This is a genomic window from Paenibacillus sp. A3M_27_13, assembly GCF_024213315.1.
In the GTDB taxonomy this organism is placed as follows: Bacteria; Bacillota; Bacilli; order Paenibacillales; family Paenibacillaceae; genus Paenibacillus; species Paenibacillus polymyxa_B.
In genome coordinates, this window is the sequence record NZ_JANAVE010000008.1 from 230687 (window position 1) to 288105 (window position 57419).

The following is a 57419-nucleotide window of genomic DNA, read 5'->3' on the forward strand; positions in this document are numbered from 1 at the left end:
AGCTGTCCAGTGGTAAGGTTAATCGTAAAGCGCTACCCGAACCGGATCATAGGATGCGAACCACTAGATATGTTGCACCAAGGAACGAAACGGAAAGAAAACTGGCGGAGGTTTGGGAGAAGATGTTAGACATATCCTCCATCGGTATACATGACAACTTTTTTGAACTGGGTGGACATTCACTAACGGCGACTCGACTCATGTCTCGAATCAATAAGCTGTTACAAGTTGAAATTCCGCTCCGTGATATTTTTGCACATCCGACAATCGAAGAAATGAGTGTTTTGATCTGCGGACCAGAGGTTGCAGCCGGGAAGATGGTGGATATTGCTCCTACTGAGCTACGTGATTCGTATCCGGTGACATCCGTTCAAAAGAGACAAATGATTTTACAACAGTTTGAAGGAGCAGAAACAGCGTACAATATGCCCTTTGCCTTACTGATGGAAGGAAATCTGGACATTAAGCGGCTGGAGCGAGTGTTCAGGGATCTAGTACGTAGACATGAGGCATTGCGGACATCATTTGAGTGGAGCACACAGGAGCCAGTACAAAAAATCCATAGTGAGGTTCCATTTCAACTGAGTTTCCAACAGGCTGATGAAGACGGGAAAGAAGCACAGGACAAACAGATTCAAGCGATATTCAAGACGTTCGTAAGACCGTTTAACTTAGGTCTGGCTCCTTTGTTGCGGGCGAAGCTGGTGCGTATTTCGGACAATAGACACATCTTAATGGTAGATATGCACCATATTGTTGCAGATGGCGTTTCCATGAGCATTTTGGCTAACGATTTCACAAAATTGTATCACGGGAGCTCGCTGTCACCATTGCGTATTCAATATAAAGACTACGCCGTTTGGAACAGTGAGTGGATCAAAGAGGGACACTTGATAAAGCAGGAACAGTACTGGCTAGACTTGTTTTCGGATGAACTTCCTGTACTAAATCTACCAACTGACTTCACGAGACCTCAAGTTCAAAGCTTTGAAGGTGATCGGTATTCTTTTCAAGCTGACAAGACACTCAGTGAAAATCTACAACAATTTGTTGCAGAGAATCGGACCACTTTATTTATGGTACTGCTATCGGCTTACAACGTATTGCTGCATAAATATTCAGGCCAGGAAGATGTCGTGATAGGGTCTCCAATAGCAGGTCGTAATCATACGGATTTAGAAAATATTATGGGGATGTTCGTTAATACACTTGTGTTGCGTAACCGCCCAGCTGCTGACAAAACGCTTAAGCAATTTCTACTGGAGGTGCAAAGAAACAGCCTGGAAGCATTCGAACATCAGGATTACCCAATAGAAGATCTTGTAGATAAGCTCGAACTGCACAGGGATCTAAGCCGAAATCCTCTGTTTGATACGATGTTCTCTCTAGAAAATACCGATTCGGTAAACCTGCAAGCTGACGGGATATCCATATCGCCGTATTCTGTTGAAATTGGCATAGCCAAAGTAGATTTAACATTAACAGCAGAAGCGAATCAAGAGGGACTCTCTTTTCGAATTGATTATTGTAATAAGCTGTTTCACAAAGAAAGTATTGAGAGAATGTCAAGGCATTATTTGCAGATCGTGCAGACAATTGTGGATTCAGCGGATCTCCGGATTAGTGATGTTAACATGGTTACTACATCTGAAGAAGAAATCCTGTTAAGGAAATTTAATACGGTACCTGCTTATAACGAGAAAGAGGATCGAAAATTGCTGCATCAGCTCTTTGAAGAGCAGGTAGCGAAGACGCCCGATCGAATTGCGGTATCGTTTGAGGAACAACAATGGACTTACAGCGAGTTAAACGAAAAAGCGAATCAGCTTGCTAGAGTGCTTAGAGAAAAAGGAGTACAAGCCAATACGCTTGTAGGCATTATGGTAGAGCGATCTTTCGAAATGATAGCCGGAATCCTAGGGATTTTAAAGGCTGGGGGTGCATATGTCCCTCTGGCACCAGATTATCCGGCGGAGCGAATTAGTCTGATGCTATACGATTGCAAGGTAACCCTATTACTGGCTTCCAATCGTGTTCTGACTGAATCAACTCTTATGAAAGATGCAGAAGCAGATTGGTTTACAGGGGAAGTCCTTGATTTGGACCAGCTCGATACTATCGTTAAGGATTCAGATTCTAGTAATTTACCTTATGTGAATGAACCGGATGATTTGGCATATGTGCTATACACTTCGGGCTCAACAGGTAAACCAAAAGGAAATCTGACCATGCATTATAACGTGGGAAGATTGATTAAAAATTCCAATTATATCGATCTTACTGATCAGGATATTCTCTTGCAGCTATCTAACTATGCCTTTGACGGATCGGTCTTTGATATATTCGGTGCTCTGGTCAATGGTTCAAAGCTGGTTCTCTTACGTAAAGAAAATATGCTGAATCCAGAAAAACTGTCTTCCTTAATTCGATATGAAAATGTCTCGGTATTTTTTGTTACTACCGCCTTGTTTAACACGTTGATAGAAACAAATATTGAATGTTTTACTACAATTCGCAAAGTACTTTTTGGAGGAGAGCGGGTTTCGCTTTCGCATGTGAGTAAGTTGTTTGAACATATCGGGCCCAATAAAATGCTGCACATGTACGGTCCTACCGAAAGCACTGTCTTTGCTACCTGTTATGGTGTAGATCAGATTCATATAAGTAAAGGTACAATTCCGATTGGAGCACCGGTTACAGGAACTACTGTGTATATTTTGGATGAAAATCTTAAATTGCAGCCTATTGGTATACCGGGAGAGCTTTGTATAGCAGGGGATGCCCTATCCCGAGGTTATTTGAACCTTCCTGATTTTACAGCAGAAAAGTTTGTAGACAATCCATTTAATCCAGGCGAGAAAATGTACAAAACAGGTGATATTGCAAAATGGCTTCCGGATGGAAATATTGAATTTGTAGGCCGTCAAGATCATCTGGTTAAAATTAGGGGGTTCCGTATAGAGCTTGGAGAAATTGAAAACAAGCTACTATCTCACGAACGTATTAAAGAGGCGATAGTTATTGCTAAGCCGGATCAAACCGGCCAAGACCGTATTTTTGCATATATTGTGACTGATGGAGAATTAGATATCTCAGGTATTCGTCGTTACTTGGCGAAGTATTTACCAGATTACATGTTGCCGTCCAGTTTAATGCTGCTAGACAGTTTGCCACTGAATGCTAATGGCAAAGTGGATCAGAAGAAATTGCCAGAACCTCATATTAACTTGGACTTGGGCACGCTGTATGAACCACCCTCAAGCCCTACGGAAGAGAAATTAATAAAAATTTGGGAAGACGTGTTGGGACAAGAGGGAATTGGAGTTAATCACAGCTTTTTTGATCTTGGAGGAGACTCCATTAAGGCCATTCAAGTTATCGCAAGGTTGAGTCAAGAGGGATTAAAGCTGGATATGAAGGACATATTTCAGCACCCTACTGTTCAGCAAGTAGCTCCGTATGTCCAACGTCGTTCCAGAATCATTGACCAGAAGGCGGTAACAGGTGAGGTACAGCTAACTCCAATCCAAAGATGGTTCTTCGAAAATGTACAGGATGATCGAAACCATTTTAACCAAGCTGTTATGTTGTTTACTAGTGGAGTATTTGATGAAGAAGCACTAAAAACTGCTTTGGAGAATATTATTATTCATCATGATGCCCTACGAATGGCGTATGAGATGGGTCAGGGTTCTGTTAGCCAATTCCATACGGAAATGCAGTTAAAGTCTATTCATTTAAATATTTTTGATCTATTAGGGAATAACGATGCTGAAAGCAAGATTGTGGAAGAGGCTAGCCGACTACAGGCTACCATGGACTTAAGAGCAGGTGAGATCATCAGGGTTGGCTTGTTTCAAACAGACCGAGGTCAGCATTTGCTGATTGCTATTCACCATTTAGTTATTGATGGGGTCTCCTGGCGAATCTTATTGGAAGATTTGGAGAGTGCATATAACCAGGCGTTACAAGGTGAGGCTATCGCTTTGCCGGATAAAACAGACTCTTTTCAGTATTGGTCTGACCGCCTCGCAGAGTATTCGAACAGTCGGGCTTTACTAAAGGAGAAGGCATATTGGCAGCAAATTGAAGATGTTCAATGTGATTCTCCATTTCCTCAGAAGAGAACAGTCACCGATGAGGGATTAGTGAAAAAAGAAAGAACTAGTGTAGCTATCCGTTTGGACAAGCAAGATACACAGTTACTGCTAGGAACTGCTCATCAGGTCTATAATACCGAAATTAATGACCTATTGTTATCAGCACTAGGATTAGCCATTAAACAATGGGTGGGTAGTAATATTTTCGCTATTAATCTTGAAGGACATGGCAGGGAAGAGATTATGGAGGAGATTGATATTACTCGAACCATAGGGTGGTTTACCTCGATGTTCCCTGTTGTACTGGATATGAGGGATAGTGAAGATATTTCATCTGTTATTCGGCGAACTAAGGAAATGATTCGGCATATCCCTAATCGAGGGATCGGATACGGAATTTTGAAGTACTTGACCCATGCGGAACATATTCAGGATTTAGATTTTAACATACAACCGCAAATCAGTTTTAATTATCTGGGACAATTTATGGACGGTACTCATGAGGGAAGCTTTGAATCGTCACCGCTATCTCCGGGACGTTCTGTTGGTGAAGGGGCGGAAAGTCATTTTACACTGGACATTAACAGTATTGTTTCCCAAGATCAACTCTTACTTGAGTTTGGATATATTCGTGGCTCACATGAAGACCATGCTATTGAACAATTATCCTTTATGTATATTGAGCATTTAAAAAAAATAATTAATCACTGTACAAGCATTTCACAGAAGATTCTCACACCATCTGATTACCAAGACCATACTCTCTCTATTCCTGAGTTAGATCAGATTCTAGGACAGTTCGGTGGGACTGAACAGATAAAGCATATTTATCCGTTAACACCTATGCAGCAGGGAATGCTGTTCCATTACATGATGGAACCGAAAACTACGGCTTATGTAGAACAAGTCGCGATTGAAATTGAAGGAGAACTACAGCAGGAACTTCTGGAACAGAGTTTTCAAGAATTGTTAGCAAAGTATGAAGTATTGCGTACGAATTTTGTGTTTACCGGTATACGTGAACCTCGGCAAGTAGTACGTAATCATCAACAGGCGGAATTTCAGTTTTATGACCTTACCGGGATGAATGAGCAAGAAATTATTGCTTATATGGAGGATTACAAAAAACAAGATCTTCTGCGTGGATTTGATTTATCCAATGAAGCGCTAATCCGCATAAATGTATTGAAAACAACTCCTGATAAGTTCCTTATGATATGGACCTTCCATCATATGATTATGGATGGTTGGTGCGTAGGGATTGTCTACCACGATTTTATAAGCATGTATCTAGAATTGAAAAATGGTAGACCGCTTAAGTCTGAAACAGCCCCAGCTTATTCAACTTATATTCGTTGGCTGGAAAAGCAGGACAAAGAGGAGTCCATGCAATATTGGAAACAGGCTTTGGATGGATATACGCAATGTGCAGTTGTACCAAAGACGTTCAAATTGCAGGCCAAAGAAGGTGGTTATCGGACGAGTCAGCTGGAATTTTCGTTAGACCATATATTAACACGACGATTAACAGAGATTGCGTCTCAAAATCGGATTACGGTCAACACGTTGTTCCAATCCATATGGGGGGCATTGCTTCAAAGATATAACAATACAAACGATGTAGTATTTGGAGCAGTAGTTTCAGGACGACCGCCAGTAATCCCAGACATAGAGAGTATGGTAGGCATTTTTATCAATACTATTCCCGTGCGAATTTATGGCGAAGAGGATGAAAGTTTTATTGAAATGGCAAAGAGAACTCAACAAAGCTCAATTGAATCCGTTAAGTACGAGTACACATCGTTAGCGGACATTCAATCCGTATCCACACTGAAGCAAAGCCTATTAGATCATATTATTGTTTTTGAAAATTATCCCGAGTATGGTGAAGAACAAGCGTTGCAGAAGCAAAATCTGAGAATTCATATTCGAGATATGGCCTTTTATGAACAGACAAACTATGATTTTAATCTTATTGTTTCCCTGAAAGAAGAACTGAACATTAAATTTCTGTACAACGCTGATACTTTAAGTAGAGAATTTGTTAAACGTATACAAAATCATCTTTATGACGTGGTCAGACAAATCGTGGATAATCCAGAAATTATTATATCTTCGATTGAAGTAACTTCTTTACAAGAAAAAGAAGTGATTTTGAATGAATTTAACAATACGACGGCGATATATCCGCGAGAGAAGACAATTCATCAATTGTTTGAGGAGCAGGTGGAGCGAACACCGGAACATCCGGCAGCCCTTTATAAAGGACGGCAATTGACGTATCAGGAGCTGAATGCCCAAGCGAATCGGTTGGCTCATGTGCTACGGGAAAAAGGGGTAGGACCTGATCATGTGGTGGGGATCGCGGTTCACCGCTCGTTGGAGATGATTATCGGATTATTAGGGATTTTGAAAGCAGGTGGAGCCTATCTGCCACTGAATCCAGAGGACCCTGAAGAACGACTGGCATTCATGCTGGAGGACAGTGGAGCGTCCATTCTATTGACCCAGCAGGAGTTAACGGAGCAGCTTCGCTCTCATAGAACAACCCGGGAACTGATCGCTATCGAAGATTTGCTGATACCGGAAAAGGAGCACACAGGAAGAGAGAAGAATCCAGAATCGATCAATCGCTCGAAGGATTTGGTGTATGTGATTTACACCTCGGGCTCTACAGGTAAGCCCAAAGGGGTCATGATTGAGCATGCCTCGCTGATCAATCGTTTGCACTGGATGCAAAAGCGGATTCCGTTTGGAGCGGAAGATGTGATCCTGCAAAAGACACCGTACACCTTTGATGTATCGTTGTGGGAGTTATTCTCGTGGGCGATACAGGGAGCGACGGTATGCTTTTTGGAGCCGGGAGGAGAGAAAGACCCGGCAATGATAGCTAAAACGGTTGAGTCCAATCGGGTAACGGCGTTGCATTTTGTGCCGTCGATGCTGGGAGCGTTTCTAGAATATATGGAACACAGCGGAGCTGCGGGGAAAATGCACAGTGTACGTCGTGTATTTGCCAGCGGGGAAGCTCTGATGACAGAGCATGTGCGACGGTTTAATCGCCTGATTGGTGGCGGTCGTGCCACGCTGCACAACCTGTATGGACCGACGGAAGCGACAGTGGAGGTGGCGTATTACGACTGTCCTGCAGAGCATGAACCGGAGAGCATTCCGATCGGGAAGCCGATTGATAACGTAAAATTGTACGTTTTGGACAAGAAGGACCGTTTGCAGCCGATAGGGATACCTGGGGAACTGCATATTGGAGGCGACTGTGTAGCGCGAGGATATGTGAACCGGGAGGAATTAACGGAAGAGAAGTTCGTAGAAGACCCATACGAGCCGGGAGGACGGATGTACCGAACAGGAGATCTGGCTAGATGGTTACCGGATGGAAATATCGAATATATGGGGCGAATAGATCATCAAGTGAAAATCCGGGGGTATCGGATCGAACTGGGTGAAATTGAGGCAGCTTTGCTTGCGCATGATGGAGTTCGGGCAGCGGCAGTACTTGCCCGTACTGATAACCGAACTGGGACGCCTAGTTTAGGTGCATATCTTGTTGTCGAACCTCATGTGACAACTGCAATGTTGCGACAAAATCTATCTGTCTCAGTTCCAGAGTATATGATTCCGGCTTATTTTGTATTCTTGGATCAGATGCCGCTCACTTCAAGTGGTAAGATTAATCGTCGTATGTTATTTGAGATCGAGCTGGAGTTTGGTATCGGTACGGAATATGTAGAGCCAAGCAGTGAGTTGGAAAAGGAATTAGTTGAGATCTGGATGAATGTACTTGGTATTGAAAATGTGGGTATTGACGACAATTTCTTTGAACTAGGAGGACATTCTTTAACGGCTATTCAGCTTGCATCCAGGCTACAGGGAATTTTGAGTAGTGAATTACGATTGAGCAGTATCTATCAATACCCTACAGTCAGAGAGTTGGCACAACATGTGGAAGGAATGGACGGTAACCATTCTGCACTTGCACAACAATTTGATCAAATTATGGCGTTGCTACATCAAAAGCTGAAAGTTAAGGGATGGTTACAACAAGAACAATTAAATGGAAAATCTTATATCGTTCTGCATTTAGAAGAGGGAGCCATTTCTTTTGAAAAAGAGATTATGGAACTGTTGGATATGAATTGCGTTGAATCAATCCAGCCTCACTACATTACTTGGCATGGAGAAGAAACCCTGAATCTTGAGAAAGTCAATCTTGAAGACATTAAGAGCATATGGACAGGAAGAATTGACAGTGATTTGGACGTTTTCTCCAAAGCTATTCTAAGCCCAGTAGTGATAGAGAGATTGCCTGTTTCTCCAACACAACGCTACCATCTCCAAAATAGTGATATTTCTGGCACGATTATTCCGTTAGAAAAACATATGAATATAGAATATGTGGAAGAAGCAATTTTGCAGATTATTCGAGAACAAGATTTGATGAGAAGCACGCTGTGTGAAGAAAATGGAGAATTGCAGTGGCAGGTAAGAGAAGCACCGGACCATCTTCATGTACCTCTGGTTGATATCTCTATTTATGATGAAGATACACAGCAAGAGATTCTAAATAACATCATCTGGCCTTATTTTTACAAGAAGCATGAATTGAGTAATTCACTCTTATATCGGATATTGCTTGTGAAAAAGAATCTGAAAGACTACATGCTTATATTGCCTTTTTCGCATTCTATCTTTGACTTTATGAGTAGTGAGATTATTAAGCACCATTTTAACACTTATTATGAATGTGTACGAGCTGGAAAGGAGACGCCTAAAGGGAGCAAAAATCGTTACTCCGATTTTACAGCTCATATTATGGAAGGACCTCAGGGTGTTGATGATTTGGAACTAGTTACTACCTATAATCTAGATAAATTTGATCGTGCAATTGGTCATATAACCGATTTTGTGGATCAAAAAGCAGTACTTAAAGGACATACAACTGTGATTTGGGATTTGAAATCTTCCGAGAGAGCAGTTCACTTGGACAACACAAGTAATTGGGAGATAGCATTCTTTACATTTACTGCTTTTTGTAAAATGTATTTCGAGCTTAGTCAGGTTCCCATTTGGGTAACGCAGTATGGTCGAAGCTTTGGAGAGAAGCGTTACTATGATGTCATCGGTGAATTCGTGGATCATATCCCGATACTAACTAATTTAGATCAGACCCCTGTATCTCTAGAACAGCAAGTTCGCCAAAGTGTTCAATGGGCAGCTGAACATAATATCAGCTTTGCCAACTTAATGTATAACCCGGATGTACAGAACGATTATCCTTTATCTGGAGGATACTTGGAGCAGGCTTTGGATAGAATGCCAATTGTATTTAATTTCCTTGGTGAGCTGAGAAGTGAGCATCAACTCCTACAAACGGTGGATCTGGGTAATGTCAATGTTGAAGGAAGAACACGAATTTTATGTGAAGTTTGGCATGATAGCGAGTCTAATCTGTTTGTGGCACTGACTCTACCATTTTCGGAAGACGAAAGTGTGGTACGTGATCATTTACAAAGTGCCTTGAAGCAATTGGAAAGACGCTGGGCAGCGGTTCTGTAACTCTTGTCCTAACTGAATAGGGGGATCTCATGAATCATCCAAAGGAATTCTCGTTTTATGCTCGCCGGAATCTATTTATTTTTTCTCTGACAAGGCTTATATCTGAGCTAGGAAGTTCGATTTTTAAGTTTGCTTTAAGTCTATATATTTTGGATATTACCGGTTCGGCCACTGTATTTTCAATGGTGTTAGGCTTGTCAATTCTGCCCGGAGTATTTGTCAATATTTTTGCAGGTGTAGTTATAGATCGGAGCGATAAGAAAAAAGTACTTGTCATAACTGAGATATTAAGCGGAATAGCGTTACTAAGCTTTTTACCTATTTTTTTGTTGGACTCAACCAATGTTATGTTACTTGCCGTGTTTTCCGTTATATTAAGTTTAATTCAATCATTTACTTTCCTAACGCTGAACGCTTCTATTCCTAACTTAGTGGAGAGAGAAAACGTTCATAGCGTAAACTCTTCTTATCAAAGCATAGGAGCAATCATAAATGTACTTGGCCCGATACTGGGTGCAATTACTTATCGAGCTTGGGGCTTGGAAACGATTGTGATGATTAACGGAATAACATTTATTTCAGCTGGATTAATGCAACTGTGGTTACAATTTAGGAAATCTGATGAACAAACAGTATCCTCGAGTTATTTAGAGAGTGTAAAAGATGTGTTTGCGTATATAAATAAGCAAAAGGCCATAATGTATTTACTTGTCATCTTTGTCGGTATCAATTTTATGCTCGCTCCGTTAATTCAAGTTGTACTGCCATATGTGACTTATCAGGAACTTCAACTTTCAGCTCAGCAACTATCTGTTATTCAAGGAGCCTGGTTTGTGGGAGTCATTGCGGGAGCCATTTTGGTTTCACGTCGGAAAGTCCATCAATTTGTTATTACAAAGATATTTATCTTGTTTCAGCTTCAAGCCATCTTGTTCCTAACGTGGTGTTTCCCATTACTGTTTCCCTCAACATCAGGAAGCTTGATACAGATAACGGTCATCTTCATTATGATTTTGGCAGTAACGGGCTTTTTTAATTCGATGAGCAATGTTCCCATGATATCTTATGTACAGCTGTATACTCCAGAGCATATCAGGGCCGGGGTGTTCGGTGTAATCAGTTCGCTGACTATGCTCGCAACTCCACTCGGTATAGGATTGTACGGAATATTATTGGATAGAATTGATTGGATATATCTTCCACTTGCTTCGGGAGTAGTTGCTCTGGTGATGGGTGTCATGGCTCATAAGAACAAATCACTACGTAACTTTTTCAGTCAAAATGCGGAACCAGTTCTAAGTAATGTAGGTGAAAAAGAACAAGTATCAGCATTATAAACAATGCCACTCCCTTTGAAACAAAATAATCCTGAACTACTGCTTATGTAATTGAAGGACCTGGATATAAATTGAAAGGCCAACTTAAGGTTGGCCTTTCTGGTCTTTCAGTTATTTTTTGCTTTGAGTCACTTTCCCTTTTACATCACCGATACTTACTTTTCCATTTCCGCTCTGAATAATAACAACATCTTTTGAAACTTGATCAATATCCAGAGAGCCGTCACCCAACTCAATATATGCAGTACCACCTATTTTATCTGCTTTAATATGTCCGTTTACATTTTCAATATTGACATCGGATGAGCTATTTTGAATTGTAATCCCTCCATCTCTGTTTGTTAAATCAATAGCTCCACCGATTTCTTTAAGGGTGATATTACCATTAACATTTTCAATGCTTACATCCGAGACTAAATTCGTTACTTGAATATCTCCATCTCTATGCGGATGTTTAATTTCTAATTTGATCTGTTCCGGAATGGTTAGCTTGACATCAACCGTTTGGGGACCTGTTGACATGAATTGGCCTTCGAAAAAGGCATTAAGTGAGGCTACCCCATCTTTTCCCTCCAGGCTTAATTTTAGCTTATCTATGTTGCTGCCATTAGCAACGACACTAGCTTGTATTTTATCTGTATTCTTTTTTCCGACAACTTCAATCTGCCCGTTGCTATTATCTAAAACTAAGCTGGAAATACCGGCAGATGATAATTCAAGTTCCTTGTTTAAAGATGTTGCTGGTTTGGATGAGCAGGCAGCAGTTAACAGTAACATTGAGATCATCACTAAAGTAGTAAGCCATTTCATTTCAATCACTCCGTTTCAAAATAGTAAGTGTATAGATTTAGATTACATCCCGTTTTGTAAAAATAGGATAGGAAACGAGATGCATAGCGGCAAGATGGAGTAGAAGGATGAAAAGTGAGAAACCCAGGGTCATCCCTTCCACTGGCGTCGTTCCAAAAAAATAAGGATTGAGATCTGTGCTGGAAAAAACAAAATATTTCGTCCAAGGCCATCCATTCATTGTGATACTCAAAACGAATCCTGCTATAGCTGTCAGCATGGAGAACACAATAGAAAATGTAACACTACGGAATGCTGCAGAAATCATAAATGCAAATGTCAACACGATAACCATAAAGGGTATATTAAATAAAAACCCTCCTAACAATGCTTGAATCATATCTGCCTGCTGAATGGTTTGATCCTTGACGAAAAAGTAGGGATCACCGATCCCCTTAAAGCCAAACATTAATCCACCGAAGAATATGGCAGCTAGAAAAGTAAGGAGAACCAAAAACATTCCAAATAGGAGAGTTGCAATGTATTTGGCAAAATAAATTTTTGAACGTGTAGCTGAACGTGTCAGTAGAAATTTGATCGTACCAGCCGAAAACTCAGAGGCTACAATATCTCCTGCCACGATAAGAGCTAAAAGAGAGATTCCTACAATTAAATTTCTGGATTGACTAACGGCAAAACTCCAAGCATTGGATTGAGGAGGGATATTATGGTCCAAGTAATACTGATTCACTAAAATTTTTTCTGCTGCCATTTTTTTTTCAATGGGTAGAGCGTCTGACTTGGCTGCATCTCGCGTTAGCTTAGAATTTTCATGCTGTAAGAGTGTTTTCCAGCCCTCATTATATTCAGTAGTACCAGAGCTTTTTAAATTGGCCATTTGGATTAATACATACAAAATAAGCAGTATGATGATAATCCAAGTACGTTTACGCTTATAAATCTTCATATTTTCATTGCGGATTAACTGAATCACTTTTCAATTCCCCCTGTGATTTCAATGAATTTCTCTTCTAGTGTTTGTTTTGTGATCTGAACGCTGTATATGTTCACCCCCGTATTCATGAGTTTTTTTGTTATATCCGGAATTTGATCCTTTGTAATGGCAACTTGTAGAGTTTGTTGATCTGCGATAATTTCTTTACCTGCCAGCAGAGACTGGAGTACCGGAAGAGCCAATTCGGGTCTGTCTACCTCAAATCGAACAGGAGCAAGCCGATTATCCATCATTTCAGCTACATTATGGATACCAATCAGTTTTCCCTTATTTAAAATGGCTACTTGATCACACATCAGTTCCATTTCAGCCATGAGATGGCTAGAAATAAGAACACCAACGCCTTCTTTTTGAGACAGATTGATTAAATGCTCCCGAAGCTCTCTTATTCCTGCTGGGTCTAGACCATTGGTAGGCTCGTCAAGCACAAGTAAGGAGGGTTTGTGGGCCAGTACAACGGCTAATCCAAGCCGCTGCTTCATTCCTAGAGAATAAGTTCCCACTTTCTTATCAATGCTGTCCTCAAGTCCAACTAATGAAATCACTTCCTGAATTCGTTCCGAAGAGACCCCCGGAGACATTCTTGAAAAATGAATCAGATTGTCATAGCCGGATAAATATTTGTACAGATCTGGATTTTCGACTATCACCCCTACATGTCTCATTGCTTGTTCAAAGGAGCGATCAATATCTTTACCATGGATAAATACTTGGCCTCCTGATTTTGAACTTAAACCCACGATCATCCGAATAGTCGTCGTCTTGCCCGCTCCATTCGGACCAACAAGTCCCATAATTTCTCCTGCCTTCACATCAAAGGTCAATCCTTCAACAATGATTCTCTTCCCGATCTTTTTACTTAAATTACGAATCTGTAATAGTGACAACAACGATTCCCTCCCCGCTAACAGTTTGACTTGTTTATAAAGTATCAGAAGCGCAGTCATACTCCCTAGTGACAAAATGTCATGACCTTGTTATGATGTGAAAAGATTGAAAAAATTACCTTAATTATAGAAGAATGGGGTACTTTACATGCTTGGATGCAATATGCGCTGGTCTTGGCAAGAATGGATTGTTGCTGTATTCCGAACCTTGTGGTTGATTTGCTTTGTTTTGCTATCGTATCAAGACCGCCCATCTTTCCCTTTCACTGTTGTATTTATCTCTGTTCTAGTTTGCTATTCATTACCTTTGTTCATTGCTCGAATTCATTATCACTGGTATTTGTTGGCTGAAGTATTTCTAGTTGGTGGAGTCTCTTTGCTATTTGCTCATCAATATGAGCTTGTGCGGCTATTTTTGCCTGCTGTTTTTACGATTTCATTTTATAGCCGTGGACGTTCACATGCGGTAACTTTTCCTCTCGTATTGCTGATGTTTTGTCTTGGAGGAAGAGGGGCATTTCATTGGACAATAGAGGACGTATTCCAAAACCTAGTGGATGCTTCTTTTGTATACGGCATTGGTTTCGGATTACAAATGGCATTTCGTTCTATAGATCGGATCAAACAAAAACTCGAATTAATAAAAAAGCAGTATCAAACACTTGAGCAGTATTCGACTCAGGTCGAACAAATGACACTATTGGAAGAAAGATATCGCATGTCTCGCGAGCTCCATGACTCAGTGGGTCATACGTTCACTTCCATTATCTTGGGGATGGAAACATTACGCCCATATATTTCTTCTGAAGAGGGAATTAAAAGATTGCAATCTGTTCTTCAACTTGGTCGAACAGGACTTGAAGATATCCGAAAGCAAGTTCACCAGATGGACCCTATGGAGGAAGATCCCTCTTTGGATCTATCCTTGCTCAATATAATTAATGAATTCAAAAAAAATACTGCAATTCGTGTTGTGTTCAGAACAATGGGGGAGCCGCTTCCTGTCACAAAGCAGTCAAAACTGACCTTGTACCGCTGTTTGCAAGAACTGTTGACTAATGCGAGCCGACATGGGCATGCAAATTCTATTCAGGTGCTTCTTCACTATGACCGTAATCAGATCATTTTGCAGGTACAGGATAATGGGGAAGGGAGTGACGAAATTAAGTTCGGGTTTGGGCTTTCGGGAATGAAAGAGCGGCTTTCGTCTCTTCAAGGCAAGCTATACCTTCATTCAAGAGAAGGTGAAGGAACGATCGTGACCTGTTCTATACCATTGCTTCAGGATACAGAGGTTAGTAATCCAGAAATCAAGGTATTATTGGTGGATGATCAATTACTAATTCGGGACAGTTTAGGCCTACTACTCAAAAACGAACCTGATTTTCGAATTCAAACGGCGGAAGACGGGAACGTTGCTATCGATCGGTGTGCCAGCGATACGCCTGATGTTATCCTAATGGATGTACATATGCCTGAGATGGACGGTATTACTGCGACGAAGTTAATTAAAGAAAGCTGGCCTAATATACGTGTAGTTATGATTACAACCTTCGATGACATTTCATACGCTATGAAATCACTTGCTTTGGGTGCCGAGGGTTATGTACTAAAATCAATTGACCCAAGAGAGTTGGCTAATACGATACGGCTTGTGCACCATGGAGGAACGATGATAACGCAAGAAGTAGCAAGTACACTGTTTCAGCAAATGACGGGAACGATGAAGAACCCTTATGGACTAACAGAGCGTGAGTTGGAAATTCTACAGTGTTTAACTGAAGGGCACCGTTATAAAGCAATTGCAGGTAAGGTTCATTTGTCTGAAGGAACCGTTCGAAACTACATTTCAACTATATACTCAAAAATGCAAGTACAGAGTCGTGATGAAGCAATTGAAAAAGCTAAAACTGAGTTGCTCACAGACTCTTAGTAAAAACAAGATATATAGACTACATGTGTTCTTGTTCAAAGAACATAAAAAGGATGTCCTGAGTCAAACAGGACTTTTCGGTTTAGGGATTAGAAGAGTAGCTATATATCATAGACCTGAATAGATTTAAATAGCGTCGTCCTGTACTTGGTCGACGCTATTTTTGTAGGCAGTTGATAACTAGCAGGTGTGTGCAGCAACCGGGCTAGTCAATCCGTAATGTAGAACAGAATTGTATTTTGCTACATACTCATATGATTCTACCATTCTACAGACTTGCAATTGGGGTACCAAATGATGGATGATAGAAGAGGGCCTTTTATGTAGAAAATAGGGCTAAAGATAGAGAGGATACCAATAATAAATAGATCGTATTTACCGTATTTTTGTATATTATTGTAGAAAAAGATCGTAATTCAGGTTATAGTAAAGGAAGAAATTAACTAGGATACCTTTACCCAAATACGTAATTGTGGAGGGAAACATGAGTACATTTAAAAATTGGTTGAATACAACTAAAAAAGGACTTGGAGACCAAGTTAAGAAGTTTAAGAATAAAGATTTTATGGAAGCTGTTGTTGCAGGCTGTGCGTTAGTAGCATTTGCTGACGGTACGATTAGTCCGGAAGAGAAAACAAAAATGGCCGGATACATAAATATCAGTGAAGAATTGAAAGTGTTTGATATGGGTGAGGTCATCAACCGTTTCAATCACTATGTAGCGAACTTTGAATTTTCACCTCAAATCGGTAAACAGGAAGCACTGAAGGCGATTGGTAAATTGAATGGCAAGCCTGAAGTAGGCCGACTCGTCGTTGGCGTATGTAGCGCTATTGGCGCAGCTGATGGTGACTTTGATACCAATGAGCAGCGAATTGTGGCTGAGATTTGCGGCGCGCTTGGTTTGAATCCGTCTGAATTTAGTCTGTAAATTTTACGGAAGGGAGGTGTGTTAATCAGTGGCTGTAATTAATCTGGTCAAGGGCCAGAAAATTGATTTGACCAAGGGAAACACAGGACTAACCAAGGTTATAGCAGGATTGGGATGGGACCCTGTACAGTCCAAAGGATTTTTTGGCTTCAAGAAGCAACCCAATATTGATTGTGACGCTTCTGCCATTTTGCTGGACGCCAACGGAAAACTGACTCAGTCAGATAACGTAGTGTGTTTCCACAATAAAAAAAGTCCATGTGGCTCTGTCGTGCATTCCGGTGATAATTTGACCGGACAAGGCGACGGTGATGATGAACAAATTGCGATTGACCTGGCACGTATTCCTGCCAATGTCGACAAAGTGCTTGTTGTTGTGAATATATATGATTGCGTAAACCGGAAACAGGACTTCGGCATGATCGAGAAAGCGTATATCCGTATTCTGGATGGTGCTAATTCCAAGGAACTGGTGACGTTTAATTTATCTGATAATTATGAAGGGCTGACCGCACTGGTCTGTGGAGAACTCTATCGTCATAACAACGAATGGAAGTTTGCTGCAATCGGTGAAGGAACCCATGCCGTACATATTGATGTGCTGGCTCAGCGTTATATGTAATTTTAGGTTGCTCATACAAAACTTAATGTGAAAAGGGGTTCTTACTCATGGCAATTAACTTATCCAAAGGTCAAAAAATCGATTTGACGAAAACAAATCCAGGTTTGTCTAAAATCACAGTTGGTCTCGGTTGGGACACAAACAAATACGATGGCGGAAAAGATTTTGATCTGGACGTATCCGTATTTTTGGCTAATGCGGAAGGTAAAGTAGAATCCGATAAGAACTTTGTATTTTTTAATAACCCACAAAATGAGAACGGCTCTGTCGTTCATACAGGGGATAACCGAACAGGTGATGGCGACGGAGATGACGAGCAAATTAAAATTGATCTGGGTAGCGTGCCAGCTAACGTTGAAAAGATCGCTTTTACGATTACAATCTATGAAGCACAAGAACGCAGCCAAAACTTTGGACAAGTGTCCCGTGCTTACGCTCGTATTGTAAACGAAGCAAACAATGAAGAATTGGTCCGCTTTGATCTGGGAGAAGATTTCTCGATCGAAACAGGCGTTGTTGTAGGCGAACTGTATCGTCATAGCGGTGAGTGGAAGTTCAATGCCATTGGCAGCGGCTACCAAGATGGTCTTGCAGGATTGACGCGCGATTACGGTTTGGCGTAAAAATCTATACAAAGAAAGCAGGTATGCGGAATGACCATTAGCCTTTCCAAAGGACAGCGTATTGATCTGACCAAAACGAATCCCGGCTTGACTCGTGTCGTCGTAGGTCTAGGATGGGATACGAATAAATATAGTGGTGGCGCGGACTTTGACCTGGATGCTTCGGCTTTCCTACTTTATGAGGATGGTAAAGCCAAAGCTGCGGATGATTTTGTATTTTACAACAACCCGACAGGCGGGGCAGGATCGGTTACTCATACGGGCGATAACCGCACAGGTGAGGGCGATGGGGATGACGAGCAAATCATCGTTGATTTCTCGAAGATTCCTGCGAACATCCACCGTATCGGGATCACGGTTACCATTTATGATTACGAGGCACGCGCGCAAAACTTTGGTCAAGTGTCCAATGCTTTTGTACGTGTGGTAGATGCGGCAACGGATCGTGAAGTGCTGCGCTACGATTTGGGAGAAGATTTCTCCACCGAAACGGCCGTCGTATTCTGTGAATTTTATCGTCAGAATGCGGACTGGAAATTCCAGGCTATCGGTAGTGGCTTTGCTGGTGGATTGGGTGCGCTTGCTAAAAACTATGGCTTGGACGCTCAATAATATCCACTTGGGGTGGTGTCCATAGGGCGCTACCCTTTCTTTTTAATCTATTACATTAGCGTACGCTGACACATGACAAACCGACAGAAAGGTGACACAATCATGGCTGTTATCGTAGTAAAGGGACAGAAGGCGGATTTGACGAAAACAAATCCCGGCCTGACCCATGTCAACGTAGGGATTGGCTGGGAGTCCCCAGCGTCTCTGGAGCTGGATACTTCAGCATTTTTGCTGGGTCCTGGAGGAAAAGTATCGGGCGATGAGGACTTAATTTTTTATAACAATCCGACCACGCCCTTTATCACCTATTCAGACGGACAACAGTCCGGTGACAAAAAGCAGTTTGCCCTTGATCTGACGCGAATTCCTGCAAACATCGAGAAGATTGCGTTTACGCTGACGATTTATGATGCGGATCAGAAACGGCAAAATTTTGGACAGGTTCAAGGTGGGTTCATTCGTTTTGCTCATCCGGTTAGCGGAGAGGTTTTGCGGTTTAATTTGGACAGTGGATTTACAGTGGAAACGGCGATTGTCATTGGTGAACTGTATCGTCATAACGGGGAATGGAAATTCAGCGCGATTGGCGCAGGTTTTTCCGGTGGATTGGATGCGTTGTGCGTTAATTTTGGGATTGAAGTGGAAAACAATCCGGCTCCTTCCACGCCAGTGCCTACACCTCCGTCTCCAGCGCCTCGACCAGCACCAACACCGCCACCAGTACCACCTGCTCCGAAGCCAGAGCCATCTGCAACACCGGTGAATCTGAATCTGCGGAAAATTGAGCTGAAGAAGAAGGGCGACACCATCAACCTGAAAAAAGGCTCAGGCGGATTGGGTGAAATCCTGATCAATCTAAACTGGAATCAGGTGCAGCAAAGCAAAGGCTTTTTCAATCGTGGTTCCAAGGGTGTCGATCTGGATCTGGGCTGCTTGTATGAGATGAAGAACGGAGATAAAGGCGTTGTGCAGGCGCTCGGGGAAGTTTTCGGTTCTCTAAATCGCTTCCCGTACATTGCTCTTGATGGCGACGACCGTACAGGCTCTGTGAAAACAGGGGAAAATCTTCGCATTAATGGTGCTAAAATTTCTGAAATTAAGCGAATTTTGGTGTTCACCTTCATCTATGAAGGAGTCACGAACTGGTCACAAGCAGACGGGGTAGTCACGCTGTACCAGAAGGATGGGCCGGACATTATCGTTCACATGAATGAACATGACAATCGCAAAGGGATGTGTGCGATTGCCATGATCCAAAATGTAAACGATGAAACGTTCAGCATTGAAAGACTCGTGCAGTTCTATGGCGGTCATCGTGAGTTGGATCGGGCCTATAACTGGGGCATGCGCTGGTCGCAGGGTAGCAAATAAATTGAATTATCGGAGGCACTCTTTTCATGTTGAATGATTTGTTTAAAAATATCAGCGAAAACTACGGCCATTTCTTTTCATGGAGTGATGTTGTAGGTACGCTTACTGATCCAGTGAGTTGGGGGATTATAGGAACTCTCATTTTGCTGGAAGGACTTTTATCGGCGGATAACGCCTTGGTTCTCGCAGTTATGGTTAAACACTTACCCAAGGAACAACAGAAGAGAGCCTTATTTTACGGGATTTTGGGTGCGTATATATTCAGGTTCCTGGCTATCGGCTTGGGTACATTCCTGATTAAATTCACACTGATTAAGGTACTGGGTGCGGCTTATCTGCTCTATATTGCTTACAAGGGCTTATTCAAGTCCGAAGGTGATGGAGAAGTGAAAAACAAACCTACTTCTTTTTGGAAAACCGTATTAATGGTCGAACTGATGGATATTGCCTTCAGTATTGACAGCGTCATTGCCGCTTTCGGTGTGAGCGAGAAAGTATGGGTTCTGTTCCTGGGTGGTATTCTCGGCGTTCTGATGATGCGTGGTGTTGCTCAAGTGTTCCTCAAGCTCATTGATAAATTTCCGGAACTGGAACAGACAGCCTTTATTATGATCGCCATTATCGGGGGTAAAATGCTGGCTGCTGCTTTTGGCTTTCATATGTCGCAGGTTTTATTCTTCGGCATTTTGATTGCTGTCTTTGTAGGCACAATGGTTATCAGCTCGGCGAAAAGAAAGAAAAAGGCCGACAAAGAGGCTTAATGTACAAAGTATAGCGAAATCCCTCCTGAAACTAAGGGGGGATTTCTTTTATACCCGAAGCACAGGGCTTCAGTCAGGCAAGAAAGAGCAAGAGGAGGGGAAGGGCCCTGAAATATTTTAATGATTTAACCTCTGAGGAAGTAGAAGCGATCTTTTATACTCCACCGTTGGAGTTTCATAACCGTTCTCCCAAAAGTATATTGGCTTATGCAATAGGAGCAGCTTTGTATATGCCTGCTACCCGCTCGGAGGTAGCGGAAGAGATCAAAAATGGAAAACATGAAGGACTAACAACGGTCATTTTGGATTTGGAGGATGCTATAGGGGATCACCAAGTCGGACAGGCGGAACAATCACTGGCACAGCAGCTGCTTCAACTATTATCCTATGTACGGACGGGGATGATGAGTGAACAGCAATTACCTTTGTTATTTGTGCGTGTGCGCTCTGTGGAGCAGTTGGAACGACTGCTGAACGGTTTGGGAGAATCTTTGTCGCTGCTCACGGGCTTTGTCTTACCCAAGTTCTCTTCTGATAATGGACGGGCGTATTTTGCACTCATTTCCGAATATAACCGGAATATGCATACAGGGGCAGGAAACGAAAGCAACATGCCTGTGCTGTACGGATTACCGATCCTTGAAAGCTCTAAAATTATTTATCGGGAAACCCGCTGGAAAGAGCTGTTGTCGATTAAAGAGATTTTAGACGAGTACCAGGAATATGTGCTCAATGTACGAATTGGGGCAACCGATTTCTCCAGTCTGTATGGCTTGAGACGCAGCCCGGATATTACGATTTATGAAATTGCCGTCATTCGGGATTGCATCGCAGATATTATTAACTTGTTTGGACGCGTGGGCTCAAATTATGTCATTTCCGGTCCTGTATGGGAATATTTCTCTCACCGAGAACGTGTCTTTAAACCTCAATTAAGAGTGTCTCCTTTCGAAGATGCACTTGGAAAGCCGGGAAGACACTTGCGGATGGACTTCATCTCAGATGCCGTAGACGGACTGATTCGAGAAGTCATGATGGACAAAGAGAATGGGATTATCGGCAAAACAATTATTCATCCCTCCCATATTAAACCGGTACAGGCCATGTATGCGGTGACACATGAAGAGTATATGGATGCACTTGAAATCGTTGAGCGTAACGACGGTAGTCTGGGTGTATTCAAAAGTACCTATGCCAACAAAATGAATGAAATTAAGCCGCATTTGAATTGGGCTCATCGTATTATCAATAGATCAAAAGTATACGGGGTGTTACATGAACAACAACATTTTGTCAGTCTCTTACCCAACCACGAAAACACATCTGCTGCCAATCCTGGAGCAGTTCAGCGTTAAAATTACGGAGACGCATAATCCATTCCGCCTTCCTGTGGACAAGCTGTTTGCGATGGCGGCACGGGTCAATAAAAAGCGTTCGTTTTTGTTTGTCAGCAAGGTGCTGGGTAAGCATATTCCGGTAAACCCATACACTTCTCTGCTCAGTGGTGCGGCGCTGGCGATTCTACTATATAAGGAGCTTGTCCCGCAGGCAGGACAACAAATGGATGAACTGATTGGAGAGGCCGTGAGAGGACTTCTTGACCCGGACTATGCGAAAGAGGCCTACCGAAAGCTGATGGATGAACGTTTAGCTTTTGCTTTTACGGAGCCGATCAAGTTTGTTGGTTTTGCCGAGACGGCTACAGCACTGGGACACAGCATGTATCGGTTGTTTGACGACGGAGCCTCGTATATTCATACGACGCGCGAGGATATTCCGGGCCTTCGGCCTATTATTCGGTTTGAAGAAGAGCATTCGCACGCTGTTGACCATCGTTGCTATGCACTGGATGAAGATGCTTTTGCGGGAGATGGCCCGATTGTGCTGGTAGATGATGAAATTACGACGGGAAAAACAACGCTTAATATCATACGGGATATTCAGGAGCATTTTCCGCGTAAGCAGTATGTGATTGCTTCATTATTGGATTGGCGGACAGACAGCGATGAGCAGGCTTTCACTGATCTGGAGGCAGAGCTAGGCATTACGATTACGCCTTTAAGCTTGCTCAAAGGAAAGATTGAGGTACAGGGAGTACCCATACTGGATCACGCAGAATATGCTGCACAGGTTGGGCACCCAGAACATGCAGCCACTAGCATGGCAGAGGTTAATAAAGACGCTTCTGGGATAATTGACCACCGTTTTGAAAAGGATACTTCCGGTTTTGAGCGGGTAGTACACAGTTCCATGTCAACGGACGGATACGCCAATACAGCTCCTTATCTAAAATATACAGGCCGTTTTGGTCTACAATCCGCTGACAATTCAGCGTTGGATGCAGAAATCACGCGTACAGCTGAACGACTGAACCAACTTCGTTCTGGGCAACGCACGCTGGTTATGGGCACAGGCGAATTCATGTACATTCCAATGCGGATTGCAGCAGAGTTAGGTCTGAATGTGTATTTTCAATCGACGACACGCAGCCCGGTGTATCCCCACCGCGAAGAAGGGTATGGAGTCGCTTGTGGTGTGACATATCCATCACCTGAGGACAGTACGATACGCAATTTTATTTATAATGTAGACCCCGGTCAGTATGACGAAATATTCGTTTTGATGGAAAGGGAGTCGGACCCAGAGCGGATGAACCCCATGCTGGAGGCTTTGACCCGTCTGGGCTGCGATAAAGTGCATGTCGTTTATTTTAACGGTTTAACTAGTCAGGAGAGTAAAGGAGCGCGGATATGAAGCAAGCACTCATGGAGCAAATACAGCAGAAGAACATTCATCCGCCCGAACCGCTGGGCAGTTATCCTGCCTCGGATGTCACTTTTTTATTGAAGGATTTGAGCCGGGTTACGTTGGAAAAAGGGACGGAGGATCGTGAAGAGGCGATTCAGTCGGGAGTCCATTATTCAGAAATGCTGCCAGTGGAATACGAGCCCACAGCAGAGTATATTGCACTGTTTCACGAAACGCTTGCCCAATCTGCCAAAAAGGTTGCATTAGCGGCAGCTTCTGTGGCTGAGATGATTGTGAGAAAAAGAGGCCTGAACACGGCGATTGTTTCTCTTGCCAGAGCAGGGACGCCCATTGGTATCCTGATCAAGCGTTATATTGACTGGAAGTATGGCGTATCCTTGCCGCATTACAGCATTTCTATTATTCGTGGCAAAGGCATTGACCGGAATGCGATTTTATACATTTTACAGCAGCATGGACTGGAGATTGAACTTCAGTTTGTCGATGGCTGGACGGGGAAAGGGGCGATTCGCCAGGTATTGATTGAGGCCTGTCGTGAGATGAACGCGGATTACGGGTTGCGCCTAAATGATGATCTGGCGGTGCTGGCCGATCCGGGCAGATGTTCGGAAACCTTTGGTACACGAGAAGATTATTTGATTCCAAGTGCTTGTCTGAATTCGACTGTATCAGGTTTGATGAGTCGGACGGTATTACGCGACGATCTCATAGGCCCTGACGATTTCCATGGAGCCAAATTTTATGAATCCTGGCGGTCAGTGGATCAGTCCAATACGTTTGTGGATACGGTATCCGGGTACTTTCAAGACGTGGCTGAAACGGCCGTTGCATACGCTGAACAAATGACATTGAATCCGCCTGCGGTGACATGGCAGGGCTTACGGGATATTGAGGCGATTCAGCAGGCATTTGGTATTCGGGATATCAATTTGGTCAAGCCCGGAGTGGGGGAGACGACTCGTGTACTGCTGCGCAGAGTGCCGTGGAAAATTCTGATTGACCGCGAAGATAATCCGAATCTTCAGCATATTATGCTGCTGGCAAAGGATCGTGGAGTGCCTGTAGAGGTATTTGAAGGATTGACTTATTCCTGCTGCGGAATTATCAAGCCGCTCAAGGGGGGACAAGAATGATCTACGCAAGTGATCTGGATCAGACACTGATTTACTCCAAACGTTCGCTTGGCGTACCGCTGGAATCCCCTGGTCTGTTGCCTGCGGAACAGATAGACGGGGCGACGTCGGCTTTTATTTCTGAACAAGCCCTGCAATTGCTAAAGACACTGCCTGAAGATGTGATGTTTATGCCCGTGACGACTCGGACGATAGAACAGTATAGACGAATCACTGTGTTTCAGACGGAGTTGGTTCCCGCATATGCCGTGACGAGTAATGGTGGAAACATCATCGTCGGAGGCGAGGTGGATCGAGAGTGGAATCGGCGTATTCATGAACAAGTACGCCGTGATGGTGCTCATGCGGAAGAAGCTCGTCAGGTGTTCGGACAGGTGCTGGATGAAGACTGGGTCGTAAACGAACGCTTTTGCGACGAGTTATTCTATGCTTTCATGATTGAACGGGATCGTATGCCGCTGGAACAGGTGCTGGAGAAGGCGCGAATCATGCGTGAAATGGGCTGGGAGGTATCCATTCAAGGTCGTAAGATATATCTGGTGCCTGCGGCGGTGAATAAACAGGCAGCCGTGGAGCATATCCGTAATCTCACGAATGGAGGGGCTGTAGTTGCGTCCGGTGACTCTTTGCTGGACCGATGTCTGCTGGACTATGCCGATTATGCGATTGCTCCCCGTCATGGTGAATTGTATCGGGAACAGCTGCGGGATAAGCTGGAGGTCAATTACCGTTTTACAGAAGTGTCGGGGGTGTATGCAGCGGACGAAATCATGGCGTATGTTCATGCAATACACCGGAGTGTATTCGCAGCTCAAACTTCATTTTCAGAATAGATAGGGGACGTGGCTCTGTGAAGAAGGTTAAGGTGTATTTTAACCGCTGGTTTTCAGTGGCGTATCATTATATGAATGCTATTCGTAACAATGAGGACGGTATTCCGTTCGAGATCTATGCGACACACTCAGATCCGCAGCACATGGCGCTACAGGCCAGTGATGTGGCTGAAGTAGAGCCTCGCACCAGTGGTGTGGAGTACGCACAATTTTGCGCTGATTTTTGCAAGCGGCACGGAATTGATGTCTTTATCCCACGGTGGAATATGCTCGATATTAGCAAGCATCTTTATTTGTTCGATGATATTGGGACAAAAGTGATGGTATGCCAAGATACCGAACTGCTGGAGCAACTGATGGAAAAGGATTTGTTTTATGAATCCATTCGTCAAAAGGACATTGTCACGATTCCCGATTATGCCATTGCCAGCAATGCCGAGCAATTTAAACAGGCATATGAGTCGTTAATAGCACTTGGACATAAGGTATGCTTCAAGCCATGTAATGCAGAAGGCGGAATGGGCTTTCGTATCATCGACAATGAACGTAATCCGCTGGAGGAACTGTTCGGCCATGCGCTGAATCATATTTCGTTCGAGGAAGCACACCGCGTATTGTCATCCACAGAATCATTTCCCAATCTGATGGTGATGGAGCTGCTGGAGGGATACGAATACAGTATTGACTGCCTGGCTGACCGGAACGGAAAGCTGCTAGCGGCGGTTCCGCGTAGGAAGGCAGGAGGACGATTACGGCTGCTGGAGCAGCATCCCCAGCTGTTGGAGGTGGCACAGAAGGTCGCTGAGGCGTATCACATTCCGTACAATTATAACATTCAGGTAAAATATAACGGCGAGCATGCCAAGCTGCTAGAGATCAATCCGCGGATGTCCGGAGGACTTCATGTATCATGTTTGTCTGGTATCAATTTTCCTTATCTAGCGGTGAAATCGGCTTTGGGTCATGAGATCGGTTCACTTCATCCGCAATACGACATTTTAGCCAGTCATATCGAGCAGCCAATCACCATACGTAAATCCGTACATTGACACACACAAATATTGTTTTCTACAATATGGTAAGGGTTTACGTCAGGAGGTACAAGCTATGACGTCAAAAATGTGGGGTGCCACGATTGCTGTGGTTAGCTACCTGATTGCGCTTTTACTAAGTTTTTGGTTGCCACTGTTTGTGTGTTTGGCGATTCCGATCATTGGTTTGGGAGGATACAGCGCCATCATGGCTATTCGCCATCCTCGCCCCAATCTGACCGGTTCCGTGATTCCGGTGGTGCAGGAGCAGGTCGCTGAGACACATCAGCATGAAAAGGAAGCTGCCGTTCGACCGGAGTCTATGACAGGACAAGTACGTCAACCAGTTCAGGTGAGCAGTGAATTTGCTCAGGTGATGGAGTATTTGGAGGTACTGGAGGATATGGTGATCTCCGAGGGACAGAAGGATGCGCTTGATAACGAGATCGTCGAGAAGGCGCTGGCTCTATTTGCACGTTTGCAGCGGGTCATTCCACTTTTGCATGAACTGAACAACAGCGAAGTGAATCATACGGTTCGGAGATTGATTTTGAAGGATTTGAACGGACTCATTAATCCATTTCTTCGGCTCAGCGGCGATGCGAAGCGGACCAACCGGAGGACATTATTAAACGGATTACGGGATGTGGACAGCAAAATATCTGTAATTGTATCTACGGTGGAGCATAAGGATCTGTTGGAATTACAGAGCAAAGCGGAGCTTATTCACCAGCGATATAGCAGTTCCGAATTGTAGGCGATTTTTTGAGAAAATAAAAAAGTAGCAGTATAGCTGCTCTGAATAACAACGATTAGACTTGGGTAACAGTTGTTTTCAGAATAGGAGGTAGCGTATGGCGACCCCATGGGCTGAATTGAAAAAAGAAGATGAACAAAAGGTGACTGAGGAGGCTTCACAGCTGATTCAGAAGGTATCACAAAGCGATGTCATGAGCCTGGATACCTTAATGGATGATATCGGTAAGTTGGGGGTTAAAACGCAGGAACGTGCGGGGCAGACCCTTAAAATGCTGGATCGTCCGGTAAACGACCTCATGTCCGGTGATCGGGCTGAGGTATCCAATATGATCTTAAAGCTGCGTGATGAATGCGAAACGCTCCAGCAGAGCAAAAATATGAGCTTTTTTGGCAAGCTCCTGCGTAAAAGCCCGTTAAAGAACTACATTTACAAGTATCAGTCGGTGAAGACGAACATCGAGAAAATCATTACTGCCTTGAGAGATGGTAAGGATAATCTGGAAGAAAACATCGTCAGCATGAGACAGTTGAAGAAGGCTTCCATTGAAGAAATCTACAATTTACAGACGAAGATTGCCTTTGGTAATCGCTTGAAAGAACTGTTTGAGACCGAGATTGCCAAGCCGGAAAACGAAAACCGTAAGCCACATCTGGAGCGGGGATTGCGCAAGGTGGTTACTCGTACACAGTCGATGACAGAAATGATTTTGTTATACAATCAGGCGATTGCAGCAACGGATATTATTAATGATAACAATGATAAACTGATTGATTCTGTAAATAATGCGATTGATAAAACATCGAATCTGATCACTGTATCGGCTATGATCGCGATGGCGCTGGCGGATCAGGATAAAATCATTTCAGCCGTCGATGCGACCAACCGTACCATTGAAGATCAATTCAAGGAAAATGCGAAGCTTCTCAAAACGACGACCGAGAGAACGACAGATCTGCTTAGCAAGCCTTCTATGTCACTGGAGGCTGTGAATCAGGCGATTGGTGATTTGGTATCTGCTTTGGATCTGTCTGAAAAATCGAATCGCCAAATTATTGAAAGCTGCCATGATTACACAAGTAAAATGACAGCAATCAATGCCAACCTTAGCCAACGCTTGGGGATCGAAGGGAAAGAACCATCCAAAACACTGAAGGATAGCAATTCTTCTGAGGGTTTAAGCTCGTTTTTGAACTGATGACAATGTAGAATAATAGACCCAATCTATTAAAAGACGCCGGATGACTCCGAAAGGCGTCTTTTTTGGTTTGGCAGCAGCTAATAAAGGACATGATGAACATACATAGCATTCTCGTGCATAAACTCTTAAAAAGCGAATGACAAAAGGAGAGAGCGAGCGTATGATGTCCTTTATTTTAGGGTGTGTGATTGTCTATTTACTCGTGGCTGTCAGTAGCGAAAAAGCAGATTCAATTGTGGAGTTAAATGATTCTGTGAAATAAAATTTTTTATTGAAAATCATGCATTTTCTGATAGGATAGAGTTAAATATTGGAATCCCAAAGGAGAATGCATGCTGGAATTTTCATTTGAAATCATCGACGAATCGAAAATCAACATTGTATATCAGTATGGAAGCAGCAACTTCAATTTTAATTTATTTTTTAACTACGGTGTGTGGACGCTGCATCCTTTTGACGGGATTCTGCTGCAGAACAAGGAAATGTGCCGTCTGATCGTTACGGATCTGTTTAAGAACAAAGATTTTCATGTCATGCTGGCGCGCGAAAATATTTTATTGTCAACCCTGCGTACCTCTATTGATCTCAATCCCGAAACTCGGGGAGAGCGATATCAGGAACAGGAGTTTGATGAGCTGTCTGATTTTGCTGAGACACACAGCTTTGAAGAGGTACTGCAAATCGAGCAGGATTCTGTCCGCGAGCGTATGGATTTCTTCCAAAACATCATTCAAAAAATGTATATGGAAGGATTCGGTCCGGAAGACAATGATTTTAACAAGGTACAAGCTATTCTTCGCATTTATAAGGCTGCACATGACCAACTCGGAGAATTGAGCGACTTTCCCCTGAGAGGCGACGAACGACGCAGATGGTAGAGTAGGCGTACAAACGCAAACATCATAGAGGAGCGTGGGGAACATGAGCGGTATTTCTTTACTTAAAAAGAATGCGCAACTGGTACTGACTAAAAAGAATCTAACAAATGTGACTGCGAGAGTTGGATTGGTGCTCGATATTTCAGGATCTATGAGAAGTTTGTACAAAAATGGTACCGTTCAAAAGGTGTTGGAACGAATTGTTGCAGTAGCGAGTTCTTTGGATGATGATGGTGTACTGGACGTATGGGTGTATGATCACCGTTTTTCACGTTTGCCGTCCGTTACCGAAAATGACGTTGACAACTATGTTGAAAGACATATTCTGTCCAATGATTATTTGCCCAAGTTCGGTCGCAATGATGAGCCGCCTGTGATGCGCGATGTCATCGCCAAATACACCAAGGAAGAACCCTCTTCTGATCCGGCCTTTGTTATTTTTATTAATGATGGCGGTGTGAAGCGTGGAAAAGGAGATAATATCGATAACGCAGTCATTGATTCGTCAGGAGAGCCGATTTTCTGGCAATTTATCGGTGTGGGTGAGTCCGATTTTGGCGTATTAAAGAAGCTGGACAACATAGAAGGCCGTGTGGTAGATAACGCTAACTTCTTTCAAATTCAAGATATCGAATCTATGGAAGACAATGAATTGTACGAACTATTGCTTAACGAGTTCCCGTTATGGCTGCAAGAAGCCAAGGAAAAGCATATTTATTAAGGCTACTAAGTCTTGTAATATGAGCCCTTTTCAAAGTTTAATATAAAAAATGCAAAAAGAGAGAGTTCCGCTAGCAGACGCTTTGCGAAACTCTCTCTTACCATTCACACCTCTAAAACGTATGAAGCTCTACGGCGGTTGCCAGCGGAGCGGGCAGAATTGTTCTGAAGAAGCGTAGCGTTCGCGATCGGAAGAACAATCTGCACGCGCAGCGCCCACCAACCAACCAAAGGCTTCTAATCGTTTTAACCTAACTCATCCCCATTAATATCATCGAGCAAAGTATAAGCCCTGTCCCGCACCCCGAAGTGTATACCTTGAGATGGCGGAACATGGATGTTTTCCAGGCTGACAGAGATTCATCGGAACGCAAACGCTCATTTTCCTCTCGTAATGCCTTGGATTGACGAATGAACAACTGTCTGATGTCGGCAAATCCCCGCAGGAAGAGGGTTAGAAAACCGCTTTGCAGAACGTGGAAGATTGCACCGATCACCAAGCCCAGCAACCCCAACAGGAATAGCAGATTTGCAGTAGCCATGTTTTCACGACCATACAAGAGATGGGGTGTGGCGTACAGAATTCCTAAAGTACCGACAATCAGGGCAGAGATCCCGAAACGTAAAATCATTATTTTTCGACCCGTTTCGCAAAGCGCAGGTCTGGGTTCGAACGAGCATCAAATACGATACCTTGAATCTTAGGACTGATTAATGCCGTGTCCGCAGAGAACTGGATCGGAATAATCGGCAGATCTTCCATCAATACGTCTTCTGCCTGATGGAGCTGTTCAAAGCGTTTTGCCGGATCAAGCTCAAAGGTTGAGGATTCGATCAGTTTGTCATACTCCGGGTTGCTCCAGTTGGTAAAGTTGTTCGAATTTTTGGAAGTATAATGCCCCAATACGCCGAGTGGATCCAGGAAGTTTCCTTCCCAGCCCATACGGGCGATCTGGAAGTTCTTTTGTTTAAAGGTATCAATGTACGTTTTCCACTCCTGATTCTCCAGCGTCACTTCAACACCCAGGTTTGTTTTCAGCATTTCCTGAATCGCTTCAGCTACTTTTTTATGCTTGTCCGAAGTGTTGTATTTGAAGGTGATCGGTGGTAGCTTGGTCAAACCTTCTTCTTTCAGACCTTCGGCCAGCAATTGTTTCGCTTTCGCAGCGTCAAACTCATAGTATTTTTTCGGTGCTTCATCACGGAAGTCCTTGCCGGATGGCGTTGTTGTTCCGTATGGAACATAACCGTAAGCCGGAGTTTCGCCACCTTTGGTTACGCTGGTAGCCAGTGCTTCGCGGTCAATCGCGTAGGCGATGGCCTGTCTGATTTTTTTATTGTCAAACGGCTTTTGTTTTACGTTAAAAGAATAGGTGTACACACTGAAAGATGGATGCGACAGGAATTCCTTGTTGCTCTTTTCCTGATCCAGTGTATCCACGGGAAGGCTCAAAATCAGATCCAGATCGCCCGTTTTATACATTTGATAATAAGTTGTGGAGTCTTGAACCATTTTAAAATTAATCGTTGCCATCGTAATGGCATCTTTGTTCCAGAATTGATCGTTTTTAGCCAGCGTAATTTGCTCGTTATGTTTCCATTCCTTGGCTACATACGCACCGTTGCCGACAATTGTGCCCGCTTCTGCTGCCCATTTGTCATTTTTCTCAACAACCGATTGGTTTACCGGCAGATAGGCATGACCCACAGCGATCGTTGGGAAAAAGCTCAGCGGTGATTTCAGCTCAACTACAAGAGTTTTATCATCTTTGGCTGTAACACCCACGTCTTCAATTTTACCTTTGCCTGTGTTGTACGCTTCGGCACCTTTGATGTAGTAGAGGGCAGAAGGATCGTAGGCAGCTGTTTTCGGATTCAGTACCCGTTTCCAAGAGTATTCAAAATCCTTAGCTGTCAGTGGGTCACCATTCGACCATTTTGCACCATCACGGATAGTAAAGGTGTAGGTTTTGCCGTCAGGAGATACATCTACTTTGCTGGCAGCGCCTTCTACGATTTTACCGGCCTTATCGTATGTATACAGCCCTTCATACAAGTTATCAATCACAAAGTAGGACGTTGTATCTGATGCGAAAGCAGGGTCTAGCGTATAAGGCTCCCCACCTGCCAGATTGGCAGTAATTTCTTGCGGGATATCTGCTTGAGGCGTAGCGGACGGGTCGTTGCTTGCTGTTTTGTCCGAAGTACCCGAGCATCCAGCTAAAGCCGTTACGGCCAAAAGTAAGATGATCGTCATCCAATGCATTTTTTTCATCGTGGTTTTCCTCCATTACTGTGATTAGTTATGCCAAAAATAAGGTACACCGTACCGGGATTTATTCATCCTCCTTTCCCGCAGGTATGCCGCGTGTGCGCACTTCGATAAAGGAACTGCCGTTTTTCCTGCGGTTAGGCGAGAAGCTGCGGATCATGGTGACACCCCTCCTTGTCCAATTTGGATCTCTCTGTTGTTAATGTTGTGAGCGCGGGTCAAGTGCATCTTGAAGCCCGTCTCCAAGTGTATTGAACGCCAGCATGGTGAGCGATATCATCAGCCCGGGGAAAAATAGGCGCCACCATTGACCGCTTAAAATAACGCCAAGTGAATCGTTAGCCATCGTCCCCCAGCTGGCCGAAGGAGACTGAATCCCCAGACCGAGAAAGCTCAGGAACGATTCGGCAAAAATAGCCGACGGAATAGTGAACGTCAAATTTACAATAATGATTGCCGCTGCGTTCGGTAGCAAATGTCTGAAGATAATACGCGAATGAGATGTCCCCAAGCTACGGGCTGCTAACACATATTCCTGCTGCTTCAGCTGTAAGATTTGCCCACGCACTACACGGGCCATACCGACCCAGCCAGTAATAGATAATGCAATAATCATCGTGAGTAGGCCTGGCTTCATAATGACGAGCAGCAGAATGATGACCAGCAGATAAGGAATACTATACAAAATTTCAATAATACGCATGAGAATGCTGTCGATCCGGTCGCCCGTTTTACCGTGCCCAGCACAATAGCCAGCAACACAGCCGACGAGAATGCCAAGCACCAAATCAATGGCGGCAGCGGCAAAGCCGATCATGAGTGAAATTCTAGCCCCGGCCCATGTCCGTGCCCATACGTCCCTCCCCAGATCATCCGTGCCAAACCAGTGCTCTCCCGAAGGAGAAAGATTCGTCTTCAAAAGGGATTGATCACTGGGTGCATAAGGAACCATGGAAGGTCCAACAATCGCCAGCACAATAATAATGATAAGTAGGGAAAGCCCCAACAGAGCAAGCTTGTTGTTAAAAAGTCTGCGTAGCCGATCCCGCCAGGGTGATTCTTTGGGTCTGGTCAACGTGGGGGTGGGGATCTGGCTACGGTCTACAAGACTAAACAGGCTGTCCTTTTCGACAGTAGGTGCTGCTTTCATGTTAATCTCCTTTGCTGTCTAATTTGATTCGCGGATCGACAAGGCGATAGGATATATCAATTAAAAATAAAGTAACGACCAGAATGGCACTATAGAAAATGGTCGTCCCCATAATCACTGGATAATCCCGGTTAAAGATACTGTCTACGAAGTATTTACCGATGCCGGGAATGGCGAATATTTTTTCAACGACAAAGGTACCTGTAATAACGGAAGCGAATAACGGTCCGATAAAGGACAGCACCGGAATCAACGCGTTGCGTAATCCGTGACGAATGACTACTGCCCAAGAGGACAACCCTTTTGCTTTGGCAGTGCGTATGTACTCCTCATGCATAACTTCCAGCATACTCGTCCGCATAAAGCGGGCGATAACGGCAAGCGGTGAAACAGCGAGAGCCAGCGACGGAAGCACCGTATGCTGCCAGGTTCCCCATGAGGCGACCGGAAGCAGGTGCCATTGGACGGCAACATACTTGATTAACAGCGGTGCCAATATGAAGCTGGGTACGGAAATACCAACAATGGCGATAAACATCGAGATATAATCCAGTGGTCGATTATGGTGTAGAGCAGCCAGCGTTCCGAGCGAAATACCGGCAATAATCGCGACCACGATGGATTGAATACCCAGCAATGCAGAAGGTGGAAAACCTCGGGCGATAAGCATATTGACGTCCGTCGTTTTCGATTGAATAGACGGGCCCATATCCAGCACTAGCAGATTTTTTAGATACAGCACATACTGCACAGCGAGCGGCTTGTCCAGATTGTACCTGGCACGCATGTTTTGCAATACCGCTTCCGGAATCGTTTTGGAATCGTTCGAGAATGGATCACCCGGAATGATGTGCATGATGATAAACGTTAAAGTGACGATAATCCACAACGTTATGAACATCGTAAAAAGACGCTTTAAAATGTACATGGGGCTTTATTTCTCCTGTCTATCAAGCTGATTTACATACTATTGCTGCTGAAATTTTAAAATAAATAAAAGTATATAAGAATACTAGGAAATAATAAGACGGTTTAGGTGACATGTCAAGGTAAGGTTTTACATTATAGAACACAGGTCAAATTTTCGTCACAGGTTTTCCATTTATATGAGGCTAAGATTCCGCTCATTCCTCTCGACGAGTATCCTGCGGTGTGTTATGATGATACTCTGATAACGTGTTAACGAACTAAAGCGTTTGCCACCTGTTCTTGGATACGGGGGTCACCATTGTTGGAGGGGAATAAGATGAGAAAAGCAGCCATGTTTACGATGTTAATTGGATTGATGATGATCGTGTTGGCCGGATGTTCCGGCGGTAAGGATGACAGTAAATTGATTATTGGAATTGATGATAAATTCGCCCCGATGGGCTTTAGAGATGAAAATAACGAGCTGACCGGCTTTGATATTGATTATGCGAAAGCGGCCGGGGAACAAATGGGTAAACAGGTGGAATTTCAGCCGATTGACTGGTCTGCCAAAGAATCCGAGCTGAACAGCGGACGTATTGATCTCATTTGGAATGGATACACCATTACGGATGAGCGTAAGGAAAAAGTGCTGTTCACGAAGCCATATCTGAAAAACAGTCAGGTGATTGTCATTCCGACTACTTCCAGTCTTTCCAAGCTGGCTGATCTGACGGGCAAAACGGTCGGACTCCAGACGCTGTCTTCAGCAGCCGATGCATTGGATGCAAATCCGATCAAAAGTAAATTGAAGCAAGTGTCCGAGTTCCCGGATAATGTTCTCGCTTTGACAGACTTGAAAACCGGACGTCTGGATGCGGTGGTCATTGATGAAGTTGTTGCCAAGTACTATATGTCGAAGGAACAAGGGACGTATAAGCTGCTTGATGAATCACTGGCCCCTGAGGAATACGGCATCGGTGTGAAAAAAGGGAATGAAGAGCTGTTGACGCAGCTGCAATCCGCTTTGGATGAGCTGCACAAGAACGGAAAAGCTGCTGAAATTTCGAAAAAGTGGTTTGGTGAAGATAAAGTATTAAATTAATACGTAGTGTATCGAACTAAGGGTTTAGGAGTCGAAGGTTATGAGTATGGAATATATTTTACGAATTATGAAGCCTATGCTTGAAGGGGCACAGATGACGGTTATTTTATTTTTCATCACGCTCATCTTGTCTATTCCATTGGGTTTTATCGTTACTTTACTGGCCAAAAGCCGGATTAAGCCAATCGCCTGGCTGATGCATACGTACATTTATGTTATACGCGGCACGCCGCTTTTGCTGCAATTATTGTTCTTTTGTTTTGGTCTGCCGATGTTGCCTGTCATTGGGGAGTATCTGGTATTGGACCGGACAACGGCTGCGGTACTGGCATTTGTACTGAATTATGCAGCTTATTTTGCAGAAATTTTCAGAGGCGGGATGTTGTCGATTGATAAAGGGCAATACGAGGCTTCGCAAGTGCTGGGCTTGAGCAAGTCGCAGACGCTGATTAGAGTCATTGTGCCGCAAATGGTACGGATTGCTTTGCCTGCGGTAACGAATGAGGCGACAACACTGGTAAAAGATACGGCACTACTGTATGCAGTAGCGGTACCGGAACTGCTGCATTTTGCCAATACGGCTGTAAACCGTGATTTCTCGATTGTACCTTATGTTGTAGCGGCGGTTATTTATTTGTTATTAGCTTTGGTGCTGACGCTATTCTTCAGGGCGCTGGAAAAACGTTTTAAATTCGAGTAAAAGGAATGTCGAGATATGAATACTAATGCAATAGAAGTTACCGATTTGAAAAAATCGTTCGGCAAGCTCGACGTTCTGAAAAGAGTGAGCTTTAACGTTAAAGCGGGCGAGGTTGTAGCCGTCATCGGTCCTTCAGGTTCAGGAAAAAGTACCATGCTCCGTAGTTTGGTGCACCTGGAAGATGTGACGGGCGGGACGATCCGCATTCATGATAAAGCACTGGTGGAAAACGGTCAGTACGCTCCAGCAGGTGATATTAAGGGCATTACCACCGGGATGGGCATGGTGTTCCAGCATTTTAATCTGTTCCCTCACTTGACGGTGCAGGATAATCTGGAGCTGGCTCCGAAGCTGGTGAAAAAGGTGAGCAAGGCTGAACTGCGTCGCCAAAGCGCTGAGTTGCTGGCTAAAGTCGGATTGGCAGATAAAGCAGATGCGTATCCATCCCGACTGTCGGGGGGACAGAAGCAGCGTGTGGCGATTGCCCGGGCAATGATGATGAACCCTGATATTTTACTGTTCGACGAGCCGACCTCGGCCCTTGATCCCGAGCTGACGGGTGAGGTGCTGCGAGTTATCAAAAAGCTGGCTGAGGAACATATGACGATGGTCATCGTGACCCACGAGATGAATTTTGCGAGAGATGTGGCGGATCGTGTCATTTTTATGGATAATGGAGAAATCGCGGAATCCGGTACACCAGAGCAGATTTTTGGAAATCCGCAGCTGGAGCGGACGAAGGTATTTTTGAATCGGGTGGAGGCTTAAAAAAATAGTTGCTTGTTAGAGTGTGTGTCGGGGAGGCGCTGCGCGTGCAGATTGTTCTTTCGAACGCACATGCTTCTTCAGAACAATTCTGCCCGCTCCGCTCACCGACCACCTTTGCCGCAACAAGTTTTTAAGCAGGAAGTGTGGGAGAAGAATAAAAGCAAGGGAGATGGCAAGCGCCATCTCCTTTTTTTTGTAGTTGTAGGGTATGCGAAACGTGTAGCAACATGAGGAAATATAGAATGTAAGTCTCAAAAAGCTGGTTTAACAAGGAGTAAAAAACCTTAATGATTCTTATGTAAAAAGTCATGACGTTAGGTATTATTATTTTTTAATCTTTACATACCTACCGAAGGTATGTAAAATAAAAGATACCTACCGAAGGTAGGTTTTAAATGATGAGAGGATGAGTCGATCATGAATAAATCTCGCAACGAAATCATCTTTACGTTAATCATCAATCTTGTATTGCCTTATTTGACTTATCGCCTGCTAATTCCGTATACGAGCAGTGTGGTGGCTCTGTCTATCGCTGCTCTTGTACCACTATGCGACTCGATCTACAGCCTTATACGGACCCGTAAAGCAGATGTGTTCTCTGGCTTTATTTTTCTTGGTCTGATTCTTGGCGTCGTGGCCGTTCTCTTGGGCGGTGATGAACGCTTTATTTTGCTACGGGAGTCTTATGTGACCGGTATTATGGGGGTGGTGTTTCTAGGTTCGCTGCTCTTTGGTCGACCATTAATTTATTATTTTGCGGAAAGATTCACAGGCCATAATCCTCAGATGAACGATAAATGGGAGAAACTTCCCCGCTATCGCTTTAATTTCCGCCTGATAACGGCGGTGTGGGGACTCAGCCTGCTGCTGGAAGCCTTCATCAAAGTAGTGCTGGTATACTCGTTGTCCATACCGACCTTTCTGGCCGTATCCTCGTTCTTCACTTACGTGATTATTGGTTTGACGATCTGGTGGAATATTGGTTTCATTAAACGAATAAAAAGACAGACAACCGGGAGGTAAAAGATTATGCAAGACAAAGCGATGAACGACAGTCTAAAAAAGCTGCTTGAGATTGCCGAAGAGATGATTATGGAGAAAGGCTGTCGGGCGACGACACTACAGGATATTGCGGATCGCAGCGGACTGACTAAAGGAGCCATTTACCATTATGTCAAAAGCAAAGATGAATTGTTCGGTATGATTCTGGAGGCGGGAATGGAGAAAACCAATCAGCGTTTTTTTGAATCTGTCGCCCGGACTCCCGCAGGACCAGAAGGAATCAAGTCCCCGCTTAACACCTTAACTGAACGGCTTCGTAACATCGGCAGTGGGGACAGCGCTACCAGCCTGATTTTTATCTATCTACTCAGCCAACAGGATAAGCCCGCCGTGGCAGGAATTCTGAAACGTTATCATGAAGCATCTATCCTCACTGCCAAAACGTGGATCGAAGTCGGACAGCAGAATGGAGCTATCCCTATTTCAATCGATGCGGACAGGACAGCTCGGATGTTCACCGTGTTCAAGAACGGACTGCAAGTTCAGCATAACATAGTGACCGATGGCGATAAAATCAACGAACTGGAAATTTACGAGTTCTTGATGAATGCGCTGGGGGGCGCAGGCAGAGGCTAGGGAGCCCCTCCATTCGTTTTGTTATCCCCGGATATTACCTTTAAATTTATATTTATTGAGGAAAAATCTAGGGATAACAGCGATCGGAACGGGTAATTTGCATGCGTAGCGGGTTCACCACCATAACTCCTCCATCATCTATCTATTACGATCAACAATTTCTTTGTCCTCGCTAAATACTTCAATCATCGTTAATGCCCCCGCCCGGTACCCGTGAATGAATGCTGCTGCGGAGTGCAGGGAAGTTGACTCGCTTAATAAATCAAACATGACTTCAATTGACTCAAACTCGACTGCTGGTAATTTGCTTTTCAACATCTCCATGAGATCACTAATTTTTTGATTCACTTTTTGAGATTCAGGGTCGGTTGAATTTATCTGTTCACTGGGACGCCAATTCCCATAATACATATCCTCCAAAATCATTTTCATCATGCCTCCTTATGAATACTGATTATTTATATAAGTTGAGCTAAAGATGTACATACGGCGCCACTACGCGGTCGGATGGTGCTTCCCATCGCTGTTGTGCCCGGATTTCTTAATCAAGCTAAGAAGGTTGAAATCCGGCCACAAAGGCGAACGCTATCGCTTGTACAGCACCATTCCGCCCACTCCGTTCTTATTCCACTTGTTATACTCTTTAAATAAATTTATGCGAAAAACGCATAAAAATCAATATGCAGTTTTCGCATGGAGTAAACTTTGCTTGGGTGATGAGCAATGTATAAGAGAATTCGCGATTTACGTGAGGACAAAGACTTAACACAACAGACCATGGCTGAATTATTACATATCTCACAAACGACCTACTCTCGATATGAAAATGGGACCTTGGACGTTCCCAGTGTCGTCTTAATCAAATTGGCAGATTTCCACAAGGTAAGTATCGACTTTATTCTTGGTCAGACAGATGATCCTGAACGTTGTACCGGTAAAAAGAATAGCATGCAAAATAAAGCTCTATGATGACCGCAGGAGCTATATTTCAATATTCTGTTATATGCTTCGTTGGGAAATATACACTTTAATAAAACGAATTTAGGAGAATCCGTCTGTCCCCATTAAGAGCTTTTGCATATGAAGGGACAACTCAAGATTTCAAGGTAAAGTTGAAGATAAATAAATTTTATGCGAAAAACGCATAAAAATCAATATGCAGTTTTCGCATGGAGTAAACTTTGCTTGGGTGATGAGCAGTGTATAAGAGAATTCGCAATTTACGTGAGGACAAAGACTTAACACAACAGAGCATGGCCGACTTTTTAGGTATCTCACAAACAACCTATTCCCGATATGAAAATGGGAATCTGGACGTCCCAAGTGTGGTCTTAATCAAATTGGCAGATTTCCACAAGGTGAGTATCGACTTTATTCTTGATCAGACAGATAATCCTAAACGTTACAGGTAAAAAGGCATAACATGCACAGCAAAAAAAGCTCCCGTGATGATTCACAGGAGGTTTTTTGCTGGAATTATTCATTAAGTCGTCCCATCATAACTGTGTTGAGGTAATTACCATCGGACAGAATTTTGTCCTTTTTTAATATGCCTTCGCTCTCAAACCCCAGTTTTTTTATACTGAATTGCACTCCTTAAAATTGACATTGGAAAAACTCCATATGGGAAACCGACGGGACTGACCCCAGTTGCCATTGGCAGCTTTTTGGTTTTAACGATATAAGTTCTTGTCTTCAGCTTGGGACAAGAACTTATATTGTTTCCGATTAGATGAATATCTAAAAAATCCGACATAAAAATAGATTCGCATATTGCTCGAATAATTAAAAGCAGCGAAGACCTTCTTCCAACGTTACGAAACTCGATTACCCTTCAACGGCTTCTATAAAATTCAAAGAGAGCTAAACATAATAGAGTTAAAGCTTTAATTTGCTAGGTTTATATGCAAACGCTATCATTCTATAATTTACACATAAGGGAGGTAAAAGTAAAAAAACGGGATATGCACAGATAAGAGATGTGTTACAAACAGAATCAACTAACAAGCAGGTGTATGGGACAAACACAAAAATTTTAGGAGGTAGATTATGTTTAATTTTAGTAAGAAAATGATGACGGTAGTTCTTGCAGCTTCCATGAGTTTTGGGTTGTTTGCAACAACCTCAAGTGCAGCGACAGACTATTGGCAAAATTGGACCGATGGCGGTGGGACGGTCAATGCTGTTAATGGATCAGGCGGTAATTACAGCGTAACATGGAAGGATACCGGGAATTTTGTTGTCGGGAAAGGCTGGACTACTGGATCACCAAACAGAACGATTAACTACAATGCCGGTGTCTGGGCGCCGTCCGGTAATGGATACTTGGCTCTCTACGGGTGGACGAAAAACTCACTCATCGAATATTATGTCGTTGATAGCTGGGGGACTTATCGACCTACCGGAACGTATAAAGGTACGGTGACCAGTGATGGGGGCACATATGACATCTACACAACAATGCGATACGACGCCCCTTCCATTGAAGGCGAAAAAACGACGTTTATTCAGTACTGGAGTGTTCGACAGTCGAAGAGACCGACCGGGGGTAACTCCACGATCACTTTCAGCAACCACGTGAAAGCATGGGCGAGCAAAGGAATGAATCTGGGGAATAGCTGGTCTTACCAGGTGTTAGCAACAGAGGGGTATCAAAGTAGTGGGAGTTCTGACGTAACGGTGTGGTAATCACTCAACCACAAGCTGTTCAACGAACAGGCGCGGTTGGGACTGTCTCACGGGATAAGCGGGTTTTGAGAGCTGTCTGATAGATAGGGTTTAAATGAATCGATCATAAGTGATTTGACTTGGTAAATTAAGCGCAAAAAAGGCACGTTTTCAGTTTTGAAAATGTGCCTTTTTTGCCATTAATTTAAAGTCGAAATGGCAAACGTAACAATGCGTGTCATCTGCTTAATTTGCGCCCTTCTTTGTCGAGAAACAACAGTTCGTAGTATTTTTTTGGTCGCCCTTTACTGTTGTCTCGTTTTTCAAATACCGTTTGTACGTATTTACTTTCTTCAATTTTGTTAAGGATACGGTTTGCACCTCTGACGGTCATGGACAGGCATTGAGCAACATCCTCAGAGGATAATTTATTTGTTCTCATGATTTCTGCGTAGGACATGATTTTTTGCAAGTTAATGTTGTTTATTCCGATAGTTTTGGCTAACGCGATGATTTCCGGGTCCCCCTGTTCAGAGAACTGTATGACATTCATGCTCCGCATTGGGCCGATAACCTTCTGATCCTCGTTTATAAAAAAGCTGCAGCTGCCCGTAAAGGCTTCCGCCTGTCTGTGAGCTTTGGTGGCGTTAATGTTAGCTTGAAAATATTCATGCCCTGAGCCCCACCCGATCTTCACCTTGTCGCTTATGCGCTCTTCCAGATACTCCAGCAGGGTGCAGTTATGCGCGTTAGAGGTGATTTTCATGAAATTTCCATAGGTGGTGTATAGTCTGACAAAGCCTTCCGAAATTTGGGCCGTGTCTGCCAGATTCACGCTGCGCAGAAATCTGCCGACAAGGACCTTTAGCTCATGAAGCTGCTCTTCAGATGGCGGTTCCGCCGTTTTGGTCGATAAGCATGCGACAACTGCCCTCTGACTCTTAAGCTTGAGGATGGTAATCTCGTTGATGATCTCTCTTATGGTCTCTTTAACGTTTTCCAAAGTGGGCCGGATTAAGATATATCTGACTCCGTGCTTTTTGAGTTCTGGAACAAAGTGGCCGAACGCCGTGATGGACAGGTCTATTTTCTTATCTTCCCACAGAGTGATATGGTTTTCGAGCATTGTTTCCACCCGTTCGAGCAGATCGTCGTTGTTAATGGGCTTTCCCTCATGAGTCAGGTATTGTTGGAATTCACTGAAAGAATCGATAATATACGCATAATCCACATAGATCCTAGATATATCAAGCTCAGGATATGTAACCAGTAGCCGGAAAAGTTCCCTATATAGAAGGTTTTCATTATCCTGCAAAATGTGAATAGGTACTTTTTCATCCAAGCATTCCTTATCAATTGACTCGTAAAGCATCCTGCCACTGATAACAAATCCATCTACCGAACCTAAGTTTTTAAGATATATGTCTTTTGTTTCCCGGAAGTTGTTGATCGTAAGAAAACGGAACTGACATACCGACCGCATTTCTTCTTCAATGGCGCGGAAATAGTCCATATGGGTCTCAGGCGTGATAATACCCAGCTTGATTTTCATGGTAGATTCCTTTCATAAACAGTTCAATCAAAAGAGTTATATCACAATAAATGTGATATTTCAATGTTCCGGTAGCCTCCAAAAAAAGCGTTCTTAAAATGTCTTATTTTCTCTTTACATTTAATAAATTTAAAAGTACGATAAAATTGTTCTTAAAAAGTCTTAAAATAAGAAGGGGGGGATGTTTACTCTGTTCTTACGTTCATTCAATTTGTGTTTTGGGAGATGTTCATTGTGATTGAAGAAGCTGGAGACTTTTTGAGTATGGCCCATCAGCTGCAGGAAAAATTGGTCATGTACAGGCATCATCTGCATGCGATTCCGGAACTTGATTTAAGTTTGCCCAGGACAACTGCCTACGTAAAAGAGGTGTTGGAGTCGATGAGTCTTAAGCCCACTCCCGTAGGAGAATCAGGTCTAACGGTTACGATCGGCGGACAACATGCCGGGAAGGTGATTCTTATTCGTGCGGATATGGATGGGCTGCCCATTCAAGAAGAAACGGATATTTCTTTTGCGTCGTTGAATGGAAACATGCATGCATGCGGTCATGACTTGCATACTTCCATGCTGTTGGGAGCTGCGGAGATCCTGAAGGCAAACGAAGAGCAGCTTCGCGGGACGGTTAAGCTTATGTTTCAGCCGGGTGAAGAGACTCTGCACGGGGCAAAGATGATGCTTGAGAATGGGATTCTCGAAAATCCTAAAGTGGATGCAGCCATGATGCTTCACGTGTTGACTGGAATGCCAATTCCTGCCGGGCAATTTGTAGTGCCTGAGGCCGGAGAAGCGATTTCAGCTTCTTCTGATTGGTTCGAAGTAATCATCCGCGGAAGGGGCGCACATGGAGCGATGCCTAGTGCCGCAGTAGACCCATTAAATGTAGCTGCTCATCTTCATCTGGCGCTGCAGGGGATCGTAAGCCGTGAAATTTCGCCAATGGAGAGTGCAGTTCTTACAATTGGAGTGATGGAAGGTGGAAGTACAAACAACGTGATTCCCGATACTGCCAGAATGAAAGGCAGCGTACGCACATTTAACGCCGCATTGCGGGATGAAATGGAAACCCGTATCCACGAAATTTCTGCAGGTATTGGAGTAACTTTTCATGCAAAGGTGGATGTGATTTATACCAGGGGCTGTCCTGAGGTGAAAACGGAAAGCGGGCTGAACCATCAAATGAGAACTACTATTGCCAACACTTTTGGCGCCAGTTCCTTTATCGGTATAACACAATTGATACCCGGTGGTAAATTAATGGGATCAGAAGACTTCGCATTTGTATCACAAGCGGTGCCAAGTACCTCAGTGTTTATTAACGCAGGCAATACCGAAGAAGGTTATGGTTACCCTATGCACCATCCAAAGACGATGTTCTCGGATGAGGTACTTTATAAAGGGGCTGCGGCATACGCTGCTTTCGCCAGAGATTGGCTTGAAAGTAATAGATAATATCTAAACAAAACTAGGAGGAATTGAAATGACTGAGCGACGTATGATTGGACCAACAAAATTTGAAGAGTACTCGGTGAAGTACAAAGACTTTCTATTAATGACCCGTCGTGACGGAATAATTGAAGTGCGGTTGCACACCGACGGAGGGCCGTATCAACATTCTTGGGAAGCCCATACTGCATGGTCCCATGCATGGTCAGATATTGGCCGTGACCCTGAAAACGAGGTAATGATCATTTCTGGAACAGGGGATAAATGGGTAATAGGGAACCCTGATGTCTGGAATACAAAATTTATGGACTGGCCGAAGCAAAAGAAGCTCGAACAGTATCATGAATCGCTGAGACTGCTTGAAAATTTGATATTCTGCATTGACATCCCCACAATAGGGGCGATCAATGGGCCGGGAACGCATTGTGAACTCGCAACTCTCTGTGATATTACTATTTGTACAGAAGACGCGGACTTTTTTGATCCTCATTTTCTGGGAGGCACACCTCCCGGAGATGGAATGTTACTCACGCTGCAGAACATGATAGGTTTCAAGAAAGCAGCATATTACGCTTACACTGGCAAGAATATCAATGGTCAAACCGCATTGGACCTAGGCATAGTTAGTGAAGTCCTCCCCCGCGAAAAGCTCCTTCCACGTGCTTGGGAACTTGCGGAGATGATCATGCAGGCACCACGTTCAACGAGACATCTCTCACATTCAATTATATCCCGTCCATGGAAACAAGCCTTGGTCAGTGATCAAGGGTTCCAGCTTGCTCACCAAATGTTCGATATGGCTATTGATGAAGAAGGTGCTCTTGAGAGACTGATGAAGATGCAAGGACGTCTAATGGGCAACGAAGTTCAATAGAGATATGGCGGGACCTACAAGATTCGAAAAATATTCGGAGAAGTACAAGGACTTGTTCTTCATGACTCGCCGTGACGGCATACTCGAAGTGCGTATGCACACTCGCGGGGGACCTCTTCAATTTGACTGGGCGACCCAAACTGCATATGGCAATGTATGGTCAGATGTTGGCCGTGACCCTGAAAATGAGGTGATGATCCTTACAGGGACAGGAGATTTGTGGCAAATAGGCAATCCTGAAGTCTGGACAACAAAATTCATGGATTGGCCGAATAACCGGAAACTGGAATTATATCATGAATCGTTGAGAATGATTGAAAATATGATCTATTGCATCGACATCCCCACAATTGGGGTGATCAATGGTACAGGCTCACACTGGCAAATGGGAACGCTTTGTGATATTACCATTTGTGCTGAAGGCACAGAGTTTTTCGATGCTCATTACCTAGGCGGTGTACCGCCTGGAGATGGAATCGTCTTAGCACTTCAAAATATACTGGGAATCAAGAAAGCGGCATTTTGCGCATACACGGGTATGAATATTAATGCACAAGCGGCATTAGACCTCGGTCTGGTTAGTGAGGTACTGCCTCGTGAAAAGCTTCTTCCACGTGCGTGGGAACTGGCAGAGATGATCATGCAGGCACCTCGCTTTGTAAGACATCTTACTCATTCGATTGTGTCGCACACATGGAAAAAAGCCCTTGCCAACGATCAAGGTCTCCAGCTTACTCACCAATTGTATGACATGGCCATTGATGAAGAGGGTGTTCTTGAGAGGCTGATGAAAATCAAGGAACGTTTTCAGAGGAACGAGCGATAGTTTAAACGATGCCGAACGTTTATATTGGTCAAGCAGTAGGAAGATCTTATGCCAAAGAAAACTGAAAACTGAGAAAGGATGTAAGGGTGCTATGAAATCTTTGACAGAACTCTATAAGGTTGGCAGTGGACCATTCAGCCCCCATACAATGGGGCCGGAGAAAGCCGCCAGAATCTTCAAATCAGAAAATGAGGATGCCGAACGATTCAAGGCATTGATTTATGGTTCCCTTGCAAAAACAGGCAAAGGCCATATGACGGACAAGGCCATTATTAAAGCACTGTCACCATTTCCAACGGAGATTGAATTTGTTCCACACGCAGATTTTATTCTGCCCCATCCCAATACCATTGATTTTTTTGCTTACAAAGACGGGCGGCAAACAACATCCATGCGTGCTGTAAGTATCGGCGGCGGGGACATCGTTATTGAGGGACGGGAGGAGATGCTGGCGCCCGATGTCTATAGGGAGAATAGTTTTGTATAAATTAGTAAAATTTGTAAAGATAACAATATCCGCCTAAGCGATTACGTCGAGCAGTGTGAAGGCAAACAGATATGGGATTTTTTCTATGGGATTTGGGAAGCGATGAAGCATTCGGTCAACGAGGGGCTTTCAGTCACAGGTATTCTGGAAGGCGGTCTCCATGAGAACGCAAGGCGCAATTTCTTTATAATCAGCGGCATATTGATGAGAGCCCGGAGACGCGGGAAAACAGGATTGTCAGCGCATATGCTTTCGCGGTCAGCGAACAAAATGCCGCCGCCGGTGCAATCGTAACGGCCCCGACCTGTGGGGCCAGTGGTGTCATGCCGGCCGCGCTCCTTTATATGCAGCAAAAGAAGCATGTCTCGGACGAACAGATCCCCCGGGCTCTGGCAGTAGGCGGGCTCATTGGCAATCTGGTCAAGCAGAACGCCTCCATCAGCGGTGCTAAATGCGGCTGCCAGGGGGAGGTTGGCACTGCTTGCTCTATGGCATCGGCTGCACTGGCAGATCTGTCTGATATGGGTATCGACCAGATTGAGTATGCAGCGGAGGTTGCGTTGGAGCACCATTTGAGGTTGACCTGTGATCCTATTAACGGACTTGTTCAGATCCCTTGCATCGAGCGGAACGCCGTGTGGCTGAAAAGCCTGTGCAAACATTGGGCCGCAAGCGAGATCACACGCGGGATGATAAAATCCTTGAGGCGACAATCGACATCCTCGCCGATACGAGTTTCGATGGTATGACAATGGACATGGTCGCGGCTCGAGCAAAGGCTGGGAAGGCGACGGTTTACCGCCGCTGGTCTTCCAAGGCGGAGTTAGTCCGAAACGCCTTGGCCTGGATGAATCGAAATCATCTTGAGCTCGAAAGCTTGCCTGATACAGGAACCTTGCGCGAAGATCTCCTCGTGCTTTTGAAGCCGCAATCGATCGCGGAAGAAGAACGAAAATTTCGAGTCTTAGCGGGTCTAGGCTCCTTTTTGCAGCATCCGGAATTTGCCGAAGCAGGAACAGCCGGGATTTTCGAGCCATGGGTTGTTGTGAACCGCGAGCTTATGAACCGAGCCGTCGTCCGCGGTGAAATTCCCACTCACGCGGACATTGAGATGGCTTGCCAGGTCATTACTTCAATGGCTTCCTTTCGCGGACTCATCCAGCGCAAACCGTTCGACAAGCCTTTCTTCACAGCGCTAATCGATGGCATTCTACTGCCTGCACTCAAAAACCCGCAAACAGCTCCAAATATCATGGACAGATGATGACGAGGCGCTTACCAGAAGAATCTACAAGGTGGATCAATCACAGAAATGATTCAACTAACGGGAAACAATATTTGAATTTAGAACAGGGTTTGAAAAGTGAAATATAAGGGATTAGGAGGCACGGGTTTGCTCGTTTCGAAGTTTGCGCTGGGAACGATGATCTTCAGAGGTAAGAACTTTCCGATGAGTGTGGCGATGGGGGCGCTGAATAAGCAAGATCGTGCAGGTAGGGGGCATTTTCCTTTTTTAAATGACAATTGCCCTTATTCCCCGTCCACGTACCTAAAAAGGGCAGGATCGGGGAGTGTCCTTATCCTGCCTTCTTGGGTGTTATATGTTTTCTACTGTACTAACTTATCCAATTCTGGCTGCAATTTGGTCCGCAAAACATACAACATGATGGCACCAACAAGGAATGCGACCGCATCCGCAATGACAAGCGACCAGACCACCCCGTGGAAGCCGTTCATTTGATTGGCGATAAACAACACAGGAATCAGAGTAATCCCTTGAATAATTGACATAATAAACGCGGCAGTTCCTTGCGCTGATGCTTGGAAGATCCCGGTAAACAATGTGGTCATTCCTGTAATGAACAAGGATAGGAACGTCACATGTAGAATGTAGCTGCCCATTCCAATTAATTGCGAGTCATTTGTAAATAAACCAATTAAGTGGTCGGAAATCAAATAGACGATAATGCCGAATACGACTGCTAACGCCACAATCACTTTGATCGTAAATCCAATGGTATTCTTCATGCGTAATTTATTCGCTGTGAAAGAGAAGGCAATCAACGGCACGACTCCCTCGCATAAGCCCATCAGAATAAACTCAGGAAATTGCAATAAACGTGATGAAATTCCGTAAGCCGCTACGGCCTGATCCCCGTATTCGACAAGAAAATGGTTAAAGATGAGCGACATTGCACCCAAAAAGATACTCATAATAAAGACGGGAACTCCGATTTTGAATACATTGCTCAGAATGTCCTTGGTAGCCTTGAACCATTTTACGGAGACGGTTAAGAATTGGCTCTTATATCCCATATGGAAGGCGTAGAATGCACTCGCAACCAAGTTAGAAATGACCGTAGCAGACGCAACGCCGATCACATCCCAATGGAGCACGAAGATGACTAACGCGTCGAGAATAATATTTATAACAACACTGAGAATCATACCGATCATCGACGTGATTGCTGCACCCTCCGAACGCATGATATTCTCCAGTGTGAAGAATAATACGACGAATGGTGAGCCAATAAGCATAATCGTGACATAGTCCTTCGTGAATCCGAAGGAGCCAGACGTTGCTCCCAGGCCATGAACGATTGGATTGATCAACGGGAGACCTACGGCCATCACGATAAGACCGAGAACTAAACTGCTGTAAAAGGCGAATGAAGACACATGCTTTACCTCATCATATTTTTTCTCACCTAGCAAACGGGAGATGAATGTACCGCTACCCATGCCAATCAAATTGCCTAGCGCCATAATGATTGCGAATAACGGCAGGGTTAGTGCAAGTGCGGTTAACATAGCAGTATTGTGAAGTGTACCAAGAAAATAGGCATTCAAGATGGAATAAATGACGCTCATTGACGTGCCTAGCATCATTGGTATAGCGAAATGAGCTACGGCTTTTGCGATCGGTGCTTTTTCAAAGTAATGGAGGTTTTCTGCATCCATGCGGATCACTACTTTCTTTATTTATTTTGCCTTTCAGTCTAACACTGTTAGGTTGTACCTTACAGTGTTAGATGGTATCATGAACCAATGAACCTGTAAAGCATAAACTTACACTGTTAGATAAAAGGGCGGATGACATGAAAAAGCAGCAACCTCAGATTTCGGAGGATAAGATTTTGGAAACCTCGTGGGAGCTTCTTGGAGAGGAGGGCATCGAGAAATTAAGCATGAGACGATTGGCCGACAGGTTAGGGATTCAGGCTCCCTCTCTGTACTGGTACTTCAAGAGCAAACAGCATCTCTACCAGCGTCTGGCCAACCAGGTATCGAAAATGATTCTGGAAGAGTTCCACTCCGAGGGGGAATGGAAGGAGCAGCTGACGGGGCTTGCGGTAACGGTACGGAGCGTGCTCAGCCGATATCCCTGCTCCACGCAGCTCATGATGATGACGCTGCCCCACGAACCGGACATCATCCGGTTCACCAACCGTATGCTGCTCTGCGTGGAATCGACGCCGCTTGAGCAAGAGCAGAAAATGCAAGTGGTTACTACGCTTGTGAACTATGTCTTCTATTTCGTTCTAGACGATTATCAGCATGAGCGTAATGTCTCCGCTATCTTTAAGGACCAGAAAGCGCATCCGGGTGAGGAGATGATTCGCCTTCTGGACTCCATGAGCGAGACGGATGTGGGACTGTTTCGGAGGATGTTCACGAACGGGCTGTTCAATCTGATGGGAACCGACGGGGCGTTTGAGTTCGGCTTGAAGCTGATTCTGTTGGGGATTGAGCAGGTGATAAAGGAGCAGGAAAGTAGTATGTAAAAACCGCCCATCCGGTTATTGGATGGGCGGTTTCAATTAGGTTATGTTTACCCTAAATTGTTAGTGAATTTATAATCTTCTGCCTGTCTTTTTTCCTTTGTAAACGTGATTTACTTGTATTAATCATCAAGACAGGAAATATGTATCTTCAACTCAATTACTAAGCATAAAACCAAACGAGTACGTTATTTATACAAGGAACCATAGAATGGCCGGATATGTATAATATCGCCGAGCACTTCAAGCGTGTACCTGCGATTAGGTTTGCCGAAATCAAAGGAGCTGATCATATGCTTGTCCTTACTCATGCGGAAGAACTAGCAACTAGCATCCGACAGTTTTGTCACAGGTGAGAACCATCCGTGAATAGATTGGGTATCTCTTGAATCAAAGTATTATAATGAGGTGATAAGAAGTTTTGAACCTTAAGAGCAACCCGGAAGAAACATCTTGGTGCTTGGAAGCGGCGGATGAGTGAAAAGCGTTTGTTTACAGATAACATCAACACGATGTCTCTTAAGCATGTCTATACCAAGACCTTACATTCGGAGCAGTTGAATTGACGTACCGCCCATCAAAAGAAGATTAACGCTTTTCACCAAAAATCAGGAAGTGTTTATTGAATTAAAGGGACACGTTAGTTCAATAAAACAGCGGCAGGCTCAGACTGATAAAAATAAAGTCCGAGCCTGCCGCTGTTTTATATTGGAGCCAGTCATATAATTATAATCCGGAGCCTGACGGTAAACTATACCCAGCTACCTTGTATCCCACAGACGGTTCTTGCGAGCTGTTACTCTGAAAATAAAGCATCCGTTGCAACCGGATGAAGGATAGGCAGTGGCTGAAGGGAGATGGTCCGGTCGAGATGAACAAACGCATCATAACGATCCGTCATGCTGGAAGGCACATAATTGCCGAAGCTTTATTGGCTTACTAACACAATCGGGTCGTCAACGCGGATATATTATGAAAATTCACATTCTCTGCCACCATTAGGCTATATAAAAGTACCAACTGGGGTTGCACTATTCCGTGTTTCCTTTTAAAAGATATCCGTCGACAATGAAACCCGAACCAGGGAAATTATCTTTAGGAAAGGTCACGATCGCGCATGTTTGATCTTCATCATAATTTTGCGTTACTCTCGCCCAGAAGGTTGACGATCCTGTACGTAAGAGAATGGAGGCCTCCTTCTGTTTTCACATATAAGCAGATAACATACGAATGGTTGGCATTGTACTTATAACGTCTGGCCGGCCACCGTGAGATTCAACCATTTCTACTTCAATGATTTCTCCGGTTTGTACAAGAGATTTGATGACGTTTCCGCAAGTCGCCACGCTTAAACCGGTAATGTTAGAGACCGATGAAGTTGTTCCATGCTGCATCGACTTTAACTTTTTTTACCAATTATATATTAAATTGTTAACTCGAATCGAGTTGTGTGGTAGATTTGGCAACTTGATCCTTATTTTTATATAAGTTATTATAAGTCATATAATATTAGATAATAAAAAGAATGTTAGGTATAAAGTCAGACGAAAGGGAGTGCTTGAGTGACTTTAAAAGAGCAATTGAGAAGCGGAGAAATGTACAACGATTATTCGGAGGCGTGTAGTGCTGCAAGACACAAAGCGTCTAAATTAACCAAGCTGTACAATAACAGCGATGATAAGCAGGAAAGAAAAGAAATCTTAGACAAGCTGCTAGAGAAATGCGGAGAAGACGTCCATTTTGCGAATGATTTTCGCTGTGAATTTGGGTTCAACATTACGATTGGCAATCACTTTTTCGCAAATTATGATTGCGTGATTTTGGATTGCGCGGAAGTTATGATTGGTAATGATGTTTTGTTCGGGCCTCGAGTTGGAATCTATTGCGCGAATCATGCAACAGATGCCGTTGAACGCAGAAATGGTGGTTGTTATGCGAAACCAGTAACCATAGGAGACGATGTATGGATCGGCGCCGGTGTTCATATTAATCCTGGAGTCTCAATCGGTAGCAATTCGATCATTGGTTCCGGGAGTGTCGTAACTAAAAACATCCCGGCTAATGTTATAGCTGCCGGTAATTCCTGCCGAGTGATTCGAGCTATTACCGAAGCCGATAAAACCGGATTTATGGATGCATGACAAAACCGATAGGTGGATCATAAAAGAAGACTGCTGAAGTAAGCTTCAGGCAGTCTTCTTTGTGTTTTCTTTTCGAGGCGGCCCAAGGATATTTAAAAATAAGGAGAGGAATGCGAGTTTTTTCTACTTAAAATGATGCCCGCTAAAATTTCGCATAACGTCGTTATGCCTTCACGAAGCAATTCCTGACTGACGAACGAAAAACTTAATCGGATATGATGATTCTCATGTTCAACAGAGAAGCAGGAGGATCCCGGCAAAAAGGAAATTCCCTTTTTATTGGCTTCTGCTAGAACAAGATGCGATTGTACCCATTCCGGAAGGCTAAGCCACAGATTAAGTCCTCCTTGTGGCACCATCCAAGACACTTCTTTCGGGCAGCGCTCTGACAGAATTTCAAGCGCTAAATCGCGTCTTATTTTCAGTGTCGTTCTTAAGTTTTGCATATGACTTTCTACAATCGAAGGCTCGAGAAAAGGAAACAGTATTTTTTGAGTCACCAATGGAGTACCTAAATCCGCGTTAGCTTTTGCAGCTAACACTCGCTTGAAAATAGAACCTGAAGCCGATAAAACGCCGATCCTACAGCCGGGTGCTAATATTTTACTCAATCCTTTTAAATAAATAACATGTCCATATTCATCCATGCTTTTAATTGGAGCAGGGGGGTGCTGATCATAATAGATTTCGCCCCAAGGATCGTCTTCGATAATAAGTGTTTGTGTATTTTGCGCCATTTCCAGAAGTTTCCTTCTTCGCTTATGGCTCATTAAGACACCGGTCGGATTATGAAAATTCGGAATCGTATAAATAAGTTTAGGATGATGTTTATCAAATAATTGCTGCAAAATATCCAAACGCATTCCTTCTTGGTCGAGAGGAACGGTTAGAATCGTAACGCCTCGATTTCGGAAAATATCGATAGCTCCGGGATATGTCGGAGCTTCAAGAATCACAACGTCCCCAGGACCTACGAATGTTCGAGCAATTAAGTCAATTCCTTGCTGCGAACCGTTCGTGACCAACAAATTTTCAATTTGCGTGTAAACGCCTAGACCGCTTAAATATTGCTGCATAGCGAGCCTAAGTTGTTGATCGCCCTGAGTATGACCGTATCGCGATAAAAAGGTTCCATCTTCTTGAATCAAGTGTTCAAACGCCGTTTTCAAATGTCGGTTAGGAAGCAATTCGGGATCGACCATGGAAGAAGCCAAGTGAATTTTTTGCGGCACATGATGAAATTGAGCGAGTTGGGAGCGCGGTAAATAATCCGGAACCGACAATTGCCAGTCCTGAGTTAACGGTTCTTCGATGCAGGCAGTCTCAATATCATTGTTTTTTTTACGGACAAATGTCCCGCTGCCTTGTACGGAATAAAGAAAATTTTGCTGCTCTAATTCGCGATATGCTTTGACTACTGTTAATAAACTGACATTAAGCTGCTTGGAGAGTACTCGAACAGAAGGCAATTTTTCACCTTCCTGCAGGAAACCGGATAAAATTTGATCAATCACAGCCAGCACAATTTGCCGAGTAATTGAGATCCCATTGTTTCGCTGAATATAGATGTGCATACGAAACCACCTCAAGTGTTATATCATCTAGTTGATTGTTATACATATAAGTCCTTTATAATGTCTACATTGTTTCATCATAACATAACACTTTAAGTGTTATTAGCGAAAAAAGGAGGAGAAGGATGAGATACTATGTAGTAGATGCTTTTGCGGAAAAGGTATTCGAAGGGAACCCTGCGGGCGTATGTATTTTGGAAGAATGGCTTCCGGAAGCAACGATGCAAAGCATCGCAACCGAAAATAATCTTTCTGAAACAGCATTCGCTGTTAAAGAAGGTGAAGATTATCGGTTAAGATGGTTCACACCGGCAGCAGAGATTGAGCTATGTGGACATGGGACTTTGGCTACTGCTTTTATTCTCGCTCAGTTTTATGAGCCAAACAGCAACAGGTTTGTTTTTCATACGTTAAGCTGGATCCTGACTGTTTTGAAAAAACAAAATCTGTTTGAATTGGATTTCCCGAATCGGCTTCCGGAATCTTTTGCTTTGACTCAGGATATGGTCGATGCGCTCGGAGTCACTCCTATAGAAACCTATTTAGGTCGTGATCTGATGTTTCTATTAGAAAACGAGGATCAAGTTCGTCAGTTAACCCCGGATTTTTCGAAGCTTAAACAGCTGCCAGATGGGCTAGGGGTCAATGTGACATCTCAAGGCAGTCAGTTCGACTTTGTCTCGCGAAGCTTTTTCCCAAAACTTAATGTCAACGAAGATCCGGTATGCGGTTCGGCTCATTGTAATTTGATTCCATTCTGGGCAGGACGATTAGGGAAGAACGAATTGGTGGCTCGGCAGGCGTCCCCTAGAGGAGGCACTTTGTATTGTCGTCTGGAAGGCGACAGAGTCGTGATGGGCGGTACAGCAGTTCTCTATGCTACATCTGAACTGCATCTCGATCACCTATAAAAAAGCCTGAACGGACTAAAATAGCAGTTCAGACCTTTTTTATTCGTATGTATTGAGTAAAGGAGTATCCTGAAATGAAATTGCATTATGGATGGATTGTACTATTTGCCACGTTCTTTGCGCTGTTTGCTGTCCAAGGCGTGCGATTGGCTTTTGGCGCATTTATTATTCCTTGGGAGAACGAATTTTCCCTGGACCGAAGTATGACTTCTTTGATTTCGACCGTCAGTTTTATCGTGTATGGCCTTTCTCAACCTGTTGTGGGACGACTAATCGATCGATATGGCGCGAGAATGATTGTGATAGGGAGCACGGCTTTAGTCGGAGTAAGCGTCATATTGACTGCTATGACTCAGCAATCATGGCAGTTATTTTTATTGTATGGTTTCTTTGTTTCCTTAGGCGTAGGGGGAGCTTCCAATGTAGCAGCTGCAGCAATCGTGACGAAATGGTTTACAGCTAAGCGCGGTTTTGCTTTGGGGATCGTGGAAGCGGGTTTCGGAGTCGGGCAAATGATCATGGTTCCGGGCTCTCTTTTGCTCATTCAAGTTATGGGCTGGCGAGGGACGGTTGTCGTACTGGGATTGTTTTTATTGCTTTTAGTCGTGCCGGTGGTTGTTTTTTTATTACGAAATCAACCTGCTGATAAAAATCTTTCGCCGTATGGCGGCGTCAATGAACAAGGCGATACCGTAGCTGAAAACAAAAATTCTTCCCTATGGAGTGTTTTTGCCGATTATAAGTTTTGGTTCATTATTATGCCATTCGTCATCTGCGGTTTTACAACTACGGGATTAATGGATACCCACTTGATTCCTTTCGCACATGACCATGGGTTCTCAACTCAAGTCACCGGGAGTGCGGTCAGTATCTTAGCCGCTTTTAACATTGCCGGCATCATACTGTCAGGATATTTGGCCGATCGCTGGAGCAGTCGTCGAATGCTGATTTTCTTTTATAGTGTTCGCAGTCTGTCTTTAATTCTTTTACTGGTCAGTCACGAACCGGTATTGCTGCTTATATTCGCGGCAGTATTTGGATTAGTCGATTTTGCAACAGTAGCGCCTACTCAACTGCTGGTTACCAAGCATTTCAACAAACATCGGGTAGGATTTATTATTGGATGGTTATTTTTGGGGCATCAGGTAGGTTCAGCTTTAGGGTCGTATATTCCAGGGTTACTATATTCTCATCATAACAGCTATTCCAGCGCATTTTACGCGGCTATTTTTCTTCTGGTTTTGGCCGTTATAATGACTTATCTATTACCCAAGAAAGAACTTGCTTCCTAACTTCAATACTTCATTTTCAGGAGAATATTCATGAAGCAAACCGTGGATTTTATAAACATGAAGCAGCGCGAAGAAAAAATCGTTGTGCTGACTGCCTATGATTATCCTTCTGCTAAGCACGCAGAACAGGGTAGCGTAGATATCATTTTGGTTGGCGATTCTCTCGAGATGGTGGTACTGGGTTACGATTCCACCGTCCCGGTTACGCTTGAAGATATGATTCATCATACTAAAGCAGTTAAACGAGGGGCAAAGAACACATTTATTATGGCGGACATGCCCTTTCTAAGTTATCACCTTACGGTGAAGGACACCTTAATCCATGCCGGCCAATTGGTCCAAGAAGCCGGTGCCCATGCTGTAAAACTGGAAGGAGCCGGTGAGGTTATCGAACATATTGCTGCATTGACGAGAGCCGGAATTCCTGTCTGTGCCCATTTGGGCCTGACGCCGCAGTCTGTCGGTGTCTTAGGTGGCTATAAAGTGCAGGGGAAAGATGCCCGATCTGCTCAACGTCTTCTGGAAGATGCGAGAAAGTGCGAAGCTGCCGGTGCCTTTGCTTTATTGTTGGAATGCGTGCCGAAGCAGCTGGCTGAAAAGGTTGCCAAGTCCTTGACTATACCTGTAATCGGGATCGGAGCTGGCTTGAATGTGGATGCTCAAGTTCTCGTTTACCATGATATTTTAGGCTACGGTGTTGAACGTGTGGCCAAGTTTGTGAAGTCTTATCAAAAACTAGATGCTTCTATATCAGAATCCATTCAGGCCTATGCAGCAGATGTGCGAACCAAACAATTTCCTGAAGAAATCCATTCGTTCAACATGAAGGAAGAGGAATTAAAAAGAGTTTATGGAGGCAAGGAATAAAACAAGCAGTGATTTGTGAAGGGTAACCGGTTTTGAAATTGAAAAATGAGAAGTTAAGGAACAGCAGTGCCAAACAGGCACTGCTGTTGTTAGTTTCACCTGTTCTAAAAAGTATACTTTTAGGAACGGTTCTAAATTAGTTTATTTCACGTTCCAAAATGTTTGTAAATTATTATTGGAACGTTTCAATATTAATCCCCCCTTTTGGAACTGAAAGGGGGAGGCATCATATAGTAGAAATGAAGAATAGCAAATTCGAAAGTATGAGCAGTAAAGTAATAGAACTGATTTTGATAACTTGGTTATTAATTGGTGTAATTTTCATGTAGTAATCAGCAAATCTAAATGATATATTATTTATCCGGCCGTAAGATAGGCTGTGATGTAATATTTAGATGGACTTCAAAAATTCAAAGGATCACCTGTGAGGTATTATTTACCAGTAGTATGAATCGCCAAAGTATGATATATTAATATTCCGGGTGTTGATATGTCCGGAAATGATTGATCTTTGAAAACTGAACAACGAGTGAGTAAAACGATTTTGTTCGCAAAATCAAACAAGAGATATTTTTATCTCG

The 57419-nt window shown here is 43.8% G+C and carries 48 protein-coding genes and 1 pseudogene (1 of these 49 cut by a window edge); 37 read left to right on the forward strand and 12 right to left on the reverse strand.

The genetic code is table 11. The annotated features are described in order from the left end of the window. Together NLX82_RS22565 and NLX82_RS22570 are read left to right on the forward strand one after the other, a co-directional pair. Window positions 1-9674: the 3' portion of a non-ribosomal peptide synthetase gene (locus NLX82_RS22565; RefSeq protein ID WP_254349099.1), read on the forward strand. It extends 2869 nt beyond the left edge of the window; 9674 of the gene's 12543 nt are visible here — the last part of the coding sequence; the start codon falls outside the window, past its left edge; it ends in the stop codon at window positions 9672-9674. A 29-nt stretch (window positions 9675-9703) separates the two neighbouring features. Continuing rightward, window positions 9704-11011: an MFS transporter gene (locus NLX82_RS22570; RefSeq protein WP_068938766.1), complete on the forward strand. Its 1308-nt coding sequence runs from the start codon at window positions 9704-9706 to the stop codon at window positions 11009-11011. 111 nt (window positions 11012-11122) lie between these two features. Here NLX82_RS22570 and NLX82_RS22575 read toward each other — a convergent pair whose 3' ends face one another. The 3 genes from NLX82_RS22575 to NLX82_RS22585 are packed head-to-tail and all read right to left on the reverse strand — an operon-like array spanning window position 11123 to window position 13702. Beyond that, window positions 11123-11821, reverse strand: coding sequence for a DUF4097 family beta strand repeat-containing protein (locus NLX82_RS22575; RefSeq protein WP_068938765.1), 699 nt, complete (start codon window positions 11819-11821; stop codon window positions 11123-11125). A 37-nt stretch (window positions 11822-11858) separates the two neighbouring features. Further along, window positions 11859-12794, reverse strand: a complete 936-nt coding sequence (locus NLX82_RS22580) for an ABC transporter permease (RefSeq protein ID WP_068938764.1) — start codon at window positions 12792-12794, stop codon at window positions 11859-11861. Then, window positions 12791-13702, reverse strand: a complete 912-nt coding sequence (locus NLX82_RS22585; protein ID WP_068938763.1) for an ABC transporter ATP-binding protein — start codon at window positions 13700-13702, stop codon at window positions 12791-12793. The genes NLX82_RS22580 and NLX82_RS22585 overlap by 4 nt, the downstream gene beginning before the upstream one ends. A 148-nt stretch (window positions 13703-13850) precedes the next feature. Here NLX82_RS22585 and NLX82_RS22590 point away from each other — a divergent pair, with 148 nt between their 5' ends. The 16 genes from NLX82_RS22590 to NLX82_RS22665 all read left to right on the forward strand — a co-directional run bounded on the left by NLX82_RS22590 (window position 13851) and on the right by NLX82_RS22665 (window position 29878). After that, complete coding sequence (locus NLX82_RS22590; protein ID WP_068938762.1) at window positions 13851-15635, forward strand: helix-turn-helix transcriptional regulator; 1785 nt, start codon at window positions 13851-13853, stop codon at window positions 15633-15635. A gap of 484 nt (window positions 15636-16119) precedes the next feature. Beyond that, the gene (locus tag NLX82_RS22595) at window positions 16120-16566 is read left to right on the forward strand and encodes a tellurite resistance TerB family protein (protein WP_023987192.1); all 447 of its coding nucleotides are present in this window, start codon (window positions 16120-16122) and stop codon (window positions 16564-16566) included. Between the two features lie 28 nt (window positions 16567-16594). Continuing rightward, window positions 16595-17188, forward strand: a complete 594-nt coding sequence (locus tag NLX82_RS22600) for a TerD family protein (RefSeq protein ID WP_013308969.1) — start codon at window positions 16595-16597, stop codon at window positions 17186-17188. A 47-nt stretch (window positions 17189-17235) separates the two neighbouring features. Next, a complete protein-coding gene (locus NLX82_RS22605) occupies window positions 17236-17811 on the forward strand; it encodes a TerD family protein (RefSeq protein ID WP_013308970.1) in 576 nt (191 codons plus the stop codon). Window positions 17812-17841: 30 nt separating this feature from the next. After that, window positions 17842-18423 (forward strand): TerD family protein, encoded by a 582-nt coding sequence (locus NLX82_RS22610; RefSeq protein WP_023987194.1) that lies wholly within the window; start codon window positions 17842-17844, stop codon window positions 18421-18423. Window positions 18424-18525: 102 nt separating this feature from the next. After that, a complete protein-coding gene (locus NLX82_RS22615; protein WP_254349100.1) occupies window positions 18526-19794 on the forward strand; it encodes a TerD family protein in 1269 nt (422 codons plus the stop codon). A 26-nt stretch (window positions 19795-19820) separates the two neighbouring features. Continuing rightward, on the forward strand, window positions 19821-20555 hold the full coding sequence (locus tag NLX82_RS22620; protein WP_250243408.1) for a TerC family protein: 735 nt from the start codon (window positions 19821-19823) through the stop codon (window positions 20553-20555). Between the two features lie 167 nt (window positions 20556-20722). Then, the gene (locus tag NLX82_RS22625; protein ID WP_069080962.1) at window positions 20723-21910 is read left to right on the forward strand and encodes an HpcH/HpaI aldolase/citrate lyase family protein; all 1188 of its coding nucleotides are present in this window, start codon (window positions 20723-20725) and stop codon (window positions 21908-21910) included. Window positions 21911-21962: 52 nt separating this feature from the next. After that, window positions 21963-23309, forward strand: coding sequence for a phosphoribosyltransferase family protein (locus tag NLX82_RS22630; RefSeq protein WP_028542073.1), 1347 nt, complete (start codon window positions 21963-21965; stop codon window positions 23307-23309). Beyond that, window positions 23306-24457: a cysteine protease StiP family protein gene (locus tag NLX82_RS22635; RefSeq protein ID WP_023987199.1), complete on the forward strand. Its 1152-nt coding sequence runs from the start codon at window positions 23306-23308 to the stop codon at window positions 24455-24457. The genes NLX82_RS22630 and NLX82_RS22635 overlap by 4 nt, the downstream gene beginning before the upstream one ends. Beyond that, on the forward strand, window positions 24454-25290 hold the full coding sequence (locus NLX82_RS22640; RefSeq protein WP_023987200.1) for an HAD family hydrolase: 837 nt from the start codon (window positions 24454-24456) through the stop codon (window positions 25288-25290). The genes NLX82_RS22635 and NLX82_RS22640 overlap by 4 nt, the downstream gene beginning before the upstream one ends. Window positions 25291-25307: 17 nt before the next feature. Continuing rightward, entirely contained in the window at window positions 25308-26339 is a 1032-nt protein-coding gene (locus NLX82_RS22645) for an ATP-grasp domain-containing protein (protein ID WP_069080959.1), read from the forward strand. Window positions 26340-26397: 58 nt separating this feature from the next. Next, window positions 26398-27078: a hypothetical protein gene (locus tag NLX82_RS22650; RefSeq protein ID WP_071639727.1), complete on the forward strand. Its 681-nt coding sequence runs from the start codon at window positions 26398-26400 to the stop codon at window positions 27076-27078. Between the two features lie 97 nt (window positions 27079-27175). Then, a complete protein-coding gene (locus NLX82_RS22655) occupies window positions 27176-28276 on the forward strand; it encodes a toxic anion resistance protein (protein WP_013308980.1) in 1101 nt (366 codons plus the stop codon). A gap of 335 nt (window positions 28277-28611) precedes the next feature. Next, window positions 28612-29157, forward strand: coding sequence for a hypothetical protein (locus NLX82_RS22660; RefSeq protein ID WP_023987205.1), 546 nt, complete (start codon window positions 28612-28614; stop codon window positions 29155-29157). Between the two features lie 43 nt (window positions 29158-29200). Beyond that, entirely contained in the window at window positions 29201-29878 is a 678-nt protein-coding gene (locus tag NLX82_RS22665) for a vWA domain-containing protein (protein WP_071559138.1), read from the forward strand. A gap of 250 nt (window positions 29879-30128) precedes the next feature. On the opposite strand, the gene NLX82_RS22670 is transcribed toward NLX82_RS22665, so the two are convergent. The 4 genes from NLX82_RS22670 to NLX82_RS22685 all read right to left on the reverse strand — a co-directional run bounded on the left by NLX82_RS22670 (window position 30129) and on the right by NLX82_RS22685 (window position 34227). Next, window positions 30129-30509 (reverse strand): DUF3899 domain-containing protein, encoded by a 381-nt coding sequence (locus NLX82_RS22670; RefSeq protein WP_071559137.1) that lies wholly within the window; start codon window positions 30507-30509, stop codon window positions 30129-30131. Further along, the gene (locus NLX82_RS22675) at window positions 30509-32152 is read right to left on the reverse strand and encodes a peptide ABC transporter substrate-binding protein (RefSeq protein ID WP_071559136.1); all 1644 of its coding nucleotides are present in this window, start codon (window positions 32150-32152) and stop codon (window positions 30509-30511) included. The genes NLX82_RS22670 and NLX82_RS22675 overlap by 1 nt, the downstream gene beginning before the upstream one ends. Before the next feature lie 196 nt (window positions 32153-32348). Then, window positions 32349-33299 carry an ABC transporter permease gene (locus NLX82_RS22680; protein WP_053324730.1) on the reverse strand — a complete coding sequence of 317 codons (951 nt, stop codon included), beginning with the start codon at window positions 33297-33299 and terminating at the stop codon, window positions 32349-32351. Between the two features lies 1 nt (window position 33300). After that, window positions 33301-34227: an ABC transporter permease gene (locus tag NLX82_RS22685; protein ID WP_023987210.1), complete on the reverse strand. Its 927-nt coding sequence runs from the start codon at window positions 34225-34227 to the stop codon at window positions 33301-33303. 318 nt (window positions 34228-34545) lie between these two features. Between NLX82_RS22685 and NLX82_RS22690 the strand changes: the two genes are divergently transcribed. The 5 genes from NLX82_RS22690 to NLX82_RS22710 all read left to right on the forward strand — a co-directional run bounded on the left by NLX82_RS22690 (window position 34546) and on the right by NLX82_RS22710 (window position 38419). Next, complete coding sequence (locus NLX82_RS22690; RefSeq protein WP_053324731.1) at window positions 34546-35313, forward strand: amino acid ABC transporter substrate-binding protein; 768 nt, start codon at window positions 34546-34548, stop codon at window positions 35311-35313. A 40-nt stretch (window positions 35314-35353) separates the two neighbouring features. Further along, window positions 35354-36013 carry an amino acid ABC transporter permease gene (locus tag NLX82_RS22695; protein ID WP_023987212.1) on the forward strand — a complete coding sequence of 220 codons (660 nt, stop codon included), beginning with the start codon at window positions 35354-35356 and terminating at the stop codon, window positions 36011-36013. 15 nt (window positions 36014-36028) lie between these two features. Beyond that, window positions 36029-36781, forward strand: a complete 753-nt coding sequence (locus tag NLX82_RS22700; protein ID WP_025683111.1) for an amino acid ABC transporter ATP-binding protein — start codon at window positions 36029-36031, stop codon at window positions 36779-36781. Window positions 36782-37198: 417 nt separating this feature from the next. Then, window positions 37199-37804, forward strand: a complete 606-nt coding sequence (locus NLX82_RS22705) for a VC0807 family protein (RefSeq protein WP_053324732.1) — start codon at window positions 37199-37201, stop codon at window positions 37802-37804. 6 nt (window positions 37805-37810) lie between these two features. Then, the gene (locus NLX82_RS22710) at window positions 37811-38419 is read left to right on the forward strand and encodes a TetR/AcrR family transcriptional regulator (RefSeq protein ID WP_023987215.1); all 609 of its coding nucleotides are present in this window, start codon (window positions 37811-37813) and stop codon (window positions 38417-38419) included. Window positions 38420-38557: 138 nt separating this feature from the next. Here the strand turns inward: NLX82_RS22710 and NLX82_RS22715 are convergent, their stop codons facing one another. Beyond that, window positions 38558-38845 carry a DUF6809 family protein gene (locus NLX82_RS22715; RefSeq protein ID WP_023987216.1) on the reverse strand — a complete coding sequence of 96 codons (288 nt, stop codon included), beginning with the start codon at window positions 38843-38845 and terminating at the stop codon, window positions 38558-38560. 297 nt (window positions 38846-39142) lie between these two features. Here NLX82_RS22715 and NLX82_RS22720 point away from each other — a divergent pair, with 297 nt between their 5' ends. Both NLX82_RS22720 and NLX82_RS22725 read left to right on the forward strand, forming a co-directional pair. Then, on the forward strand, window positions 39143-39388 hold the full coding sequence (locus tag NLX82_RS22720) for a helix-turn-helix domain-containing protein (protein ID WP_023987217.1): 246 nt from the start codon (window positions 39143-39145) through the stop codon (window positions 39386-39388). 230 nt (window positions 39389-39618) lie between these two features. Continuing rightward, window positions 39619-39831: a helix-turn-helix domain-containing protein gene (locus NLX82_RS22725; protein WP_023987218.1), complete on the forward strand. Its 213-nt coding sequence runs from the start codon at window positions 39619-39621 to the stop codon at window positions 39829-39831. Window positions 39832-39895: 64 nt separating this feature from the next. On the opposite strand, the pseudogene NLX82_RS22730 reads toward NLX82_RS22725, so the two are convergent. Further along, window positions 39896-39997, reverse strand: a pseudogene (locus NLX82_RS22730) (GNAT family N-acetyltransferase); the annotation flags it as partial. Window positions 39998-40468: 471 nt separating this feature from the next. Here NLX82_RS22730 and NLX82_RS22735 point away from each other — a divergent pair. Continuing rightward, window positions 40469-41107 (forward strand): glycoside hydrolase family 11 protein, encoded by a 639-nt coding sequence (locus tag NLX82_RS22735; protein WP_023987219.1) that lies wholly within the window; start codon window positions 40469-40471, stop codon window positions 41105-41107. A 217-nt stretch (window positions 41108-41324) separates the two neighbouring features. On the opposite strand, the gene NLX82_RS22740 is transcribed toward NLX82_RS22735, so the two are convergent. After that, window positions 41325-42638 (reverse strand): hypothetical protein, encoded by a 1314-nt coding sequence (locus tag NLX82_RS22740; protein WP_023987220.1) that lies wholly within the window; start codon window positions 42636-42638, stop codon window positions 41325-41327. 225 nt (window positions 42639-42863) lie between these two features. On the opposite strand from NLX82_RS22740, the gene NLX82_RS22745 reads away from it, so the two are divergent. From NLX82_RS22745 to NLX82_RS22770, 6 genes are all read left to right on the forward strand, one after another. Further along, a complete protein-coding gene (locus NLX82_RS22745; protein ID WP_034095150.1) occupies window positions 42864-44090 on the forward strand; it encodes a M20 metallopeptidase family protein in 1227 nt (408 codons plus the stop codon). A 28-nt stretch (window positions 44091-44118) separates the two neighbouring features. Continuing rightward, window positions 44119-44958, forward strand: a complete 840-nt coding sequence (locus tag NLX82_RS22750) for an enoyl-CoA hydratase/isomerase family protein (RefSeq protein ID WP_023987222.1) — start codon at window positions 44119-44121, stop codon at window positions 44956-44958. Window positions 44959-45019: 61 nt separating this feature from the next. Beyond that, a complete protein-coding gene (locus NLX82_RS22755) occupies window positions 45020-45784 on the forward strand; it encodes an enoyl-CoA hydratase/isomerase family protein (RefSeq protein ID WP_226887840.1) in 765 nt (254 codons plus the stop codon). A gap of 91 nt (window positions 45785-45875) precedes the next feature. Next, window positions 45876-46271 carry a serine dehydratase beta chain gene (locus tag NLX82_RS22760; RefSeq protein ID WP_023987224.1) on the forward strand — a complete coding sequence of 132 codons (396 nt, stop codon included), beginning with the start codon at window positions 45876-45878 and terminating at the stop codon, window positions 46269-46271. Between the two features lie 287 nt (window positions 46272-46558). Further along, entirely contained in the window at window positions 46559-47020 is a 462-nt protein-coding gene (locus tag NLX82_RS22765) for an L-serine ammonia-lyase, iron-sulfur-dependent, subunit alpha (RefSeq protein ID WP_231118758.1), read from the forward strand. Beyond that, on the forward strand, window positions 47017-47535 hold the full coding sequence (locus NLX82_RS22770; protein ID WP_254349101.1) for a TetR/AcrR family transcriptional regulator: 519 nt from the start codon (window positions 47017-47019) through the stop codon (window positions 47533-47535). The genes NLX82_RS22765 and NLX82_RS22770 overlap by 4 nt, the downstream gene beginning before the upstream one ends. Before the next feature lie 344 nt (window positions 47536-47879). Here the strand turns inward: NLX82_RS22770 and NLX82_RS22775 are convergent, their stop codons facing one another. Continuing rightward, on the reverse strand, window positions 47880-49232 hold the full coding sequence (locus tag NLX82_RS22775; protein ID WP_254349102.1) for an MATE family efflux transporter: 1353 nt from the start codon (window positions 49230-49232) through the stop codon (window positions 47880-47882). A gap of 137 nt (window positions 49233-49369) precedes the next feature. Here NLX82_RS22775 and NLX82_RS22780 point away from each other — a divergent pair, with 137 nt between their 5' ends. Both NLX82_RS22780 and NLX82_RS22785 read left to right on the forward strand, forming a co-directional pair. Then, the gene (locus NLX82_RS22780; protein WP_023987230.1) at window positions 49370-50056 is read left to right on the forward strand and encodes a TetR/AcrR family transcriptional regulator; all 687 of its coding nucleotides are present in this window, start codon (window positions 49370-49372) and stop codon (window positions 50054-50056) included. A gap of 1559 nt (window positions 50057-51615) precedes the next feature. Beyond that, window positions 51616-52194, forward strand: a complete 579-nt coding sequence (locus tag NLX82_RS22785) for a sugar O-acetyltransferase (RefSeq protein ID WP_254349103.1) — start codon at window positions 51616-51618, stop codon at window positions 52192-52194. 92 nt (window positions 52195-52286) lie between these two features. On the opposite strand, the gene pdxR is transcribed toward NLX82_RS22785, so the two are convergent. Next, window positions 52287-53768, reverse strand: a complete 1482-nt coding sequence (gene pdxR / locus NLX82_RS22790) for a MocR-like pyridoxine biosynthesis transcription factor PdxR (protein ID WP_254349104.1) — start codon at window positions 53766-53768, stop codon at window positions 52287-52289. 125 nt (window positions 53769-53893) lie between these two features. On the opposite strand from pdxR, the gene NLX82_RS22795 reads away from it, so the two are divergent. From NLX82_RS22795 to panB, 3 genes are all read left to right on the forward strand, one after another. Further along, on the forward strand, window positions 53894-54679 hold the full coding sequence (locus NLX82_RS22795) for a PhzF family phenazine biosynthesis protein (protein ID WP_254349105.1): 786 nt from the start codon (window positions 53894-53896) through the stop codon (window positions 54677-54679). A gap of 74 nt (window positions 54680-54753) precedes the next feature. Then, window positions 54754-55971 carry an MFS transporter gene (locus NLX82_RS22800; RefSeq protein WP_254349106.1) on the forward strand — a complete coding sequence of 406 codons (1218 nt, stop codon included), beginning with the start codon at window positions 54754-54756 and terminating at the stop codon, window positions 55969-55971. A gap of 30 nt (window positions 55972-56001) precedes the next feature. Continuing rightward, a complete protein-coding gene (gene panB / locus NLX82_RS22805; RefSeq protein ID WP_023987235.1) occupies window positions 56002-56838 on the forward strand; it encodes a 3-methyl-2-oxobutanoate hydroxymethyltransferase in 837 nt (278 codons plus the stop codon). Window positions 56839-57419 lie beyond the last annotated feature (581 nt).

Bases quoted from the DNA above. Each gene is read 5' to 3' on its own strand.
- NLX82_RS22635 (WP_023987199.1), top strand. From the start codon at position 23,306: ATGAAGCAAGCACTCATGGAGCAAATACAGCAGAAGAACATTCATCCG.
- NLX82_RS22800 (WP_254349106.1), top strand. From the start codon at position 54,754: ATGAAATTGCATTATGGATGGATTGTACTATTTGCCACGTTCTTTGCG.
- NLX82_RS22780 (WP_023987230.1), top strand. From the start codon at position 49,370: ATGAAAAAGCAGCAACCTCAGATTTCGGAGGATAAGATTTTGGAAACC.
- NLX82_RS22745 (WP_034095150.1), top strand. From the start codon at position 42,864: ATGTTCATTGTGATTGAAGAAGCTGGAGACTTTTTGAGTATGGCCCAT.
- NLX82_RS22595 (WP_023987192.1), top strand. From the start codon at position 16,120: ATGAGTACATTTAAAAATTGGTTGAATACAACTAAAAAAGGACTTGGA.
- NLX82_RS22690 (WP_053324731.1), top strand. From the start codon at position 34,546: ATGAGAAAAGCAGCCATGTTTACGATGTTAATTGGATTGATGATGATC.
- NLX82_RS22705 (WP_053324732.1), top strand. From the start codon at position 37,199: ATGAATAAATCTCGCAACGAAATCATCTTTACGTTAATCATCAATCTT.
- NLX82_RS22740 (WP_023987220.1), bottom strand. From the start codon at position 42,638: ATGAAAATCAAGCTGGGTATTATCACGCCTGAGACCCATATGGACTAT.
- NLX82_RS22615 (WP_254349100.1), top strand. From the start codon at position 18,526: ATGGCTGTTATCGTAGTAAAGGGACAGAAGGCGGATTTGACGAAAACA.
- panB (WP_023987235.1), top strand. From the start codon at position 56,002: ATGAAGCAAACCGTGGATTTTATAAACATGAAGCAGCGCGAAGAAAAA.
- NLX82_RS22770 (WP_254349101.1), top strand. From the start codon at position 47,017: ATGACAATGGACATGGTCGCGGCTCGAGCAAAGGCTGGGAAGGCGACG.
- NLX82_RS22665 (WP_071559138.1), top strand. From the start codon at position 29,201: ATGAGCGGTATTTCTTTACTTAAAAAGAATGCGCAACTGGTACTGACT.
- NLX82_RS22650 (WP_071639727.1), top strand. From the start codon at position 26,398: ATGACGTCAAAAATGTGGGGTGCCACGATTGCTGTGGTTAGCTACCTG.
- NLX82_RS22760 (WP_023987224.1), top strand. From the start codon at position 45,876: ATGAAATCTTTGACAGAACTCTATAAGGTTGGCAGTGGACCATTCAGC.
- NLX82_RS22795 (WP_254349105.1), top strand. From the start codon at position 53,894: ATGAGATACTATGTAGTAGATGCTTTTGCGGAAAAGGTATTCGAAGGG.
- NLX82_RS22620 (WP_250243408.1), top strand. From the start codon at position 19,821: ATGTTGAATGATTTGTTTAAAAATATCAGCGAAAACTACGGCCATTTC.
- NLX82_RS22670 (WP_071559137.1), bottom strand. From the start codon at position 30,509: ATGATTTTACGTTTCGGGATCTCTGCCCTGATTGTCGGTACTTTAGGA.
- NLX82_RS22640 (WP_023987200.1), top strand. From the start codon at position 24,454: ATGATCTACGCAAGTGATCTGGATCAGACACTGATTTACTCCAAACGT.
- NLX82_RS22680 (WP_053324730.1), bottom strand. From the start codon at position 33,299: ATGAAAGCAGCACCTACTGTCGAAAAGGACAGCCTGTTTAGTCTTGTA.
- NLX82_RS22700 (WP_025683111.1), top strand. From the start codon at position 36,029: ATGAATACTAATGCAATAGAAGTTACCGATTTGAAAAAATCGTTCGGC.
- NLX82_RS22755 (WP_226887840.1), top strand. From the start codon at position 45,020: ATGACTCGCCGTGACGGCATACTCGAAGTGCGTATGCACACTCGCGGG.
- NLX82_RS22750 (WP_023987222.1), top strand. From the start codon at position 44,119: ATGACTGAGCGACGTATGATTGGACCAACAAAATTTGAAGAGTACTCG.
- NLX82_RS22660 (WP_023987205.1), top strand. From the start codon at position 28,612: ATGCTGGAATTTTCATTTGAAATCATCGACGAATCGAAAATCAACATT.
- NLX82_RS22715 (WP_023987216.1), bottom strand. From the start codon at position 38,845: ATGATTTTGGAGGATATGTATTATGGGAATTGGCGTCCCAGTGAACAG.
- NLX82_RS22735 (WP_023987219.1), top strand. From the start codon at position 40,469: ATGTTTAATTTTAGTAAGAAAATGATGACGGTAGTTCTTGCAGCTTCC.
- NLX82_RS22575 (WP_068938765.1), bottom strand. From the start codon at position 11,821: ATGAAATGGCTTACTACTTTAGTGATGATCTCAATGTTACTGTTAACT.
- NLX82_RS22695 (WP_023987212.1), top strand. From the start codon at position 35,354: ATGAGTATGGAATATATTTTACGAATTATGAAGCCTATGCTTGAAGGG.
- pdxR (WP_254349104.1), bottom strand. From the start codon at position 53,768: ATGCACATCTATATTCAGCGAAACAATGGGATCTCAATTACTCGGCAA.
- NLX82_RS22655 (WP_013308980.1), top strand. From the start codon at position 27,176: ATGGCGACCCCATGGGCTGAATTGAAAAAAGAAGATGAACAAAAGGTG.
- NLX82_RS22590 (WP_068938762.1), top strand. From the start codon at position 13,851: ATGCTTGGATGCAATATGCGCTGGTCTTGGCAAGAATGGATTGTTGCT.
- NLX82_RS22775 (WP_254349102.1), bottom strand. From the start codon at position 49,232: ATGGATGCAGAAAACCTCCATTACTTTGAAAAAGCACCGATCGCAAAA.
- NLX82_RS22570 (WP_068938766.1), top strand. From the start codon at position 9,704: ATGAATCATCCAAAGGAATTCTCGTTTTATGCTCGCCGGAATCTATTT.
- NLX82_RS22610 (WP_023987194.1), top strand. From the start codon at position 17,842: ATGACCATTAGCCTTTCCAAAGGACAGCGTATTGATCTGACCAAAACG.
- NLX82_RS22605 (WP_013308970.1), top strand. From the start codon at position 17,236: ATGGCAATTAACTTATCCAAAGGTCAAAAAATCGATTTGACGAAAACA.
- NLX82_RS22675 (WP_071559136.1), bottom strand. From the start codon at position 32,152: ATGAAAAAAATGCATTGGATGACGATCATCTTACTTTTGGCCGTAACG.
- NLX82_RS22710 (WP_023987215.1), top strand. From the start codon at position 37,811: ATGCAAGACAAAGCGATGAACGACAGTCTAAAAAAGCTGCTTGAGATT.
- NLX82_RS22720 (WP_023987217.1), top strand. From the start codon at position 39,143: ATGTATAAGAGAATTCGCGATTTACGTGAGGACAAAGACTTAACACAA.
- NLX82_RS22685 (WP_023987210.1), bottom strand. From the start codon at position 34,227: ATGTACATTTTAAAGCGTCTTTTTACGATGTTCATAACGTTGTGGATT.
- NLX82_RS22630 (WP_028542073.1), top strand. From the start codon at position 21,963: ATGGCGGCACGGGTCAATAAAAAGCGTTCGTTTTTGTTTGTCAGCAAG.